Origin of the sequence: Candidatus Nitrosopumilus sp. (assembly GCF_029882185.1) — an archaeon.
Classification (GTDB): Archaea; Thermoproteota; Nitrososphaeria; order Nitrososphaerales; family Nitrosopumilaceae; genus Nitrosopumilus.
The window spans coordinates 1-47,768 of record NZ_JAOULD010000009.1 but is presented as its reverse complement, the minus strand read 5'-3'; the positions used below and the strand labels follow the sequence as shown (position 1 = coordinate 47,768).

Genomic DNA, 47,768 nt, shown 5'->3' with positions numbered 1-47,768 from the left:
AATTGATCTTCATGTTTCAGAAGAAGAATTGGCAAAAAGGAGACTCGAATGGAAAAAACCAAAGCCCAATTACACATCAGGTGCACTTGCAAAATATGCAACACTTGTAGGCTCGGCAGCACATGGGGCAATCACATCTGCAAACCCATAGATGAACAATATATCCACAAGCTTTATAGATCACGATCTACAATATACATCAGAGATAACAGAAAGAAAAAATAACTTTTGTTTATGAAATTACTGTTGTCTACTACAGGTCTTCTCTAACGTTTCTATTGATCATACTTTGATTCCAGTGATCAGTTTTTGAGGATTAATCAGGACAAAAGCATCATCAAAACACTATTGCAAAAATGAAAAAATATTCTAACAAAAATCGCTAATTCTAATTAGATTTATTTTTTTTAAACTCTTGACGTCTTTTCTGTCTATTGCCGCCACCAATGTTATGTCCATGAGGTAATTTCTTAGTCATATCAATTATTTCCCTATCGTTCATGTATACCTTTGTAGTTTTAATTCCAACAGGGTTCAAACATCTAGGATTTGAATCTAAATTATTTCTATTTCTTGTTACATAATCACCCTAGAAAAGAAGGGAAAGGTGATATCTATTTGTCAGATTTTGGAGGAGCTTCTTCTTTTTTTGGCTCTTCTTTTTTCTTGTCGTCAGCGACAACTGTTGTTGGGTTATTTTCTTGATTTGTCATGTCTATATAGATAGACACACGCAATATATACTAATGTAATATCATTATAGAAAAATGAAAAATCTATAGATATTCAGGCATGAAATTTGTCAAATACGTCAGTATATACCATAGAGAATCAAATAACAGCATGTTTAAAAAAATAATTGAAAAAATGAGAGTTGGTTCTTGTAAAACAAATACCACAGACAATGTAAATGCAGTCAAAGAATCTGAAAAGAAACAAGAAGGCAATACAAAGTGAAATACAATTGTGCCAAATGTAGTTTTCAATGGGAAGGAACATCATATACTTTTGATAAGGTTCGAGAACATGAAAAAATTCATCTGCCAAAAAATGAAAACACGTCTAGTCGTTGCAATATATGAGTCTGCAAGAACTAGTATAGTTTCAATAAGAAACAAAATACAAGAATTTAAAATGAAATTGGATTTATTTTATACATTAATTTAATTTGGATGTTAAGAAAAGAGATAAGATGTCTAGAGATAAGGAGTTTAAGATACAACTATCAGTAGAAGATATCAACAAATTAGATGATGTAATTAGAGGAATGAGTGATAGTTCAAAATCTATTGAAAAGTCAAATGAACTAAAAATTAATACCAAAAACAATCAAAGCACAATCAAGGGACTAAGGTTACTTAATGTATGTACAAATTGTAAAAATGAATTTATTCCAAAAAATAGCATGATTAATGAAAAATTATGCAAATCATGCTTAGAAAAATAATCTAATTTTTTATATTTTTTAAAAAACAAAATTTAGTGCGAACAGGTTTACTTTTTTGTATACTTTGGCCTACTACAGGTTAAGTGTATCAAGAATTTACCCAAGGATTATAGTTGAGTTAAAAATCACTGAATAATAATTATGGATATTTACTCAAGCAAATTTGCCATTATTGTAATAATCGCATTGGTCAGCATCCTTGCATTACAGGTTGTGACAAATAGCAACAACGCATCTCAGTTAATTGATTCAGAAACATGTGAGATATACGTGATTGACTCTCATATTAATGCAAAAAAATACCTGAATGAGTTTGATCAAAAATGTCTAGATTTCAAAAATCTAAACCCATAGAAAATTAATTAATGAAAATAGTTTCAATAAAACATGGAAGGCCCATCAGAAATAAATTCTGTTTTTTGGAATGAAGAGAAGAAATCTTGGGACTACAAATTAATCAAAGTAGAAGAGTATTTTGGATTTACAGAATGTCAACAATGCAGAAAACCAATGTCACACAATGTAAAAACAAATGGGGAATTCAAAATGGTATATGTCAGATGTGCTTGTGCAGATAGAAAGTAATTGTTCAAACATTGTCCATTCCTAAAACATCATAGTATGCCTTTGGAATCATTTGTTGTCCTTTAAAAAATACATTGTTTACTGCAGTATCCAAAACATATGTTTTTGCCCAGTCATCTTCACTTCTAATCGAACGACCAAATCCTTGCAATATTTTTGTAAGAGTTTGGGAGGTATACCACAAAGGAAATTTATCCATTTTTGCCCTTGTTCTTTTTTCAGTGTAGTTTGGATATGGAACCTTGGCGATGATCTGGAATCTGGACAAATCATCTTTCAGATCAACTCCTTCCCATAATGAAGAAGAAAGCAAAACGCCTGTAGGATCAGTAGCATGTTCTGAGATTACCTCATCTTGTGTTTTCCCATCTTTGTTTTTACTGTGACAAATTCTGATTCTTTGAGTGTTTTTATGAGACAGATATCTAATAATTTTTTGACAGCGAGGGATAGATGAAGTTAAAATCAATCCTCGTTCATCAGAATGCTCATCCATAATTCGGTCAATCGTTTTAATTACTTCAAGTTCATCCTCTTCAGTAGAACCATAACTTAATCTTCTAATGTTAAGAAGTTCAATGCTTCTATTTTCTATTGGAAATGGAGATTTTTGGGTATCAACAAATGCAACATCATCTTGTCTCAATCCCATGTTTTCACAAAAACTGGATTTGTCTATAGTGGCAGACATGAAAATCTGATATTCCGTTTCAAAAAACGAATTTGCAAACTTTGAAACATCTATAGGTTTTACAGAAATTATTCTGAAATTACCATTCAAATCTTTGACAGGATTATTTACAATAAAATTATCCTTGTCAGACATAATGTCGATTTTTGCTTGGGTAGATCTGTCATGTCTGCGCTCCAATCCTGTAATCAATTCATAATCAGGATTATTTTGAAATGCAGCACTTTCTTTGATATCTTTTATTTTTTTGGCATAAGAAAAAGCCATATCGTCAGTTAGCTGTATCATTGAATCTAAATCAGTGAAATCATATTTTTCTGAATTGAGATTACATTCATCTATTTGACCACTAAAAATATCAAATCCAACAAACTGAATTATTTGGTCTTCAATTTTGTGAGCCTCATCAAATACAGTTATTTTTCTATCAAGGTATTCTTCAAAGAGTTTTTTGTTAAATTTCATGATAGTAAAAAATGCATGATAATTCCAAAGAGAGTGTTTTGAAACTAGGGCATCGTACTTTTGCATATAATAATGACAAGAAGGGGAATCCTGAGTATTTTCTTCAACCTGATTTATGGTAGGCTTGAATTTGCAAACTTCAAAGACTTCTTTTCCATTTTTGTTGACTCTTTCCTGGCATTCACCCTTATCACAAGTTAACCCCCATCTCATCGCTCTTCTTTCATTGTCAACTTTTTCTGAAGCCATTAATTTTAGACAAGGAAAATTTTGTTTTCCTTTTACAGGTTTTAAAAACGGAATGTCTTTGATGTATTGATCTTGAAGGTGTTTTGATGCAGTGACCGTAAAAGAACTATCAAAATAATTAGAAACAGTTGCCCCTACAAGAGATTTGCCAACTCCTGTTGGAGCACACAGAATGATTTTTTTGAATCCAGACTTTAATTTTTCTTCAATTTGTGATAAAATTTCTTTTTGAATATCTCTAGGTGTGAATTGATCTGGAAATTTTTCTAATAAAGACAGGATTACATCTCTTCATGTTCAATATTAAAAGCATGAAGGTTCTCGTGATATCATTGTATTTGTAACCAATTCAATGTCTAGGTTTTCTTTAAAAAAGATCATCGATCAAAAATTCCAAATATAGTTATTATCAATATTAAAAAAATCAACATGGGATTCAAAAAAGGGATTCACAAATGCGTGGAATGTGAAAAGAAAAAGAAAACAAACCCAGAAGATACAGGGATGTGCAGTAAATGCGGGGCAGCAGAAACACGTTTAGAAAAAACAATTTACAAAGAATTACTAGATGATGGTAGTTTTCCATAATTTGACATTATGAATTAAAACATGAAAAAATAAGGACGTTAAATATCTAACAATTTCTGTTCCAATTGATCCATGTTTTCATCTCCACATTGATCCGCATTCTGAGTTGCACAGAATTCTTTTACTTCGACAAATGCATCAAGACATGATTGTAGTTCTTCAGGATCAAGATTATCTTTACTACATGCAATCATCATTGCTTCATAGTTTATTGCAAATTGCTCTAACATCCATTTTTGCGTATCCATACTTTCCAATATGTCAAAATCAGATACACTAGTTCCAAAATAAATTATCCCTGCAAGTAGGGGGAGAATTAGAAGGAATTTTAATTTAGATTTCATAATTGTGGACATTATCTTGAAATTCACTAGACCATATTTATACATCAGAATTTAGAACACACATGATCTTAAATACAAATTTCGTTATACTAGATTAGTGTAAGTGAGAGAAAAGAGCGTCGAGACGTCATTCTCTCCTTTGACACGAATTTTCAAAATTGTTAAGAAATCACATGATAATCACAAATCGGTGCTCAGTGTTTTTAATGCAAAATGTCCACACTTTGGACATCGATGTTTTTTCAATAATTCTGAATGACTTTGCATGGACTTTTTAGAATATGTTATGTGTTCCCTGCAATCTTCACATATTCCAGGTATGCCTCCTTTGGGAATCATGTTTCTCTAAATTCTGAGTTAACTTAAGCTTGTCTATTCCCGTCTCATTGAATTCATTTTTGAACTTGTCATTATATTATCAATATAAGGATTGATGGTACTTGATATCAAAAAGAGAAACTTGTTTAATATCTAGTATCAACAAGATAAGATATGGAATTATTAGATGACAAAATGCGAGTATGGACAGATAGTGCACAATATGTTAAACCAAGTCCAGGAGTATATGTTCTGTATAATAGAAAAAAAGATCCAATATACATTGGATATACAGACAATCTAGAAGAAACATTTGCAAATTATGTGAATACGGAATTTGATGGAAGTGAATGTATGCAAAAAACTTCACTGTACCAGAGAATATTTGATGAAAATCCAAAAGAGGTGCAATTAAGATTGATTGAAGAATTCAAGAAAGAGACTGGAGAGATTCCCAGATGTAACTCAGAGATCAAAATTGAGACACACTAAGAATTACACTGCATTGCAATGTAGTCTTACTTGATTAATATAAAAAATCACCATGGATTTTCATGTCAAACGCAATAATATATGCCGGTATTGCAATCGGAGTAGCTGCATTAGCAGGAATAATGGTTTATGCACACGATAACCAAGAGAATTATCTTCGAGATGATGCAGTACGGGCACCAGCTGCAGAACAAGGGGTCTTTGAATCAGAATTAGGAATGGTCAAATTGAACAAAGAGCAATGGCACGAGGATCCTTTCGGAGATCTTGCAGCAAAAGTTAAAGCAGAAAATGGTAGATAGTCTACTTTAGATTATCAACCATATTATTTTCAAAATTCTTAGATATTAAATTTAGAAGAGTAATCTAGGAATGAGTTTTGAATTCTTCAAGTAAAGCAATTTATCTTAGATATCCGTATTACAGCAATGCATCAATGTTATTACTGTGAACAATTATTTCAATCAAAAGAAGAACTATACGAACATGTCGAAGTGCATTCAGATATCGAACGAAACAAGGAAGTAATGGATAGGAAAAAACAGGCTCAAAAAAAATAAACGTTTTAGAATAGACAAAAAAAATAGAGTAAAGGTAAGACTTTTTCCAATTCTGGAGTGGATATAAGAATTATTTTAGCATGAAGTATGGATTGGGTTGAAAAAATATTACAAAAATCATGCGACAGAACACTTACCAAAGGAGAAGTATTACATAGTCTTTTTCACATGATTGAGGTTAATGAAACTACACTAAACCACATACAAACAAACAATACAGATTTCGGTCCAGAACTTGAAGAATTAAAACAAACAGAAATCAGAGATTTGGAATTTCATTTAAAATATTATAGAAGTTTAGTAAATTACATTAATTCAATTCCTGAAAATAAAATAATTGAAAATAGAACTTAATCATCCCAAGATACAGTATATGACACATTTGAATTGATTTGATTTTCTTTTTTTCATCCCCCATTCATTTGGAGTGTGCCCAGAATTAAGATCAGACAGTTCAGACCACTTGAATTTTGGAATTTTTGCAGTTTCCATAACTAAAATTATAAGGTAAGCATATAAGAAATCAGACGGCAATGCAAATTATTGTCTTAATTGTTTAAACGTCAAATCATACTCAAATTGGCGTTTAGTATCAACACCATAATTTGTTTCCTTGTGATATTGTAAAGATTTTTCATCGTATAATTGTTGTAATTTTTCTACCTCTGCATTAATCATTTTTCCAGAATCTTCTTTTGCAAACTGTCTTCTTTGTTCTTCATTTTTGCCTCTAGTCGGAAAATATTTTCCGTTGAATTGTTCTTGTAATTTGAACATGTTTTCATTTTTAATCAATTCAGCAAGGTCAAAATTTCCTTGTTCGTGATGTAGTAACAAATCAGTGGCTGCAGATAATCTCACCCAAGAGAGCAAGGGATTAAACTCGGCAAAAAGGCGAATATCCTCAATAAGAAAAACGATCTGATCATCAATTTTTTCAGAATTTACAGTCCAAGTAAATCTGTATTTTATGACACTGTGAGAATCCTCAAAAACTGCAGGATTGGATTCGGCTTGAAAGTCAGACCATTTTAAAGCAAAATCAGGAGACCATTGCAATGTGTTATCAGCCATGCCAAAGTCTAGCTCATTGAGAATAAAATTATTCGTGTGTGATTTGAGATTAGTTTGCAGTATTAGGCATACAGATTCAGGCAACCCTGACATTTATAAAATCACAGGTTCGGACATATCAAGAATTGGAAATGGATCATTTTTTCAACCCTTTTTGATAAGAATTCAAGACATGTTTTATTTTAAGAATTTTTGAAGACATCAAGCAGTAAGAATTACGAAAGCAAGGTGTTTGCGGGTTTGGTATCCACACGTAACCCCCAAAGGGTCGATGAAAATGGATAGAAAACTTGCTTGCTTTCTTAATTCCAAACTATTAATTTCGATAAAAATAAAGGATATTGATGATGACAAAATTTTACATATGGATGGGAATTTCAGTAACTGCATTAGTCATAGGATTGGTTTTATTATTCAGTTAAGAAAAGATTTCAAAATTATAGACAATACAATTTAAAATCTGATTAATTTTTTAATCAGAGGATTTTATTGTTCAATATTAATTGCTGATTTTATTCATGAGTAACTTTTATTTTGGATGAGAATTTTTCATATAATCTAATTTTTCTGAATTAGAAAACAAAGAAGGGTTATTTTTTAACAGATTTGAAATGTTTTGAAACGCAGGACATTCACAATCCACTGAAAACAATTCTTCACATTTAGGACATTGAATAACAACATGGTTTCCCCAATCACATTCTATATCGCCAATAATCTCAAAATAGACATTTTCATTACAAGTACAAAGTAATTTATTTTGAAATTTTTCTTGATTATTCACACAAGAGTTAATCTTGAATTAAATATAATTTATTAATAATGTAATTTTCATTAAACTATATCAATTTGACTGAATGTCCCACATGTAAGCTTGCAATGGAATCTCATTCAACAGATGAATTAATGGAATGTTGTATGAAACAAGTAGGAGGAGGATTATCTGAAGAAGAAACAGGTATTTGTCCAAACTGTAAACATGACATAAAAAAACATTCAAGTAAAGAATTAGCAGAATGCACACTTGAATTTCTGAAATCAGGAATAAGTAACTGATCAAGATAAGAATAAACTATAGAGAAGAATAGGAATTTTATTGAATCTGACTACAAGAAATCTAATTGCAGAATTCTCACCAATGTGGACCAATAAGGAAATTTGGGAATTTGAACAAATTAATGAAGAACTTACATTTGATGCAGCATATGCAGAACCAGGAAAATTTGAATCATGGAAATCTAAATTATCATATCAGGATTCAGAAATTCGAGGCATGATCGTTAGAACATTTGAGAATTTTTTAGAGGGAAAAGAGTTATGGATTGCAAATAAAGGCAAGGGAAAATTAGAGAAAAAATTCGTTGCGTATCTTATGTCAGTCATAGTAGATGTAATGATAGAAGAAGAAATTTGCCTTAATTTTAGAATGGAAAATGATTGCTTAGTAACAATAATTGATGAAAAAGCAGATGTGATAGACTGTAAGGAATTTTTTGAAGAATTTTATCATTTGGCAACAGGATTTAATTTCGATATAGACACAGGAATTCCAGAAGATGAAACAGAAGCAGAAATCTATCTCACCAGATTACAAGAAGAGTTTGATGAGGAAATGAAAAACAAGTTAGGAGACAAATATATGCCAGGTAACAATGATCCGGACACACTTAATGCTAAGGAATAAAACAAGAAAATAGGATAATAATGTCAGAAAGAAAACCATACAGAAATTTCAAAAAAAGAGAACCCAGTTTGACTACAGAGCAAAAAGTCGAGCAATTTGTTTTAAGAAATTCTAAAAATGGTTATTTTACAAAAGTTTCAACCATATCATACAAATTTGAAATTTCTGAAGACATGGCATGGGGTATTGTGGGAGAATTACTTTCAAGTGGATTATTTGATTCAATTCATGACGAATATTCTGGAGAAATGAAACTTTGTGAAACTGGAAAGACATATTCAATTTTAGATTTAGAAAGAAAAAGAAAAAGAGTCAAATCAAGAGAAACGAAAAAACATTCTAAAAAAAAGCCAGCACAAAAAGCAAACTCTTAATTTAAATTTAATTTATAATTGAATTATGAATGATGATAATTTACCTGTACAATGTCATCCAATTTTAAAATCAAAAAAGAAAAAACATAAAGAGGTAAAAAATGATTCAGTGTAAATTATGTGGTACTCCTTTAGGAAAAGAACCTACAACTGAAGAATTAGAATCCCATTGGAAAAAACATCATAATTGGCATTGGGAGGCAAATAAAGATAAATCTCCTCAAGACGCACTATTGAAGAAACATTAATCAACGTCTTGGAATAGCAGTCATTTATAGCATGCCGAGACCACTAATCGAAGGCGTCAATAATCATACAGGCTTGAGATATAAAAAAAGAATCAGATATTCTTCAAACATTTGTTTAATTTGAAAGAAAAAAGATAATTAATATTCAGATTTTTCAAAAGGACACTTATCAATGATTTTTACAAATATACAACATGAGAGAAGATTTTGCAGAATACACAAAATGTGACTCGTGTAATCAGGCATTGCTATATTGTGATTGCAATTGTCCATACTGTGGAAAAAGAGATGAGTGTAATTGTGAAAGGATGCCCATTAATGTACCATAGATTATTTTTTAATCACAAAAGAAGTGTCAGAGATTTCTGTTAGAATCATAGTCAATATAGATTTTGATGTTGTGCGAAGATTCTATCATAATATCAGACCAAAATAGGAAATTAATTAGAAAGCATTATTTTGATAATTTTTTGATAAGAAGTATGTCATTAGATATTGATTGGAAAAAAAATTTCTACGGAATATCATGGGCATATGAAAAAGACAGGTTAGTCATATCCACTGTATTTGAGGATAAAAAAGAGGCAATTTCTATTGCTAAAGAAATCGAGGAATGGAGTGATAAATTTACCAGGTTGACAATTATTGAGAAAGAAAATGACGAGTTTGCAATTTGCGTATATCAAGATCCATTAATTTCAAAAAACAATAGCCATTTAGGATTATTTAGAACAGGAATGAGGCAAAGTGGAGGATATGAGCAAGCAAAACCAATGATTGAAGAAAAATCACCACTGTTGCAAATTGCATATGCTGCAGATGTAAGGGATATGAATACATACGAACAAATTTCACGGTTAGTCCCAATTCGAAAATGCAGAATTATTTCTGAGAAAGATTTGAAGAAACAAGAATACTATTACGAAAAAACCGTAAATTCTCAAAATTAAAAAGGTGAGATTCAAAATGAATCTAGGATTTGAATCGTCACCAGGTATGGTCGGGTAACTATCATAATTCAAATTCAATATAAAGAATCACTACTAATTTGTACTAAGAAATCGTACTGATAAATCATTCATTGTTATTAAATAGAAATTTTGCCAAAAGAAAACATGAAGATAATAACAATCAATTAAACTGGTGAGAAGCAATTGGCCTCTCATGGCTTGTTTCAGATGAATAAAATAACTAATTTTAATTCAATTTGCAATCCAAATCATTGGTATAAAATAGAGAAATCTAAAACCATCAGTGACCAGATTTAGGAATTTCCAAAGATTTAATTTTTAATTCACAATATTCATAAAGTAATTTTTTTGTCTTGCTGTATGAAATTAACGTCAAAGATTGTTTTAATCGTTTTAATCGTATCATTATTTGGTAGTGTTTTAGAGATTTGGGGCGGAAGTTGGGACATCACTAGTCATGCGATAGGAGCCCCTGAGTCATTTTTTACGCCTCCACATGGTGTACTGTATTCAGGAGTTGGAATATCATTGATTGCAGCAATCATAGCATTGGGAATTATTGGCAAGGACAAAGAAATTCGCCATAAATCATTTGCGTTGGGTTTAAAATTAATCATCATTGGAAGTATGATCCAAATTGTTGCAGGGCCTTCAGATTATTTATGGCACGAACTATTTGGAACGGATGGATTACTTAGTCCAACACATCTCACACTAATTACAGGTATTTTGATTCAGTCAGTCGGCATAATTGTAGGATTGACAAGGTTGACTCCACACAATTTCAAAGCAGTAAAACCATCATTGACTGTAGGATTTTCGGCATTATGGTTTATTGTGATTGCGTTTGCATTTCAATTTGGTTTACCAATTTCCAATGGAGAAACAATCAATCTAAATCCTGATCCATACGCCGGAGTAATTATTCTGGGTATAACAATACCATTTTTTTGCACTTTGATTTTTTGGGGAGCAGTAAAATCAATGAAAGGGTTTGGGTGGGCAAGTATGGCAGTTGCAGGATTAATCATCATGAACATTACAGCAAATGTGATACCAAATGAAGATCTTTGGGGATTCATATCGTGGTTTGTAGTACCTATGATTACTGCGATTATCGGAGATGCAATAATGAATAATAAAATCAGAATCAACAAATTCAAGGAAGAAATTGCAGGAGGAATAGTAGGAGCAGTATTTATTGTAAACAGTATGCCTCTTGTAGGAATGTCTTTTATTCAATTTTATGTATTCAGCGAAGTCTCAGGATACTCATTGCTTACAGAATTTTCAGAAACTTTGGCAATATGGTTTGCAGTGTTGAGTATACCAAGTGCAATTACAGGCATAATAGCAGTAAAAATTGCAAAAAAGAAGATTTCCATTCCTGCTGAGTCAACAATATAGAATTCAAAGATTAAATTCTATTTTCAAATTAGATAAACATGCACTGCGATGACAAAAGAACTCTGTATGTTCTTAAAGAACAGATAGAAAAATCTTGGAAACTACTTGAAGAATCAGGTTTTACAGATCAGCAGATACTTGAAGATCTCAATACTGCAATCGTAGAATATTTTGAATGTAAATCAGCATCGTAATTACAGGCCTTATGCGACAAAAAATTCATTAATAAATTTTTAAATTCAAAAGAAAATATTGAAGATTACTCAAATTGACAATGTTAGAACATACGAAAGAATGCAAATACAGAATGTATAAGGATATGCCACATGCTAATTGTCATTGTCAATGTCACAAGATAATCATGGTAGAATCTTTAAAAATGGAATCAAGGACTTTTTGATTCAGGTTCAAAGTTATCTAGTATCTCAGATACACTTGCAAGTATTGTTTCTTTGATTTGAGTTTGAGACATTCCAGATTTGTGCATCAGTTTCATTTGATCCATTAAAGAAAAATGAACCCTGCCTTGAAGATAATCAACTAGCCCAAATCCTTTTTTTGGGAATTCAGTTACAAACATATCATGTTCGGATAATTCTTCAGATTTTTCACTCACAATGCAATTTCATAAAAACCAGATATAAAATTTCCATAATTTATTAGTAGATATCAAATTGAAACATCATGACAGAATTTGTCCATAAACCATATGACAGAATATACGTTAGAGACATGATTAAACTTAATCTGGATGATCTAATCGGCATGATGTCATCATTAGAAGCAGCAAATGCCTACTGGGTTGACGGAGTGCTATTTGCCAGTTTTGCCATGACAGAATCAGAAGAGTTGGCTAAAAAAGAGATGCAAAATGAAATGTTCTTGGACAAAATTATTTTTGCAGTTTATGACAATTATACAAAGACCGTAAAATCATCCACCAATCTTGAGATTGGGGTTCTAAATATGCAAAAAAGTAATTTGTATAGAGATTTAATTAAATGGCTAAAAACACAGCCAATTTGGAATGAATAAAAATTAGGATTGATTCCATGAAGGGTAGCCACCTTCCAAGGTAACTGCATTAAATCCTTCTTTTACTAGTTCATCAGCTGCAATGTTTCCCCTATAACCAGTTCCACAATAAGTACAGATTTTCTTGTCCTTTAGATCTTCAATCTGTTTTTTCTTTGCATTTCTAATGCTCAATCCCAAAGGCATGTGGATAGAGTTCTCAATTTTTCCATTTTCAAGTTCATCAGACTCTCGGACATCAATTATTACAAAATCATTTTTTTGTGATTTTAGTACATTTGCAGTAATTTTATTTGCCATACATCATAAACCATAAACTATAATTTATTTCTGTATTTTAATTTGAAAGCAATGAATTGTCCATGTTGATCATCATACATTTGAAGTGAATCTGTTCTTCAGTAAGGTATCCACATTCATGACAAAAAAATTGATTTGCCTCATTACAAATCTTACATTTTGTATTAACTTCTAATTCATGTCCACAGCGTCTGCATGAATCTTGTTTCATGAATTAGTTTGCATAAAATAGGATTTAAACGGTATGAAAATTAGATTATCCTAATTAGCTTGTGCTAATATGCCAAGGAAAGCAAATTTTTTACAATAAACAATTTGATTTTAAAATCATTTATGGCAGTCACATGTACAACTACTTGGAATACATCTATGATTAATGCAATCTTTACAGCCTTTGCTCCTACCGCTTTTTACTCTTAACCATTCTTTATCCATGCTATAGAACCTTTTGATTCTATAAAGACAGTGAACTTAAAGATGTTGTAATTTATCACAGCAAAAGAATCAGAAAAAATCAAAAAGAAATTCAGAGCCAATACGCTTAAGTTAACAATTCTTACAGTATCATTATGCCATTATTTTGCAAACAATGTAACAGTCGACGATTACCAGAACACCATGAAGCAGAAAAACAGACTATGTGGCTATGCAAAAAATGTAAAAATTTTGCAGATATGGATGATGTCATCTTACGTGAACAAACAGATAAAGAAAGAGATGAAGTAAGAAGGAAACAAGAAGAATTTGAAAAAACCACTCCTCTTTCAAATGAAAAAAGAGTAAGAAGAAAAGGCGTTAATTGATAAATATTTTTGAAGAATGCAATTTTATTAATTATTTTGAACTAAATTTTCAAGGGATAATCCATAGTATCCATTATCTGCAGATTTCAATGTATTCATCAATTCCATTTTCAGCAATTGTATTTCTTTTTGAGTTTTCATATTATTGAAATAAGAAACCTAAGAGATAATCATCTCCTTTTAATTTCTACAAAGTAACAGCTCGGGATCAATTCATTTTTTTATAATCTAATAATCAAAATCAAGCAATATGCTTAAGTTTACAGAAAATTCAAAAAAATAATGAGTTTTGATCCAAATTACAAAGCAACGCGGTTGATTTTAAACGATACAGAGTCAAAAGGACTAATTCGATTTAACAAAGAATATCACGATGAAGAATTTTTTAGAAATTTTATGCAAATCAAAAAAGCATTTTCACATTCAATTAGTGAATTAATTTCTAAACTAGATTTATTTCAAACTAAACAAGACGAGATTAATCTTTTTTGACTTTTTCTGAATCATCTTATATCAACTTACATTTAGACGCAATAAAGAAATTTCTGAAAATAATAATAAACCCATTAAAACTTGAAGATGGTTTTAATAAAAACACTACATTAGAACAAATGATAAAAAAATCTGTAAAAAATGAATTATTCTGAAAAAATGGAAAACGCCATACATGGATTATTTTTGTTAAATTTTAGTGATGCAGTCACCCAGCAACAGTATAGAATCTTCAAATCCGGGGAAATGATAATTCATCCAGATAATGCGAAAATGAAAAATATATTGAATATCAAAGATTTGGCAGGCAGATCAAGGCAAGCAACAGAGATTCTCGAGGCCATGCTTGATTGGTCAAACGGAAAAATAAGAACTCTCAATGAAAAACCAGAAAGGATAGATGACATTCAAAGACTTGACAAAGCAGGTACAGGCGTTAGACAAAAAACTCGATAAATTAGCCTAAGTTATTGCAAACTATTCAAATAATATTTCTCTACACGCTCTAGCATTGGTTGAACATAATCATCACACGATTTGATAAATTCTTGTCTAGTATTCTTCTCACTGCTGACTAGAATCACAACTTGGTTGATTTTACGGCCTGTTACTTCCTCAAACATCTGAGCATAACATGTAGTTTGTAAATAATATTCATACATGTATTCATCAACCTGAGGCTTTCTTTTTGTTTTATAATCAATAATTGAAAGTTCTCCATTGTATTCAGCAATTAAATCACTAGTTCCTGCCACCCGTAATTTGTCTGAATACATTCTTTGTTCTATACAGGTTACATCAGAGATGTTCTCCAAAAAAGGTTTGAGATTATCAAAATGAGCAATAGGCAGCAAATCAAATTCTTCTAAAGATAAATTATTGCTCAAATAATCTTCAATAATTTTATGGGATTGTGTGCCAACATCCTGAGCTTGTTTGGTTATGTATTCATGGGCAGGCTCATTTTCTTTCCAAATCGCTAATCCATTTTTTTTATGTTCAGGTGCAGTAGCAGACAAAATCGTACTAATTGAAGGATAAATTTTATCGAATTTTGTTTGATACCAATGTCCATCTTCTCTGTCCAAAAGCACAGGCTCCCTAATCTTTAGCATTTGTGCAAAATTTACCAATAAAAATTTCAGAGATTAGCAGTTATTGAATCATTTGGAAAAATACAGATCATTTCATCATTTGTTTAAATTTTTCAAATTCAGATCTAGTTTTAACAAATTGATCAGTAACTATTCTTCTCAAACTAAAGAGATTTTCCATTTTCTCATTGATAATGAAAATAGATTCATCGAAAATTACACAATCTATGAATTCATCATTTGGATAAACAGTATACTCAAAAAAATCAGTATTAGTTTGTATTTTTAGTTTGAATCCCATTAACAATCCCAAATCATCATGTTTGTTCAAAAAACCCATCAAGCTAGCCTTAAGACTAGGATCGTTTGGAAGAGATGCATATCTTGACTCATTGTCAAGATTTTTATCAATTATGCAAGCAACAGGCTTGCCTTTAGTATGCAAAACAGTAGAATCATGTGTTAATACAAACTCCTCAGGGTTTGTCATTTTATCTAACGGCATAACAAAACTTTGTAGATTTTATTAATAATTTTTAATAAAAATTCAAGATTCTTCTTGGTCATCAGGCTCATTAGCCTTGTCTCTAACCTTTTTCATTACACAAAATTTACTCAGTGTTTTTTTCCATCCCATATGATACATACACAATACAGAGTCTTAAGTATGTTTGAAAAGATCTCATTGGTAATCATAGAATATCATATGTTCATTAATGGTAAATGAGTTAAAGATTTCATTCATGAAATTTTGTCAAAATTGCGATGCCAGATTGGTGCAGAGTTACGAAGATGTTGGAGGTCCATGGGTATGCCCAAAATGCAATCCAGAAAAAATTCAGATCAAAACTCCAACATATGGAGTAAATTACTCTGGCAGAACAAAACAATGCTCCAAAGGATGTGGTGCGGAAATTTATTGGGATGAAGGATTCAAGTCAGACAGCGGAAAGTTCATTCCAATTGATTCAAGAACAGATGAGCCACATAGATGTGAAGGTCCATCAGAATCAGGAGAATATTTTCCAGACGAAATTAAAAAATATGTAAGACCAGAGAAAAAAGAACCAGTCACAAAAATTCCAATACCACAAAGTATTCTTTTTGACATAAATAAGATTCCAAAATCACTAATCGACAATGACTACATCATAAGAGAAATAGTTCAAGGTCACAAAGAAGAGTCTCTTGCGCTTATTCATTACGAAAGATTGATTGCACCAGAAGCAGATAAAATTCCAATTGAGTCCTTAAAGGATATACTATCAGAAAATATCATCAAAGGATTAGAAAAATATGGATTCACAGGACTTTTGCCGTTTCAGGAAGAATCCATCAGGAAAATTCTCAAAGGAAATAATTCAATAATTTCAGCTCCTACAGGATCAGGAAAGACAGAAGCATTTGCCATACCGATTCTTCAAAAAATTTCAGAAGATCCAACACCAGGAGTTTTCACTTTGCTAGTATACCCACTAAATGCACTAATTGATGATCAAGTATCAAAAATATCAAATTTAATTCGAAAATGCAAACTAGACAACAGAGTGGGAATATACTCCATTCATGGAGGTCAGAGTACAGAATACAAAGACAGGATAATCTCAGATGCAAATGAAAAATCATTAATCATTGCAACAAATTTTGATTTTATCAATTATCACCTAATTTTACAAGATAAGAAATGGAATGAATTATTCAAGAATGCAAAAATCATAGTAATGGATGAGGCCCACTCCTATACAAGTTTTCATGGATCAAACGTATATCACGTTCTAAAAAGAATGAAGCGATACATGGGCAAAGTTCAATTCATAGGGTCATCAGCGACATTAGATAATTCAAAAGAATTTTTTTCAAACATGTTTGATTTACCTGAAAGTTCATTTTCATATATCAAAAGTGAATTTAGAAGAAAACAAAATATGCACATGTTTTTCATAATGCCTAGAAAATTCAAACAGAGGACAACAATGGAGATGTTATCATCCATATGTTACAAAAACAAATCAACCCAGTTAGTTTTTAGCAATTCTCATAATGATGCTGAATTTCTTGCATCAAATGTTGAAAATGCAAATGATGGAATAAGAATTCAAATTCACAGAGGAGGGCTAGATCAGAGAGATAGAAAATTATACGAATCTCAAATGAAGGCAGGTGAACTTGATGTTCTTTCATGTACACCAACATTAGAATTGGGAATTGACATAGGACATGTAGATGTGGTAATATCTGCATTCAAAAATGAATTTGATTCATTTATTCAAAGAATTGGAAGAGCAGGACGTATGGGTCAGAAATCATATGCCATATGTGTATTTGATCCTGATGATGCAGCATGTCATTATTTTGCACGCCATATTGATGAATATCTAAAACAAGATCATATCATACCAATCAACAAGAAAAACCCCATCATCTCTGAGAAGCATATAGAGTCAGCAGAGATAGAAGAAATATCTGCCACAGAATCAGATAAATCCCAATTTTTTGATTTTGCAAATAGCATTAACTTACGTGGGACATCAGGAGAAATTAGCATTTATTATAATTCTAGAAAAATAGGCACCAGAGGAGTTCCTGTAGGATATTATCAACTACACCAAAAGGCAATTTATCACTTTAACAAGCAAAATTATGAAGTAAATTCTCTAATTAAATCTCAAAACGGGGCAAGAGCATACCTTGTAAGAACAAACGAAAAAGGCAAGAGGACAATGCCCATTGTCAAAACAAACATCATTCAGACCTCCGAAGGCAAGGCAAAGCATAGAGATATCACAGTAAAGAATAAAAAAATATCTTTAAGATATGGAATAATTTCTCTAGACAGAACAATTACGGGATATATGAAAGGAAACTATAATGAATCAGCAGACAAATTCACAATGCATAATGGAAGTAGCATATCGGGCTGGAGAAATTTCCACTGGAAATCAAAACACTCAGCAGTAAGCATAACCATACCTTCAGAATTCCTATCAAAATCAATCCCAAATTCCAAGAGTCCAATTGCCAATGATTCCAGAGTACATACGATTGCTCACGTACTAGTAAACGCAAGCAAAATCCTAACAAAATCAGAATCTAGCGACATTGATTCATACTATGACAAAGGGATAATCTACTTGTACGACAATTCGTCAGATGGATTTAATGGATGCAGTAAAATTGTTTTTGACGAATTTGAAAAAGTTCTCAATACATCTTTCTCTTTGATAAATGATTGTGATTGTTCAACAGAAAAAAATCAGGATGATGATTGGGGAGGATGTCCCAAATGTACATTTACTACAGGTTATTGTCAAACCAAAAATAAGGAACTATCAAAGAAAGGAGCAAAAGAATTTCTTATGTCTTTTCAAAAAGTTTAAAGGTTTTGTAACAAAGAATTTCTTACAAGTTCGTTTAGTGTGTTAATCTGTGTGTTAATGATATGATCTAGTGCCTTAACATAATCTATTCTTACAAACTTTGTAGGTTTATCAAAGATCATATTCACCATGCCTTTTTGTTGTAATGAATTCAATAGACGATAAGTTTCTGTTCTGTAAATTTTTAATTTTTTTCCGATTTCATTTGCATGTTGAGGGCCATTTCTTATCAGATGACGATATACCTTAAGTTCATTTTCAGTCAATCCAAATTTTTTTAGAACTGATTTTATTGAATCTGAAATTTCATTGATTTCACCATTAATAGTTTCTGAACCAACTAACACCATGTATCATATTAACGAAATTTCATAATTGAACATTTGTCTCATTTAGATATGACACATTCACTGTAATGAATAATGTAGATCACAGAATAAAACAATACCATTAGGCAATGTTTTTGCAATTATAGAATGCCCATCCTGTAAACCCTTTCCACAAACATAGCACTCAACTTTACTGACTGAAGTGGATATTTTTCGAGTTTTGAGAATCTGCATGTTATGCATGATTATTATACGATCAGCTAGACTATAAAGGTACCGTACTATACCGTAACATGCGGAAGCCTGAGAAATCAATAATTTCACACAAAAACAAACAGATCAGAATCACCTCATCACTTTAAATAATAAACCACCAGAATTTTGTTTATGGGTGGACACCTTTGGAAAGACTCAAGCAAAAGTAATACCTCTAGATTTATCTGGAAATCAATTTCAAATTTATAATAAAATTTCAAGAAACTATTCACACTCATTTCTCTTTGAATCTCTTACAGGTCCCGAAGTTCTAGCTGAAACTTCAGTGATGGGTTTTGATCCTAAAATAATTCTCAAAGGATATTCAGATAAAGTAGAAATTATTGAAAATAATGAAACTAAAACCATTCAAACGACAGAGCCATTTATAGAATTAAAAAAATTATTAGGAAAATCAAATGATCAAAGTTATAGATATCTAGGAGGTGCAGTAGGAGTAGTAAACTATGATGCAATAAGACTAGTTGAAAATATTTCAGATACTCACAATTCTCCTCAACCATTAATGGAATTTGGAATTTATGATGATGGAATAATGTATGATAAAATACATGAAAAATTATTCTACTTTTATCATGACGAAAACAGATTTGATAAATTAGTGATAGGTGAAGGTTCTTTTGGAGAATTTCATTCAAGTGAAGTAACACCGAACATGGGTGAAAAAAAATATTCTGAAATAGTAAACAAGGCAAAAAAATACATTCATGACGGAGATATTTTCCAAGTTGTGTTATCTAGAAAATTTGCATTTGACATGGATGGGGATGATTTAACATTATACAAGACATTAAGAAAATTAAATCCATCCCCATACATGTATCATCTAAAACAAGGAACAAAAACAATCATAGGAGCATCACCAGAAATGCTAGTAAGAATTACAGATGACAAAGTAGAAACATTTCCAATTGCAGGAACCAGAAAAATTACAGATGATGAAGAAAAAAACAAGACATTAGCAGAAGAACTAATCAATGATGAAAAGGAATTAGCGGAGCACACAATGCTAGTAGATTTAGGAAGAAATGATATAGGCCGAGTATGCAAATATGGAACCGTTCATCCAGAATCACTAATGGAGATTAAAAGATTCAGTCATGTACAACATATTGTTAGTCATGTTGTAGGTAATTTAGCACCTGAAAACGATATGTTTGATGCGTTTCAAGCAGTATTTCCAGCAGGAACCGTATCAGGTGCGCCAAAGGTTAGAGCCATGGAAATCATTGAAGAATTAGAAACAGAAGCCAGAGGACCATATGCAGGTGCAGTGGGTTATTTTTCTTACAACGGATGCTGTGATTTTGCAATTGCAATCAGAAGTATATTCATTGAGAACAACAAGGGATTTATTCAATCAGGGGCAGGCATAGTTTCAGATTCAGTTGCAGAAAATGAATTCAAAGAAACAGAGCACAAGGCAGGAGCTATGCTTCAGGCATTAAAGGAGGCATCTAGTTGAAATTTTTGATTATAGATAACTATGATTCATTTGTTTACAACATTGCTCAATATTTAGGAGAACTGGGAGTAGAATGTGATGTAATACGTAATGACAAAATTACATTATCAGAGATTAAAGAAAGAAAGTATGATGCAATAATTATATCTCCAGGTCCAGGCACTCCTGAAGATAAAAAATACTTTGGAGTATGTTCAGATGTAATCAAAAACATGGGAGAAAAAACTCCAATTTTAGGAGTTTGTCTTGGACATCAAGGAATCATAGATGCATTTGGAGGCAAAGTAACTAACGCAGGATGTGTAAGACACGGAAAGACCAGTCCTGTAGATCATACAAATTCAAAATTATTTACAGGTGTAAAAAATCCATTTAGAGCAACCAGATACCATAGTTTAGTTGGAGACAAAACCGTAATTCCAGACAGTTTAGAAATAACAGCAACTGCTTCAGATGATGGAGAAGTCATGGCGGTTCAACATAAAGAGTTCTTGATTCAAGGAGTGCAATTTCATCCAGAGTCGATAATGACAGAAGATGGTAAAAAAATTCTAAATAATTTTATCAAACAAGTAAAGGAGAGAAAAAATTGATTTCAGATCTTATTACAAAATTACAAGAAAAAACAGATCTAACATATGATGAAATGAATCAAGTGATGATAGAGGTTCTGTCAGGAAAAACAAACGATATTCAAAATGCAGATTTTCTATCCAGTCTCTCAGAAAAAGGAGAAACAGATGATGAGCTATTAGGAATGCTTGATAAAATGCAAGAATTTTCACTCAAAATTGAGCCTAAAAATCAAGGGACAGTCATAGATATGTGCGGAACTGGAGGAGACAAACTCCAAACATTCAACATCTCAACTACAGCATCATTTGTAGTAGCAGCAGTGGGAGGAATTGTTGCCAAACACGGTAACCGTTCAAGTTCAGGAGTTTCTGGAAGTGCAGATATTTTTGAATATTTTGGCTATGATTTGAATTTAGAACCTCCAAAAATTGCAGATATTTTAGAAAAACACAACATTTGTTTTATGTTTGCTCAAAAATTTCATCCTGCAATGAGACATGTATCTGTAGCCAGAAAACAACTAGGTAAGAGAACTGCATTTAATTTGCTAGGACCGTTATCAAACCCCGCAGGGGTAAAGAATCAGCTAGTCGGAGTATTCTCTATAGAATATTTGGACAGACTGCCATTGATTCTAAAAAGAAAAGGCGCAGAAAATATCATGACAGTAAGATCAGATGATGGAATGGATGAATTTTCTACCAGTGCAACAAATCGTGTATGCATATTAAAAAATGACAAAGTGTTAATGAATGCAATAGATCCAGAAGTGTTAGGATTACACAAATCGTCACTTCAAGACATACAAATTAAAACAAAAGAAGAAGCTGTGAAATCATTTGTAGGAGTGTTAAACAATACTGCAAATCAATCCATGATTGAAACCACCGCATTAAATGCAGCCGGAGGATTAATTGTTGCAAACATTGCCAAAAATTTTGAAGAAGGTGTAGAATTAGCACTAAACACAATAAAAAATGGAAAAGCATTTTCATTATTGGAAAAATTTGTTCAAGATACAGGAGACATTGCAAAACTAAAGGAGATAACCAATGGCTGAAAATATTCTACGAAAACTTGTAAACAATTCTCAAATGGCAATTGATGATGGAGTATATGATATTAATGCAAATTTAGAAAAATCAGATCAAGATTTTATTCAGATTATTAAGACAAATACTCATGCAACATTACTAACAGAAGTGAAATTTGCATCTCCATCTTTAGGAAAAATCAGAACATTAACTGATCCTGTCAGCATAGCAAATCAAATGATTGCAGGAGGCTCAAAGGCCTTGTCAGTTTTGACTCAGCCACATCTTTTTCATGGCTCACCAGAATATTTCATGAAAGTAAGGGAAACAGTAAAAGTTCCAATGCTCATGAAGGACATTATGATTGACAAAATCCAAATCGATGCAGCAAAGAAAATAGGAGCAGATTTCATGCTAGTCATTCAATCACTATATGATCAAAAATTTCTCTCAGAAATTGATGAGTTTATAGACTATGGACATAAACAAGGATTGAAAATTTTGTTAGAAGTACATACAAAACAAGAACTCAAGAATGCATTAAACACGAAAGCAGATTTAATCGGAATTAACAACAGAAATCTAGACACATTAGAGATTGATCTGAAAACTACAGAAAACATTCTTTCAGGAGAAGAGAAAACAAGGCCAATATTATCAGAAAGCGGAATTAATACACCTGAAGACATACAATATCTAAAAAAGTGCGGAGCAGATGCATTTCTAATAGGCTCAAGCATTATGAAAAGTGACAACATTGAAGAACAAGTAAGAAAATTGGTGAATGCATATTGAAATATCCTAAAAACGGCAGATTTGGAGAATTTGGTGGAAAATACATTCCAGAAACACTAGTACCTGCAATAGAAGAGTTGGAAGAAAATTATCTTAAATTCAAAAATGATAAAAAATTCAAAAAAGAATTAGATTATTATCTCAAAGTCTATGCAGGAAGACCCACACCGTTATACTATGCAAAGAACCTATCTGAAAAAATAGGAGGTGCTAAAATCTATCTCAAACGAGAAGACTTGCTTCATGGGGGAGCTCATAAAATCAACAATACATTGGGACAAGCACTTTTAGCAAAAAAAATGAATAAAAAAAGAATCATTGCAGAAACAGGAGCAGGTCAACACGGAGTAGCGACAGCAATGGCATGTGCAGCATTAGGAATGAAGGCAGAAGTATACATGGGATATAGAGACACGATTAGACAAAAACAAAACGTATTTCGAATGAATATGCTAGGTTGTGAAGTACATCCTGTAAAAGCAGGCTCTAAAACTCTCAAAGATGCAATCAATGAAGCAATTCGAGATTGGATTACAAACGTGGAAAATACATACTATCTGCTAGGATCTGCAGTGGGACCACATCCATATCCTGTAATGGTCAGAGACTTTCAAAGTGTTATTGGAAAAGAAATAAAATCACAGATGAAAAAAATTAACAATAAAACACCAGATACTGTAATTGCATGTGTTGGGGGAGGCTCTAATGCAATCGGTACCTTTTATCCATTAGTTGATACAAATTCAGAGATTATCGGAGTAGAAGCTGCAGGTCACGGATTAAAATCAAAAATGCATTCAGCAACATTGTCAGCAGGAAGCAAAGGAGTGCTACATGGAATGATGACATATTTGTTGCAAGACAAAGAAGGTCAAGTTACAGAAACACACAGTATTTCAGCAGGGTTAGACTACCCAGGAGTTGGCCCAGAGCACTCATACTATAAAGACAATAAACGAGTAAAATACCATTCAGCTACAGATTCAGAAGTCATTGAAGCATTTCTTACATTGACTAGAACCGAAGGAATTATTCCGGCTTTGGAATCATCGCATGCAATTGCAGAAGCTATGAAAGTTGCAAAAAAAAGTAAAAAATCAGAGTCAATAGTAGTTACTCTTTCAGGGAGAGGAGACAAAGACATTGAAGAAGTACAAAATTATTTGAGTAAACATGTCAAGAATTAAAGAAAAATTTGCAGAACTGGAGGCAAAGAACCAAAAGGCCCTAATTTCATATATCATGGCAGGATTTCCAAATGAAAAATCAACCATGTCTACGGTTAAAGGATTAATCAAAGGAGGTATAGACATTATAGAATTAGGATTTCCATTTTCAGATCCACTAGCTGATGGTCCTGTAATTCAAAATGCAAGCACAGTATCACTAGAAAAAGGAACAAAGATTGCAAATTTTTTCACCCTTGTAAAAAAAATAAGAAAAGAAACAGACACTCCACTTGTTCTAATGACATATACCAATATTCTATATCATAGAGGATATTCAGAATTTATTGCAGAAGCAAAAAAAGCAGGCATTGATGGATTTATACTTCCAGACATGTCTGTAGAAGAATCAAAAGAATACTTGCAGGCAGCAAAGAACAATGCAGATACAATATTTCTAATATCACCAAATACCAGCAATACCAGAATTCAGAAAATATCAAAGGCATCGACAGGATTTTTGTATCTTGTTGCAGTATTTGGTACTACAGGAGTAAAAACAGGAATTAAAAAATACACAATAGATGCAATCAAACAAGTTAAAAAACAGACCAAAGGTAAAATTCCAATAGGCGTAGGATTTGGAATTTCAACTCCAGACGATGTAAAAAAATACATCAGAGCAGGAGCTGACGCAGTAATAGTTGGAAGTGCATATTTGAAACTAATAGAGAAAACACCTCAAAATCAACTTGAATCTAAAGTTGCAACATTTACAAAAAGTCTCAAAAAACAAACTATTCTTTAATGGAAATATCCGTTAAAGTTGGCGGTCAAGTATACTAACTTTCATGGAGGGGAACTTGATTTCAGTTATGACCGCCTAACTAGAAGTTCTCATGAAACACTACACGTAGAAAAATAAAAGAGCAATGTCAGAGATCTCTAAAAATCATTTAGAAACTGAGAAATAAATTTACAAGTGTAAAGATCGACAAAACATACAAAAACCAGATACTCGTTTCATTAATGTGCAGACGAAGTTTATTTTTGTCACAGGTGGTGTGATGTCTGGCCTTGGTAAAGGCGTAACAACTTCTTCAATTGCAAAATTATTACAATTAGCGGATCAAAAAGTATCCTGTATCAAAATAGATCCATATCTGAATTACGATGCAGGAACAATGAATCCTGTTGCCCATGGAGAAGTCTTCGTCACAGACGACGGAGGAGAATGTGATATGGATATTGGAAACTATGAAAGATTCCTAAACCAAAACATTCCTAAAAGCCACAATATTACGACAGCCCAAGTTTATTCATCAGTCATAGAAGCAGAACGAAAAGGAGAATATCTAGGAGCATGTGTCCAAATCATCCCCCATATTACAGATGAAATTAAAAATAGAATTACAAAAATTGCAGAATATGAAAAACTAGACTTTTTGATAGTAGAATGTGGTGGAACTGTAGGTGATATTGAATCACTGCCATTTTTAGAAGCATTAAGACAAATGAGAGTTGAAAAGGGATCAGAAAATGTGATTTTTGTACATGTGACATTAGCACCATCTTTAGATGTAGTAGGAGAACAAAAAACAAAACCAACTCAACACAGCGTTCAAGAACTTAGAAGAATAGGTATTCAGCCCGATTTTTTGGCAGTCAGATGTACATTGCCATTAGAAGAGAAGACAAAGAAAAAGATTGCAATGTTTACAAATGTCACAACAAGAGATGTTCTATCATGTCATGATGCAAAATCAATTTTTGAAGTTCCGCAGATGTTGTACGACCAAGGGATAATGGATTCAATATTTACAAAATTTGGAAAGGTTGGAATGGTTAATGCATCATCCAATTGGGACAGATGGAATAAAATTGCCCAAACCATGGTAAATCATGAAAGCGATAAAGTCAAAATAGCAATGATAGGCAAATATGTTACATTAACAGATAGTTACGTAAGTGTAAATCATGCACTGAAACATGCAGGGGCAGCAATTGGCAAATCAATAGATATTGATTGGATAGACTCTGAGTCAATAACAGATTATAGCATATTATCAAACTATGATGGGATTTTAGTTCCAGGAGGATTCGGCACCAGAGGATCTGAAGGGATTATTCAAACTGCAAATTATGCACGAGAGAAGAACATACCATATCTAGGAATTTGTTTTGGATTTCAATTAGCAGCAATAGCATTTGGAAGAAATGTAATGAAATTAGAGGATGCAAACTCGACAGAAATCAAAGCAGATACAAAAAACCCAATTGTTGATTTACTACCAGAACAAAAAGATGTTTCAGATATGGGAGGATCATTGAGATTAGGAGCAAATGATGTAATGATTAAGGAAAATACAAACGCTAAGAAAATATACAATGCCTCAATTATCAGTAAGCGTCACAGACACAGATATGAGATAAATCAAGACTATATTCCAGAATTTGAGAAAAACGGATTAATATTTTCGGCAGATAGTGATGGAGGAAAAAGAATGGAAATACTTGAGATTCCAAGGCATAAATTCTACTTAGGAGTTCAATTCCATCCAGAGTTTAACAGTAGACCGGGATTTCCTGAAGAATCATTTGCAGCGTTTATCAAATCTGCATCTGAGAAGTGATCTAAAGTCAACCTGAAACTATTCTATTTTAGATATCTCATAAATTTTCTGTCTTGCATCTCGAATCGAGATTTTCTTTTTGACATACCCTTTTTTGAGTAAGTGACTCAATGCCAATCGTACAGTTCTATCAGGTAGCAATGTCTTGTTTGCCAAGTCCTTTTGAGTTAGTGCACCTTCGTATTCTAGAGTTTTAAGTAAAAGTTTAGAGCTTGGTGGCATGCTAAGTAACTCCTCAGCCAAGTGAACCTTTTTTGCAAGTGCAGAAATTGCAGTAGAATGTTTTTTGAGACGGATTATTTTTGCAGGAGGGAAAAACTGAGAACACTCTACCGTCTTGTTAACCTTGTATCTGTCCAATCCATCTAAAACTACCTCACAATGCAATCTTGCTGAAATATCATCAATCTCAATTGAGCTGTCATTTGATACAATGATTGGTCTTCTTGTCACATCTAGAGAATTGACAGAAATTATTTCAAAGACAGCAGAATCTTGAAACAATACTGGGCCACCAGCAGACATGGAATAAGCAGAAGAGCCAATTGGAGTAGATACAATAATTCCATCACTGTTATCGTGCCATACTTCTTCACCATTGACACGTAAAGTGTGCTCCATGAGCATTGCACTTTTAGATGAAAACACAGCGACATCGTTTAGTACGGGATAAACATTTTTTCCATCAATTTTTACTCCTAGTCTTGGAACTTCTTCAACAGTGTACTTTTGTTTTTTTAACACATTGACATAAGATGAAAATTCTTTAAGATCAATTTGTGCCAAAAATCCACTTGATTCGCCTTCACTAATACCAAGAATAGGCAAAGTAGAATCAAAGGTCCTGTGAAAATAGTTACGAACCCCCTTATCACCACCAAGAACAATAATACAATTAGTTTGCTTGTTTTTTGATTTTGATATTGGAAAAGAGTCAATATCTGAATCATCTAGAATTTTTTTTACAATTTTTGCAGCATTTATAGTACTTCCAGTTCCATAGATACCTATTTGCATAGAAGAAACAGTCAATTTGCTTCAATAAAAGAATAATGCATCACAAATCTCGAAATTTTACTAGATTGTAAAAATATGAGGCATTATTTTCAATAGCACCTTTTTTGGGGATTTTTTGTAAGCCAATATTTTTAGATTCCAATGCAGCTTGAGCAGCCCCACCAGCAAAACATAGAGCCCACAAAAAGTCTTTCTCCTTTATCATGGCACAAGTAAAAGAAGCGCAGAAAATATCTCCAATTCCAGTAGTGTCATTAATTTGCCTATTTGGCAACGTAATAGAGTAAATTTTATCTTTAACTAACATTGACACATCTGTTTTGTTTGTCAAAATAACATATTGAATTCCTTTTTTTTGCAAAGCCAACATCATTTCATCAGAAGTTCCATTGACAAGTTGTGCAGATTCTTCCGGATTAACTTTGATTGCATTAACATCAGATAAATCAAGATTAGTTTTTTCTAAAAAAATATTATTTGAAGAGTCCTTTCTTCTCAGAAATCCTTGAGGATCAACAAAAAGAAAATTTGAATCATGTTTTATTTTTTTTAATGTTTCATCAGAGATCTCATGATATATTGGACTGGCAATATGACCGTCTGCATTAGAAGAAGAATAGTCTATTTGTTCACATTCATTTTCTAGTCTGAGTGTTCTATCAGAGCCATTAATAGAAATAGCAAATTTTGTAGTATTTTTTACAGATTCAGAATTTGGGAAATTGATGTCATGTTCAGATAGATATTGTTTAGGAAAATCAGGACCGAATTTTGTAAATAAATCGACATCAAATTTGAATTGTCTTGCAGTTATTCCACAATAACAAGATGCACCACCAATTTGTTCAAAATTATTCCCATTGAGAGTAATAGTGTCAATTGCACAGTGAGATATAACGGCTAATTTCATTTCTCTTGATTTTACTAGTGAGGATTTAGTTTTTTGTATTGATTTTGGATTTGCATTCTCGACAAAGAATCTGACCTTTGAGGATCTCCAATTCAACTCCAGATCTAAAGCAAACATGACACAGCCCACGCATAAGATACCAACGGAAATAATTCGATCTAAGATTAAAACGTGTAGGATTTTTTCCAAAAATACAGGCACAAAACAAGGAAAATTGATCAAATTATACAAGAATACAGCTTAAGAAAATCCTAGGTAATTAATTATCAGGGGTTAACGAGTTTATCGACTGTCAGTAAAAATAGAAATCCCCCCATTTGTGAGTAGAAATCCAATGTTTCTTGTAAAGTATTTGATCTAAAAATAATTTAGTTTAAGGATTACTCAAATATTCAATAGTTGCTTGCTGTCTATGTGCAAAGATTTTTTTGAGTTTATCCAGAGCATACCATTCAAACATTTTTCCAATAAGCCCATACTGCAGTTCAAATTCAACCTCATCTGTTACCTTGGTCTGATTTTCATTTATTTTATGAAAGACATGTGTATGCCTCCAGCGTTTGAATAATGCATTGTTCATTTCATCGACATACGTGTATGGCTTGCAGGCTGTAATCTTGGTTTTCCAGGTCATTCTGGTCAGTATCTTGCTTGAAAAATAAGCAGTTTGCCCTAGTGTTATCTTATTACTGCTTGATTCAATTATCTTAAAATCCAATCTTTTAGGAGTAATTATTTCTAAATGATGTAAATCTGTATAGAAATCCCATACCTTGTCAATAGGTACATCTACAACAAAAGAATGGTGAAATATTTTCAACAGTAATGAAACATCATGTTTGTAATATATCTCCAAAAGATAGTATCTAAAATAAGATTTAGTTTTCTTTTGCGAGATTTTGCACTAAATTGGTAATATCAATTAAAAATAATAATATCCAACACAACACAAATTCGTGGCAATTTATTCAGTCAAAGCTAGGTGCATTGAAGGAAAAATGAAAGAATTTTATCAAAAACTGACTGATGAAACAATTCAGAACCAAAAGCCAGATGGACAAGAAATAATTAATTCAATGAAACGTGCCAAGATAACCAAATCAAATGTAATTCAATGGTCAGAGATGTGTTTTTGTTCACCTCCTTTAAAGCATGAACGTGAAACTGTATACAATCAGTTTTTTACAGATATCAAAACTAAAGTCATAGATGAGTATGTAGAGTATGAAGGAGAATTGTTTATGGATTTTTTAGCAAAAAAGAACAAAGAATAATTTCATTTTGTCATTAAATGATAAAAAATATTTTTTATTTAATATGATACATTTTTTTATTTAATTAAATTATTATTCATTTGATAAAATTTGGTTATTGTGTCATTCAGTTTACTTTTAAAAAATCGAGGTTTTTCAATAGCAATCTGAGTTTCTCCATCTTCACATGCAACAATTGTTACAATTTGTTCTATGGATTGCGATGTGTGCTCCTCCCACATAATTGCGTAAGCAGTCTCTTGCAAAAAATGGTTTTCAAGTATCTCTTGAGATTTTTCCTTATTAGCACTCTTAAAATCTATCACAGATAATTGATTATCAAATTCTGCTATACAGTCTACTCTACCAGCTAATTTCAGGTCATGACTAAACAAAGTTTTTTCTAAAATTCGAATATTGTCAATTCTATCTATTTCATTTTTCACTAATGAAAATAAGCCGAAAGGAAGAACTTTTTTTCTATGTTTTGAAATATTTCTGTTAAAAAGATAATCTTCGCAAATTTTATGAAAATGGGTTCCTCTGTTTGCTGCTCTTCTAGCCTCAAAATTGGCCACCTCGTATCCCACAGAATTTCTCCAAGCCATGATTCCGTCTCTGCTTAAAATAGACAAAACAGATGTAACTGAAGGGTAGAAGGATCCATTTATAGAATAATAACGCCTGCCATCCATGGTTTTAGTTTTTAAATTTAGTGGCGGAAGGGGAGGTTCTAGATGAGTGAACAAATCAATTTCCCCGTATTGTTTTCTTTTTTCTCTTTGATTTTTCAGAATTAATTAAATCAATTATTTGAATCTTGTATTTTTCACGTCCTGGAAGTATGTTTTTTTCACCCATTTTATTGAGACGTTTTTTTTCATTTTCAAAAAGTCCCAATTTTATCAAATCTGTTTTTTTCCTTTTTAACGCTCTGTAATATGAAAACGGAACAGAGTCAAGAATTTCATGCTTCTTGAAAATTTGAAGAATCGATGAATGAATTGAAAGAATCAATTCCTTTGGTTGTAAAAGATCTTGAAACATACCAATCATCTTTATCAAAATAATATTTCACAGAGTATTTTTTTCTAAATAGTTTAGTGATAACGGCATAGACTCATTCACCGTTCCATCATCCATATTCTTAATCCTTCCCAACCATAACCTCTTCCTATCTGCATTCAAATTAAACTCTCTTGTCTCTGGTTTGATTTTGAGATCTATGCGCATCCTACTAATACGATGAATGTGCTATTATGTTTATGAAAATTCTCATAGACAACGGCAATCCGATCAGAGTGTATCATCACCCAAGGGAAGTCATCGTGCATCCAAAAACAAACATAGTTGAAATATTTAACGCCGACGGCTCTTTGTTAGAGTCATACGAATTGGTCAAAAAAGATGTCAGATGGACGGATGATGAGGCCCTTGACAGTTCTGAAATCATTGTCACCCTGAACGTCAAATGATTTTGCCAAAACGGGAAAGCCCCATAGCCCCCTTCTACCTTGTTTGGGTACATCTTGTGCAATCTCTTTGAATTAATGTTAAATTCATTCATCAAATAGAATAATTCTACAAGAGCAAGAATTACAGGAATGTAGTTTGGAGAGGCGTTTTTGTCTTTTAGGTGAATTAGATAATCCTCTAGATTTCTTTGTATGACTTTCTCGTCAGCCTTTAACAAATTATCATAGTTACCAGATTTGATTTTATTCCATTTTAAAAAGCGATCAAGATGGTACTTGTAGGCCTTTTTTGTAACTTCTGATCCTATTGCGTTTAGGAATAGTTTCAAGATCTCTACTGGGTCTGCTTTGCCATAGGAGAAATAAGATCCCTGACCGATATAAGTAGGGTTCACTTATGTTATACAAGAATATAAGTAGGCAAATTTGCTCATGTTCATGCCACTTAAACGTGCAAGCAGAGGTCGTACAAAAGGAGGAAAAGGTTCCTCAGGAGTCGTACAATGTACAAACTGCGGACAAACGGTTCCAAAAGACAAAGCAAAAAAAGTCACATCTAGATTAAATCTGGTTGAGCATACATTAGCAAAAGAGCTACGTGCACAGGGGGCATACATTGCATCACCAACAGTTCTGAAACACTACTGTATATCATGTGCAATTCATTTTAAGATTCTTAAAATCAGATCAGCAGACAGTAGAAGAAAACGTGGTAAACTACGTTAGTATTATTTTTAAAAATAAACCTTTGAAATCATAATTACTAAACCAAGTTTTGTTGCACAAATTTAGATAGAATGAATCAACCGGAATAGCCAATAGTTCTCATACCAATACATGGCTTGTTTCCTTTACTCCAACATTTACAAGAACAAGAAACGGCTTTACCACTTTCCAAATTTTTAATAACTTTATGGAAAACACCTTCTCTGATTTTTGATTCAATCATTATCGTTTCATATCTATCAGATTTAGCTTCCGAGTTAGCCAATATTATTTGATTATTAATCTAGTAAATTAGCATTGTTGTTTATTCCAAAAAATATGATGAATTCGGAGAGTGTAAAATAAGAATTATTCTTTGATATTTTTTGCAGTGAAGATCATTCTTTGAATCAATGTCATTCCAGCAATAATTACCACGATAATAACTGCGTAATCCATAAAACCTATAATTCCAATTATCGCAATCACCAAAAGTCTTTCAGCCCTTTCACCAATTCCAATACCTTGAAGTTTGATATTGATAATGTCTGATTTTGCTCTTGCATAGCTAACTAGCAAAGATAATGTAATTGCAAGTAAAACAAGGTATGGCTCGGCATATCCACCAATTAAAATGCCTAAAAATATTGCAACTTCAGCGATTTTATCAAACATTGAATCAAGATATTCACCTTTTTTCGATGTTTTTCCTGTTACACGTGCTACTTGACCATCAACCATATCAAAAAATCCTGAAACAAGTAGCAATATGCCACCAATAATCAATCCAGATTCAATTCCCATTCCATAAACAACTGCAGAAACAAGTGCAAATCCAAGACCAACAAAAGTCCAAAAATTTGCAGACAGTCCCGTTGCCGCAAATCCTTTGCCTATTTTTTCAAGGGTCGGTTTAAGAGCACCACGAAGATTGTTTAACACGAAATACACCCAAAATACCATCTAATAAAGTGAACAGAAAGAAGTAAGGTAAAAAAGAGTAAAAATTAGTCAGAGGAACAAAGACATGCAATTATTTACAGATTTAAAAATTTTATATTATTTTTGAGATAAATTAATGGCAATCAGAGTAGAGATGATTTTTGCTGCAAGGGATGCAGTTGATCCATTATCATGGTATGGATTTAGTTCCACAATGTCAACCCCGGTTACTTTGGTGTCTTTAAAAACATGAATCATATCAAAAAGTTCTCTCGACGTAACACCAACAGCTTCTGGATTTCCAACACCAGGAGCATACGCAGGATCTAAAACATCAAGATCAAAACTAGAGTAAATAGAATCAAATGTCGAAACATAATCTTTTAGCAGGACAGGTCCTTTTCCAGCCCTTATTTCTTTATCAGAAATAGTTTTGATTTTGTTTTCAATAAGAAATTCCAATTCTTCTTTCACAAAAGCACGTGCGCCAACATGTAGAATATTTTCAGAGCCCCTCTCTTCCACGATTCTTCTCAAATATGATGCATGACTTAGTTTAATGTCAGCAAATTCATCTCTTAAATCATAATGTGCGTCAAAAACAACATATCCAGTTTCCTTTGGAAAACTTGTGTATGTTCCATATGTGATGGAATGTTCTCCACCTAAAATAAACAATTGTCTTTGTTTTGAAACAAGTTCAGTAGTGATTTTTTTTACCATATCAATCATTTCTGATGCGACAACAGTATGGCGAGTATTTCCCAAATCTTCAATATTTACAGTTTCTAAATCAATTCCTAGTTCAGGATGAAATATCTCAATATTGTTAAACGAATCACGAATAGAGTCAGGGCCAAATCTGCATCCAGGTTTGTAAGAGTGTGTTGCATCAAATGGAATTCCAAAGATTGTAGCTACAGGCTCAGAATCATTATCCGATGCAGTAATTAGAGGATTTTTGTTCATGTATAAGTCAAGAAAGCTCATTTTTTACACCATCAAATTTGGTCTCTTTGAGAGATATTTTGGCAAATTCAAACCAGTGAAAGGTTTTCCTCTAGTTTGCTCATTTATTTCTGTAATAAAATCATCAAAAGATATTTCTCGAACATCGCCAGTTTGCCTGTCACGAATGTTAAGATTCTGTGAATTTGCTTCTTTTTCACCAATTACCAGAATGTACCTAATCCATTCTTTTTCAGCTTCACGAATTCTTTTCCCTATACTTTCATTTCGATCATCAATGTCAACACGTACATTGTTTATAGAAATTCTTTCGGCAAGAATTTCAACAAATTCATCAAATTCTTCTTTAATGGGGATAATTCTGACCTGGGTAGGAGATAACCAAAGAGGGAATTGTGGTTTGCGTCCTTCACGGGAATCTTTAGCTGCTTTTTCTAATAATGCATATATGATTCGCTCAATTGCACCGCTAGGGGAGTTGTGCAGTATGATCGGATTTTGTTTCACGTTGTTTTCATCAACAAAGTCAATGCCATATCTTTTTCCATTTTCTACATCAATTTGATCTGTTGATAAAGCAGATGCTTTTCCAAGACCGTCAATAAAATTAAACTCCCATTTCAATACAAAGTAAAAGAACTTCTCTTTCCACATTTCAACTAGAACAGGTCGTCCATGTTTTTTGACCAATTCTTCAATGGATGATTTGTTTTCATTGTAAAAGTCCTCAGTAAATCTAATTGCCATATCATAATCAGTTTCATCTATTCCAAGTTCTTTAAGAACACTTTGAGAAAGGTCAAATCGAGTCTTAATTTCATCTATGGCCTGAGGCATATCTTTGCAAAATGCATGACAGTCAGGCATAGTAAATGCCCTTAAACGTCTTAATCCAACTAGTTCACCAGATTGTTCTCTTCTGAAACTATATCGTGTAAGTTCGTAGAGCTTGTATGGTAATGTTTTGTAGGATAATTGATATTCATTTGCCATAAGAAATTGGCCGAAACATGCAGCAAATCTCAAAAAGAGTTTTTTTCCTTCTGAATCTATATTGTATTGTCTGGCCGGAAATCGATTAAAGTAACTCACCATGCTTGGATGTTCAGAATCATACATGATAGGAGTTTCAACTTCATATCCCCCATATTCTTTGACTCTGTCAGTAACATATCTCTCTATCAAAGATTTGATTAGACGTCCATTTGGATAAAATCTCATGTTGCCAGAATCAGATGCTGGTTCATAATCAGCGATACCCATTTTCTTCATCAATGCAACATGTGGGGGAGGTTGATCCACTTTACGAATCTTTGCAGATTCATATTTTGCTAAAACTTCTAATTTTTTATGTTTTGAAAAATCAAAATCACCAATGTTTGTCATTGTGCCATCAGTGGAAAGTATTTTCCAATAGGAACGAATTTTGGATTCACCTTTGAGAGCATCTGAGGTAATTTCATTATCATCCTTTAAACCAGATGAATCTTTAGTTACAACTTTAGAGCTTTCTGCAAGAGGGTGTCCCTTTACCTGAATTTTATATGACTTTGTCCAACCAAATGGGGAATGAGATACTTCAAGTTCTGATGCGCCATCCTCCATCTCTTTAAGTAAATTCATAGCAGTAGAAGGTTTTGCAAGATTGGAACTCAGATGAGCATAAGGATATAACAATAATTTTTTACATCCAATTTTTTCCATAGATGCTTTAATCTGAGATATGGCATTTTGAGCCACTGAAGAGTCATCGCCGTTTTCGATTGCAACAAAAACTACTACAAGTTCCTCCAATCTTTGTGTTTGAAGATCAACTATATCCTCAGCAGATTTTATCTCCTTTTTTGTTGGAGTATACTCGATATTGTCACAATGAAGTTGCAATATACGCATGTTAAGACATGTTAAAACGGGCATAAATATACGATTCTCAAAAGTACCAATCATCTACAAATCAGATATTTTTGTGAATGAATAAAGACAGATTATAGCAATATTGAAATTTATTTGTGAATTATAGTCCCATATGCGCATCAAAAAAAGTGAAAAGAGACATCAAGAATTACTAAAAGAAAAAAAAGAGTTAGAAAAAAACAGACCTCATGAAATCGACGAAATGCGAAGGTGGAAGCACACGATGGGTAAGATTTTACAAGAATTGGAATTATACAATTAAGAATTAATTTAGAAACAAATTAGATCTAAATTCAAATGTGTTAGATGTGAATTGATCACAGGATGAATCCATCAGATGTGTTTAGAAAGAGAAATCTTACAAAAGTCAATTTTGATTATGAAGATTTGGTTGGAAGAGATTTTTCAGATTCCAACATGCACGGAGTTAATCTTAAGAATCGAGATATCCATAATGCAGATTTGAGTTGTTCAGATCTCAGCGAATCAGATTTAAGTGAAACCATTCTTTTTCATGTCAAATTTAGAGGGGCAGACATGCGAGGAGTAAATCTCTCAAATGCAAAACTGTGGGATGCAGAATTGTATGGGGTAGATTTAAGAAACGCAAATATTAGCGGAGCTGATTTGTTTTATACAGATTTAAGAAATTCAGATTTGGAAAAAGCCAACATGAGAGGAGTAAATCTAAGACATGCAAATTTTACTGGAGCAATTTTAACATCGGCAGACTTTGCAGGTGCAAATTATGATCAAGATACTTTGCAGACAATCTCAAAAGACATGAGAAAAATTTTAGAGAGTCAAGGGAGCCGATGGTGAAACAAATTATTTTAATTTTTCTTCAAGTGCAATAACTGAACGTAAAATCAAACCAGATAGCCCCAAGTTCGATGTAAGAAATTGTGTTGCCCTCAACAAAGAATCTTCTCCTCTAAAACCTTCATCATAAATCATTTCAATTGAACCTTTGTCAGTCTCTACAAAAGATGTGATCAATGAAAACACACCTAATTTATCATCAATTCGTTCATTGTAGAGCCTCAATTCAACTCGGGAGATTTTAAAATCATCTTGTATAAAATTCCCAGAAGAAAACAATACTTCAATAGAATCAGGAAATCGGTTTACTCTCCGAGGATCATGTAAGTCAATAATTTTCATGTTGTATTATTTCATACTGTTCCTAAATAAGTAATGATTACTAGCAGACAATTAAAGGAATTTCAAAAAGACTCTTGCGATAGTATTATTTACTGAAAAATTGTTTTTTCAGACATGGATCCTCATAAATTTCATGGCAAAGATATTCCACACATCAAACTAGATCCAAAAATGACCATAGAAGATTTGGTAAATGTTTTTGCAAGTTCAGGATATAACGGAAGACAGCTTGGGGAAGCAGCGAAACTTTATGCAGAAATGATCAAAGAAGATGCAACAATTTGTCTTACAGTTTCAGGAGCAATGACACCTGTAGGATTTGGAGGGATAATTAAAACACTCATTGAAAGAGGATTTGTGGATTGGATAGTTACAACTGGAGCCAATGTCTATCATGAAGATCATTTTGCATGGGGATTGCCAATAAAACAAGGTAGTTTTGATGTCGACGATATGAAACTCTTTGAGAATGAAATCGTTAGAATTAGAGATGTGTATATTAAATTCCATGAAACATTAGAGGCACAAGATGAATTAGTTCAAAAAATGTTCGGAGAAGATTTTCCAGACAAACCATTTACAACTGCAGAGTTTTGTAATTTAATGGGAAAAATCAGTAAAGAAAAATCCAAATATCCAGAAAAAAGTTTCATTACTTCTGCATACGATTATGATGTCCCAGTATACATTTCAACTATGAAGGATTCGTCATTAGCATTAAATTTAGCAGTGCATCGGTTACGCGGTAAAATATACAACATAGATTTTGTACGAGAAATCATAGAACAAGCTGCAATTCTGTATGATTCAAAAAAATCAGGAATTTTGGAATTGGGTGGAGGAGTGCCAAAGAATACAGCTCAGCAGACAGGACCACTATTAGATCAAATTCTGAAGAGAGACGACGGAGGACAAGATTATATCATTCAGATTACAGATGCACGTCCAGACACAGGAGGATTGTCAGGGGCCACGTTACAAGAAGGTAAAAGTTGGGGAAAAGTTCAAGATGCTCATGAGGGAATAATAACAGTTTATGCCGATGCCACCATAGCTTTTCCAATTCTTGCATTATATGTTCTTAGCAATCAAAAAACAAGAAAGCCAAAAAGACTCTACAAAAAATTAAACAAATTATATGATAAATTAAGCGAAGACTATTTCAAAAATCCAGATAATAAAATAGGTAAATCAAAAAAGAAGGACTAGAATTTATCAAACCTAGCGCGTTCAAGATCACGATCGTCTTTAGATTCCTTCTTGTATTCTTTATAATGCTCTTTACAAAGAACTGTTTTTTTTCCAGTTGAATTTACACGCAATCCAGCGTTTTCAACTTTGCTTGTATTAAGAGAACGTGCACCATCTTGATCACAACCTTCAAAATTGCATTTTGCACCTTTAGATACTATTCCCATACAGATTATGTGATAAAGATGTTATTTATACTTGAAAATAATTTTCAGATTCTTTAGCGAATTATTAATGAAAAGTCAAATAATGGTTCATCGTTTATAAGAGGAATATTTTTTTCTTAATTCATGGGTGGAGCTAAAAAACCAACTGCTGCAAACAAAGACAAGTCTGCAGGGTCTAAAGAAACAAAGAAAAAGAAAGACAAGGGAGAAGGAGGACCAAAGAAGGCAGAGATTACAGTCAAAGTAAACGAACAGCAAGCATTGAAAATTATTCAAAATTCCAAAGTTGTCACAGTGCAAGATCTTGCAAGACAAACAGGCGTTAAAATTTCTGCAGCAAATGCATTTCTAAAAGAGTCTACAAACAAAGGAATTGTTAAAAGAGTTGGAGGATATTCAGGTCACCATTTGTATCAAGCAATTTCTTCATAGATACATAATACATCACCAGACTTTGCATCCTTTAGTGATTCAACATTTCCACTTAGTTTACCAATAGGAGTCATAGTTTTAGCAAACACAGCATCATTTAGAAAAAAACAAACACTTCCAGTAGATGGTAAAAATGCCACATCGCCTTTTTTGAATTCAGTTCTTGATCTTTCAATTCCAGAATCAACATTTGTTTCAAAATACAAGATACTTTTTCCTAAAACGTGAGCATGTCCTTCCAAAGGCAAGGATCTCATAATAGTTCCAACAGTCCTTGGAGAAAGGTGGCGTTTTAGATCACATGTAATTTTTGCCTTTCCACGAATTTCTAAAATTAGTTGTTTTCTAGAGACTGACGATGTACTCAATTCGTACATTAAAATGATTAGATTATATAACGTTTTAAGAAAAATTTGTTACTTGCCTGATGTCAAAGAACCTGAATTAATTGAAGCTTCACAACCGGGGGAGGATATGGATTCAGAGATTGAAGAAAACACAGGATTAAACAAAGCATTAGATACTTATCGAAAATTAATAGATAGAAAAGATCTATCTGAGCCATTAACTGAAAAAGAACAAGAGGTTCTAGAAAAAAGAATTAAAGAAATTGAAGAAAGAGAAATTGTTGAAAAAATAGAAGAACATGAACCAGTTGAAATTCCTTGTGAAAAAAACAAGATCACAATTGGACCACCAACACTAACAAGATTTGAAAAGGCAAGAATTATGGGAGCAAGAGCTTTACAATTATCTTTAGGAGCACCACCATTCATCCCAATTCCAAAAACGGCACGAATATCATTAGATATTTCAATGGAAGAATTAGAACAAAGAGTAATTCCAATTACAATCAGAAGAGTATTACCAAATGGAGATTATCAAAACATCCCAATCGATTACTTTGAAAAATGAATTAATGGTCGATAAAACTTAAAAGAACATAAAATTTCTAAATATTGAATAATGCTCATGGAAGAGACAACTGAACTGCGTGGTCAAGAGCAGACCGAAAAGTCTGAGACCACAATACAAATTGGAAATTATCCTGTGATGGAGGCAGCTCTTGATGTCTTGACAATTTTGGGCAAAAAAACAAGAGTGGTTCTTAAATCAAAAGGAAACAATATACCAAATGCAGTAGCAGTTGCAAACATAATTACAGAAAAAATGCTCAAAGGGAATTCCAAAGTAGAGAAAATCAAATTAGATACCACCGAAACTGCAGGGATTGGAAATATGACCTCAACTATAGAAATTATTTTGATTAAAAATTAATAAACACTGCCAGGACCTTTAAGAAGCATGTTTTCACATTCTTTACAAACTTGTTCATCTATATTAGATTCCAAATTGTGATGTATCTCACAAATTAATAAACTCGATTTGATATAATTGCAAAGCCCAATAAATTTAGACAGACTAGATGGAGTGTAGGCCATGTCAGAAGAAAGACTGTCACTTAACTCATCAATCATTGTTGCAACTTGTTTTTCTGCTAAGAGTTTTGCAATTAGTGAAGGATCACCTCGTGTTCCACGAATATAATTACTGATTGCAGCTTGTGTAACTCCAAGCATTTTAGAAATTACATCTTCTCGAATGTTATGATCTTCTGCAAGCTTTTTAGCAAGAATTGCTCGTAATGCAGGAATCAAAGTTTTAGATTCAATTTCAGCAGGAAGTAGCATTAATCCTCAACAATCGGATAAAGAATTTAAAGTTTGCAATAAGATATTTTGCATTTATGCCCCATTCTATCAGGCATATCTATTTTAATTTCAAAAATATCAGGAAGATGTTGGAAAAAATTTCTGATAAAATTTACAAAGTTATGGAAAAAGCATGTAACGAAACCAAATCAGATTTGATTTCACTGTCAGGGGGGTTAGACAGTTCAATCATAGCATATTTTCTAAGACAAAGAAAACCAAAAACGGTCACAGTGATTGCAGAAGATTTTGTTTCAACAGATTTGACATATTGTCAAATGATTTCAAAACAAATGGGATTGCCACTAACAATCTACAGTGTAAAAACGTCTGAAATATTAGAAGCAGTAGAAGAAACCATCAAAATTCTAAAAAACTTTAACGATATTGAAATTCGTAATAATGTGGTCATGTATTTAGCAATAAAATGGGCAAAAGAAAAAGGAGAGAAATCAATCATCACAGGGGATGGGGCTGATGAATTATTTGCAGGATACAATTTTCTAAAAAATAAATCAGAAGAAGAACTAACAGGAGAAATTAAAAGAATTTGCTCTATTATGCATTTTCCTACACAAAAAATAGGTAAGGCATTAGGAGTTTCTATAGAATCACCCTTTCTAGATAAACAAATGATAGAGTTAGCTGAAGAAATCCCAGCAAATCTCAAAGTCAAAAACGAAAATGAAAAGAGATATGGAAAATGGATTCTGCGTAAAACTTTTGAAAAATATATTCCACAAAAAATTGCATGGAGAGAGAAAGCTCCAATGCAAGAAGGATCAGGGACTGCAGGATTGACAGATTTATTTGATTCAATAGTCGGCGAAGAAAAATTTGTTGAAAAGAAATTAACAGTTGAGAAAACAGACAATGTCGTTATTAGAAGCAGAGAATCAATGCATTATTATGAAATTTTTAAAAAACTATTTGGGAGTCCAGTAGATCATGAATCAGAAGAAGTTTGTCCATATTGTAAACATAATGTAGGAAAATCAAAATTTTGCAGGATGTGTGGAGCCTTCCCCATCTAATTGTTTTTATATTTACGTGGTTTTTTGATGAAAATTTTTCTGCATCCGTTACAGCAAAAATAGAATTTTTTTCCACCATGATCATGAATTAATGCTAGTTCCTCATCAAGTTCAATTCCACATACAGGATCTATTGGCACAAGATTTCCACTTTCAAATTCTATTTATAGATTCATCTAAGAGAAGGGAACCTATAGACGCTTGTAAATGATGTATTGGATCATAAAATATCGAGACGGATAGTATCACACTGTCAATTCGGGAAGAGAAGATTTTATTTTATGTATAACACCAGAGAGAATTTTTAAAATATGTTCAACGCCAGAAGGGATTAAAGCATCCATTTCTTGATTAAAGAAATTCTCAACGATGGAGTAAATCTCTTCAATTCAAACATTGCTAAACAATCATAACTCAAGTTTCTTGTCAAATTGCATCTAGTCAACTTGTAACATTATTAATTAAGAAGATCAGAATGTTCCAAAACTGGAAATGAAATCTGTTTATGATTGAACTATTTTTAGAATTTTTTTGGGTAATGCACCATAATCAGTGTCAGGTTCTGATACGACATATAAAATATCATCATTAATTATCACACTTATTGCAAGTGCACGTTCACGGGAAGCCATTGCAAAATTTACAGGTCCAAGTTGTTTATCAAATTCCTTTCTCATTTTGACACGTAATGCAAGTTCCATGAAAATCATTTCATCATCTTTTTCACTTTCCAAGGGTTCGACATTTTCTTTCATTCCACCTGCAACTAAACGGCCCCGTTCATTGATAACACCAGCAAATCGAATTTTAGGATCTATTGTCAACACAGAATTACAAATTTTGGCATAATCATAAATTTTTGAAGACAAATTTAACTCTGTTTGAATCTAAATATCACTTATTTATTATCTTTATACAATTTTTTATGGCTAGTAATTATGTAGTTAATTGTTTTACTAATGCAAGAAAATCAACTTCAGACATAGGAGCAATTTTTAGAATTTCCAGATTTTCAGATACATGTTCAGAAGATTTCTGACCTACAAGAGGGGCTAAAACTCCAGGAGTTGAGCGAATAAACTGTAATGCACGTAATGAGGGTTTCAAATCATTGAATTCAGGCATCACACCAGGTTGCAGTAATCGACCTTGCATGAAAGGTACACTAGTAAAAACACCAATTCCCAATATCACTGCAGACTCTAAAATTGAAACTTGCTTATCATCAAGGGTTTGATTTTTTGAAAGTAGTGCTTGATCAAAATTCATGTTGTAAGGCAATTGAATAAATCTAAAACCATGATTCTCCCCACCAACTTTTTTTGCCAAACTGACAGTTTCCTCTAGTGAAAGATATTGAGGGTTCTCTTTTGTAACTCGAAAACATTCCCAAGTTGCCATTCCATAAAATTTAATTTTTCCTTCTTTTCTTTTTTGTTCATACATTTCAAAGACAGACTCGAGATTTTTCATGAATTGTTCTTTTGATACATCTTTTATTTGTCCTTCAACTGCATTGTGCAAATACATTAAATCAATTGTTTCCATTCCAAGATTATCTAGACTTCTATCAATCTGATCTGAAAGATATGGGACAGTCATACAATGATAACCAGAGGTCACATCACCTTCCTTGAGAATTCCCTTGTCAGCATATTCCTGTTTAACATACTCCCAAAAACCTAATTCGACATCAGCATCATTAGTAAGATAGCCGTTTTTTGAACTCAGGAAAATTTGATCACGTGTAATTTTACCATCTTTAATTAACTCGTTAATTGCCTTTCCAACAGAACGCTCTGCTTTTTGAGAACGATAATTTATTGCAGTATCAATTACGTTGACTCCAGATAAAACAGATTGCTTTACTGCAGATGTAACTAATTCATCAGTTTTAGAATCTGGATCACCAAGATATGTACCAACACCAATATTGGAGAGATGTAGATTTTGAAAAGTTCTAAAATTAACAGGATTTACGCCTAAATTTTCAAGAAATTTTTGTGTGCCTTTAGAGCTGACACAACCTGAAATCATAATTTTTGTAATCAGTTACTAAATTTATGTCTAAAGTATCAAATAGGAATTAAAAATCCAAGAATAAACAAAAGACCAGTAATTCTTCCAAACAATAATGTCGTAGACATATGAGGGATCAGATTGTCAATAGAATCATAATTTTTCTGTAGACCAAAACCAGACTTTATCATTAATGGAATAGCAAAAAAACTCATCAAAGATAAAATTGGAAACATGTGGGCAACAACTCCAAAAATAATTGCCAAGTAAGAGATTGTCGGAAAAATCCAAAATAATTTTACTCCTTTTTGTTTGCCAACTATGATTACCAAAGTTTTCCTACCTTTTAATTTATCAGCATCATGATCAGGAAAAGACGCGATAAAAAGCACTAAAGAAGACAAAGAACCCACAACAATCCCTGCCAAAACAGATTCAGAAGATATTTGTCCTGACTGAATGAAAAAAGTTCCAACAACAATCAGTGCACCTTTTACAGCAACAAAAAATTCACCCAATCCAGAGTCGACAATTTTTGTAGAATAGAAATAGATAGACAGTATTGCAAATCCCAGAATGATTGCTATAGTAATTCCATCAGTGATTACAAAATATCCTCCAATAACACTACCCAGAATTAAAAATGCAACTCCTGCACGATAAACAGAAGATGGTTTGAGTAATCCTTCAGGAAGTACGCCAGTGCCACCACTCATTTTTGTTCTTGTTGTTTTAGTGTCAATACCTCGTTTGAAATCCCAAAAATCATTTAGCAAATCAACACTTGCATGTAGTGCTATTACACCAACAAAAGTCAAGATCAAATCAAATACATCCAATGATGAGGTATGCCACCAATTTAATGACAGTCCAACTGAAACGGCAATCACAGATGCCAATAGAAATCTTACACGTATAACACGAAACCAAACAGATAGCATATCAATACTAGCAATTTTTAGTATAATATTCATGAGTTTAGGAATAGACCTGTTTATATGAAAATAAGATGTAAAATGAGTGTGATTATAGGGAAAATTTCAGATAAAGACAAAAAAATAGAATTAGGGATAGAAATTTACTGTACAAATTGCGGTAAAAAGGTTCCAAGTGGACTAAAAACAGGAGAAGTATTCTCAAAAACGGATCAATTCAAAATAGAGTTAGAAGAATTTATGAGAAATTATCTTTGTGGAATTTGCAGAGATAAAAAAAGAGTAACAAAACTAAAGAGTTAGAATTTCCCTTTCCATTCTACTAAATTATTTTAGATTTTTTCAAGAACATAAAGACCACAACACCGACTAGTAAAATACCTCCAATTACAATATAGACAATCCATTCAGACAATCCTAATCAATAAAGTCAAATACTTTATCAGGAGCATCGACGTTTATTATAAAAGAATCCTTACCTTCAATACATACTTCAGCAGTTGGAATAATTTCAAACAAGACATCAGATCCAGAATTAGAAGGAATGTGGGAAAAAAATTCCAAGAGTCACATCAGATGAGGATGAAGAGAATGAAGATACATTCAAAGTTTTACAAAGAGGTAATCATGTCAACAGTAAAATATTTGACATGATTCTTAATTCTAAAAAAGAATGCTGGATCTTAGGTTCTGAAAAAGAGTTCATCGAGTTTTATCACGCAAATTTTCTAGATGCAATAGAAGAACAAAAAATAGATTACAAATTACTAACATCGATTATAAAAAAATCAAAAGGAATTTTTGACGACATAGATAAAATAAAAATTAAAAAATTCTACTCACCAGTAAAAGAAGACTTGTGTTTTTAATCAAAGACGATGATGAAGTGTTATTCTTTATTAAAAATGAAGAAAACAATAAAGAGATGCGAGCAATATGGACAAATTCTGAAACGATAATCTATTCTAAAGCATTGTTGTTTAACAACATTTGGTCAAAGACAGAATTAGACGTAGAGATTTTCAGTGAGTGAGTGTAGTTGCAGACACGATACAACATGTAATGATATTTTTGCCACAACATATCTGAATCTTGGAATGAACTTAGAGTTATCATGAAATTAAATTATTAAACCAATGAATCATCGCTAACTTCTATTGGTTTTCTTCCCATAAAACCAGAATCTTTCTCATGCCAGAATTTGATTTCAGTTTCGCCATATTTCCAGCATAACCAAACTTCGTCTTCAAATCGTTTCGAGGGGAAATCCAGCAATCCCTGTTCTATACTTTTGACCACCACACCTGTGTTTTCCAATATTTCAACAGACTCATAGAATTTTGTAATTGCAGTGTTTAGACGTTGTTTGATGTCGACATAAGATTCTAATGAATTTGTAGTAGATATGCTAATTTGCAATTCTTGCTCTATTTTCTTAACTTCATTATTTTTTGCTAAAGCATATTCAAATTTTTTTATTACATCAGGTAATGCATCATTTGCCTCATTTGGGGTAAAAAAAGCGAACATAGGTATTCTTCAAAAAGAGAGATTAAAAATCTTAGGTGCAGATTTATTAAGAAATATTTCATTAGAAATAATATGAGTGAAGAACAGTTAGAAGAAATAATTATACAGACAATTAACGGGGCTGTTGCAACAATTCCTGCATATATGGAAGAAATTAATCAAAATAAAGAAACGCTCAAGGTAGAAGATCCCAAAGAATTCGTTTACGGAATTGTTATGGGAATGGCATTAGGGATGAGTGGAGCTATACTCAGTGCACAAAAAGAGATGCCAACTGCAGAAGATCAAATTAAAGTCAGAGATATAGTATACAAACACATTCCAGAAATTAGAGAACGAATTTTCAATTGATCGAATTTAACCAAAACGAAATAAATTTTCTAGATTCATTAGAAGAAGCAAGAATAGCAACATCGCATAGAGACATTCCACATGTCAAGCCAGTTTCATTTGTAAGAGTAGAGAACGAGATAATCGTTGCAACAGATTACTACACAAGGACATATGCCAATATCAAATTTAATCAGAATGTAGGAATTGTGATTGACATTTACAAATCAGGAGGACATAAGGCAATATGCATTCAAGGTAAAGCAAAAGTCATCGAAGATGGAGAAGAATTTAAAAAAAATTACAATATTTTTTACAAAAAATTTCAATGGGTAAGAAAAGACCCTTGGAAAGAAAATGAAGCTCCTTTTTTAAAAATTATACCTAGAACGAAAATTAGTTGGGGTTTAGATTAGAGGATAGTTTTCTGTTTTATTTGTGAAAAAAGCCATGCAAGGTTTTTGATAGCATGGAAAGATATATCACAATAATTGATCCGTGAAAAACCATGAACAAAATAAAGTGCTCGCACATACTGGTTGAGAAACAAAGTGAATCATTGGCAATTTTAGAGAAAATCAAAAATGGTGAAAAATTTGGAAAATTAGCTAAAGAGTTTTCAACAGATAAAGGAAGTGGTAAAAAAGAAGGGAATTTAGGATATTTTACCAAAGGAATGATGGTCAAACCATTTGAAGATGCAGCGTTCAAACTTCAAGTTGGAGAAATTTCAGATCCAGTAAAAACAGAATTTGGATATCATATCATCAAAAGACTAGGATAATTTAGATGATTTTAATTGTTTTATCTTCTCAAAATCATCATTGATTTTCTGTCTTTAGTGATTTCTTTATGAAGTTTTTTCTCTTTTTGGATAAGATCTTTCATTTCTTTAGATTTGTCAATATTTATCAATGAATTATCATGTAAAGGAAAAGACTTTCAACAGTATTGTCAATTTCAATGCCTAAAAACCAAAATAAAATACACAACATTTTTTGCAGTAACTAAATCAAAATTAACATGGTTTTAACAGTCAAAATGTTAGATGAAATTTTGGATAATCTTGATACACATATAGAAAAATTGGCAAGAGAATTGTTTGAGAATTTGGAGGGGCCGGGAGGATTTGAGGAG

General features: G+C 32.4%; 73 protein-coding genes. 42 read left to right on the top strand and 31 right to left on the bottom strand.

The features are described from left to right. The 3 genes from OEW78_RS04390 to OEW78_RS04380 form a co-directional block, all read left to right on the top strand. On the top strand, positions 1-151 hold a 151-nt coding region (locus OEW78_RS04390; RefSeq protein WP_366523032.1), incomplete at its 5' end, for a dihydroxy-acid dehydratase. A gap of 1,041 nt (positions 152-1,192) precedes the next feature. Then, positions 1,193-1,447, top strand: a complete 255-nt coding sequence (locus OEW78_RS04385; RefSeq protein ID WP_300324631.1) for a hypothetical protein — start codon at positions 1,193-1,195, stop codon at positions 1,445-1,447. 387 nt (positions 1,448-1,834) lie between these two features. Continuing rightward, on the top strand, positions 1,835-2,032 hold the full coding sequence (locus tag OEW78_RS04380) for a hypothetical protein (protein ID WP_300324628.1): 198 nt from the start codon (positions 1,835-1,837) through the stop codon (positions 2,030-2,032). Between the two features lie 4 nt (positions 2,033-2,036). On the opposite strand, the gene OEW78_RS04375 is transcribed toward OEW78_RS04380, so the two are convergent. Further along, positions 2,037-3,719, bottom strand: coding sequence for a helicase C-terminal domain-containing protein (locus tag OEW78_RS04375; protein ID WP_300324637.1), 1,683 nt, complete (start codon positions 3,717-3,719; stop codon positions 2,037-2,039). Positions 3,720-3,866: 147 nt separating this feature from the next. Between OEW78_RS04375 and OEW78_RS04370 the strand changes: the two genes are divergently transcribed. Further along, the gene (locus tag OEW78_RS04370) at positions 3,867-4,025 is read left to right on the top strand and encodes a hypothetical protein (RefSeq protein WP_300324625.1); all 159 of its coding nucleotides are present in this window, start codon (positions 3,867-3,869) and stop codon (positions 4,023-4,025) included. Between the two features lie 38 nt (positions 4,026-4,063). Here the strand turns inward: OEW78_RS04370 and OEW78_RS04365 are convergent, their stop codons facing one another. Then, the gene (locus OEW78_RS04365; protein ID WP_300324622.1) at positions 4,064-4,414 is read right to left on the bottom strand and encodes a hypothetical protein; all 351 of its coding nucleotides are present in this window, start codon (positions 4,412-4,414) and stop codon (positions 4,064-4,066) included. A gap of 447 nt (positions 4,415-4,861) precedes the next feature. Here OEW78_RS04365 and OEW78_RS04360 point away from each other — a divergent pair, with 447 nt between their 5' ends. The 4 genes from OEW78_RS04360 (at position 4,862) to OEW78_RS04345 (ending at position 6,093) form a co-directional block, all read left to right on the top strand. Next, a complete protein-coding gene (locus OEW78_RS04360; RefSeq protein WP_300324619.1) occupies positions 4,862-5,179 on the top strand; it encodes a hypothetical protein in 318 nt (105 codons plus the stop codon). Between the two features lie 62 nt (positions 5,180-5,241). Continuing rightward, on the top strand, positions 5,242-5,481 hold the full coding sequence (locus OEW78_RS04355) for a hypothetical protein (protein WP_300324617.1): 240 nt from the start codon (positions 5,242-5,244) through the stop codon (positions 5,479-5,481). 126 nt (positions 5,482-5,607) lie between these two features. Then, entirely contained in the window at positions 5,608-5,739 is a 132-nt protein-coding gene (locus OEW78_RS04350) for a hypothetical protein (RefSeq protein WP_300324614.1), read from the top strand. 87 nt (positions 5,740-5,826) lie between these two features. Beyond that, positions 5,827-6,093 (top strand): hypothetical protein, encoded by a 267-nt coding sequence (locus OEW78_RS04345; protein ID WP_014965176.1) that lies wholly within the window; start codon positions 5,827-5,829, stop codon positions 6,091-6,093. Positions 6,094-6,279: 186 nt separating this feature from the next. On the opposite strand, the gene OEW78_RS04340 is transcribed toward OEW78_RS04345, so the two are convergent. Together OEW78_RS04340 and OEW78_RS04335 are read right to left on the bottom strand one after the other, a co-directional pair. Next, positions 6,280-6,813: a hypothetical protein gene (locus OEW78_RS04340; protein ID WP_300324610.1), complete on the bottom strand. Its 534-nt coding sequence runs from the start codon at positions 6,811-6,813 to the stop codon at positions 6,280-6,282. 529 nt (positions 6,814-7,342) lie between these two features. Beyond that, on the bottom strand, positions 7,343-7,597 hold the full coding sequence (locus OEW78_RS04335) for a hypothetical protein (protein WP_300324608.1): 255 nt from the start codon (positions 7,595-7,597) through the stop codon (positions 7,343-7,345). 65 nt (positions 7,598-7,662) lie between these two features. On the opposite strand from OEW78_RS04335, the gene OEW78_RS04330 reads away from it, so the two are divergent. The 7 genes from OEW78_RS04330 to OEW78_RS04300 all read left to right on the top strand — a co-directional run bounded on the left by OEW78_RS04330 (position 7,663) and on the right by OEW78_RS04300 (position 11,691). Continuing rightward, positions 7,663-7,869: a hypothetical protein gene (locus tag OEW78_RS04330; RefSeq protein ID WP_300324606.1), complete on the top strand. Its 207-nt coding sequence runs from the start codon at positions 7,663-7,665 to the stop codon at positions 7,867-7,869. Positions 7,870-7,909: 40 nt separating this feature from the next. After that, positions 7,910-8,497, top strand: a complete 588-nt coding sequence (locus OEW78_RS04325; protein WP_300324603.1) for a hypothetical protein — start codon at positions 7,910-7,912, stop codon at positions 8,495-8,497. A 20-nt stretch (positions 8,498-8,517) separates the two neighbouring features. Next, the gene (locus tag OEW78_RS04320) at positions 8,518-8,871 is read left to right on the top strand and encodes a hypothetical protein (protein ID WP_300324600.1); all 354 of its coding nucleotides are present in this window, start codon (positions 8,518-8,520) and stop codon (positions 8,869-8,871) included. Positions 8,872-8,972: 101 nt separating this feature from the next. After that, the gene (locus OEW78_RS04315; protein WP_300324597.1) at positions 8,973-9,119 is read left to right on the top strand and encodes a hypothetical protein; all 147 of its coding nucleotides are present in this window, start codon (positions 8,973-8,975) and stop codon (positions 9,117-9,119) included. A gap of 482 nt (positions 9,120-9,601) precedes the next feature. Next, positions 9,602-10,069, top strand: coding sequence for a hypothetical protein (locus OEW78_RS04310; RefSeq protein ID WP_300324594.1), 468 nt, complete (start codon positions 9,602-9,604; stop codon positions 10,067-10,069). A gap of 381 nt (positions 10,070-10,450) precedes the next feature. After that, positions 10,451-11,497: a hypothetical protein gene (locus OEW78_RS04305; protein WP_300324591.1), complete on the top strand. Its 1,047-nt coding sequence runs from the start codon at positions 10,451-10,453 to the stop codon at positions 11,495-11,497. 38 nt (positions 11,498-11,535) lie between these two features. Further along, positions 11,536-11,691, top strand: coding sequence for a hypothetical protein (locus OEW78_RS04300; protein WP_300324588.1), 156 nt, complete (start codon positions 11,536-11,538; stop codon positions 11,689-11,691). A gap of 191 nt (positions 11,692-11,882) precedes the next feature. Here the strand turns inward: OEW78_RS04300 and OEW78_RS04295 are convergent, their stop codons facing one another. Beyond that, entirely contained in the window at positions 11,883-12,113 is a 231-nt protein-coding gene (locus OEW78_RS04295; RefSeq protein ID WP_300324586.1) for a hypothetical protein, read from the bottom strand. Between the two features lie 68 nt (positions 12,114-12,181). Between OEW78_RS04295 and OEW78_RS04290 the strand changes: the two genes are divergently transcribed. After that, positions 12,182-12,532, top strand: coding sequence for a hypothetical protein (locus tag OEW78_RS04290; protein WP_300324583.1), 351 nt, complete (start codon positions 12,182-12,184; stop codon positions 12,530-12,532). Between the two features lie 3 nt (positions 12,533-12,535). Here the strand turns inward: OEW78_RS04290 and OEW78_RS04285 are convergent, their stop codons facing one another. Both OEW78_RS04285 and OEW78_RS04280 read right to left on the bottom strand, forming a co-directional pair. Further along, a complete protein-coding gene (locus tag OEW78_RS04285; protein WP_300324580.1) occupies positions 12,536-12,832 on the bottom strand; it encodes a rhodanese-like domain-containing protein in 297 nt (98 codons plus the stop codon). A gap of 37 nt (positions 12,833-12,869) precedes the next feature. Next, positions 12,870-13,043 carry a hypothetical protein gene (locus OEW78_RS04280; RefSeq protein ID WP_300324576.1) on the bottom strand — a complete coding sequence of 58 codons (174 nt, stop codon included), beginning with the start codon at positions 13,041-13,043 and terminating at the stop codon, positions 12,870-12,872. Between the two features lie 358 nt (positions 13,044-13,401). Here OEW78_RS04280 and OEW78_RS04275 point away from each other — a divergent pair, with 358 nt between their 5' ends. From OEW78_RS04275 to OEW78_RS04265, 3 genes are all read left to right on the top strand, one after another. Then, entirely contained in the window at positions 13,402-13,635 is a 234-nt protein-coding gene (locus tag OEW78_RS04275) for a hypothetical protein (protein ID WP_300324573.1), read from the top strand. Positions 13,636-13,917: 282 nt separating this feature from the next. Beyond that, positions 13,918-14,127, top strand: coding sequence for a hypothetical protein (locus OEW78_RS04270; RefSeq protein ID WP_300324570.1), 210 nt, complete (start codon positions 13,918-13,920; stop codon positions 14,125-14,127). Positions 14,128-14,286: 159 nt separating this feature from the next. Further along, the gene (locus OEW78_RS04265; protein ID WP_300324567.1) at positions 14,287-14,583 is read left to right on the top strand and encodes a hypothetical protein; all 297 of its coding nucleotides are present in this window, start codon (positions 14,287-14,289) and stop codon (positions 14,581-14,583) included. An 11-nt stretch (positions 14,584-14,594) separates the two neighbouring features. Here OEW78_RS04265 and OEW78_RS04260 read toward each other — a convergent pair whose 3' ends face one another. Both OEW78_RS04260 and OEW78_RS04255 read right to left on the bottom strand, forming a co-directional pair. Further along, positions 14,595-15,242 (bottom strand): PD-(D/E)XK nuclease family protein, encoded by a 648-nt coding sequence (locus OEW78_RS04260; protein ID WP_300324564.1) that lies wholly within the window; start codon positions 15,240-15,242, stop codon positions 14,595-14,597. A gap of 67 nt (positions 15,243-15,309) precedes the next feature. Then, positions 15,310-15,726, bottom strand: coding sequence for a hypothetical protein (locus OEW78_RS04255; RefSeq protein ID WP_300324561.1), 417 nt, complete (start codon positions 15,724-15,726; stop codon positions 15,310-15,312). A gap of 271 nt (positions 15,727-15,997) precedes the next feature. Here OEW78_RS04255 and OEW78_RS04250 point away from each other — a divergent pair, with 271 nt between their 5' ends. Beyond that, positions 15,998-18,598, top strand: a complete 2,601-nt coding sequence (locus tag OEW78_RS04250) for a DEAD/DEAH box helicase (RefSeq protein WP_300324635.1) — start codon at positions 15,998-16,000, stop codon at positions 18,596-18,598. Here OEW78_RS04250 and OEW78_RS04245 read toward each other — a convergent pair. Continuing rightward, the gene (locus tag OEW78_RS04245; protein WP_300324558.1) at positions 18,595-18,948 is read right to left on the bottom strand and encodes a helix-turn-helix domain-containing protein; all 354 of its coding nucleotides are present in this window, start codon (positions 18,946-18,948) and stop codon (positions 18,595-18,597) included. The two genes, OEW78_RS04250 and OEW78_RS04245, sit on opposite strands and share 4 nt — an antisense overlap. A 57-nt stretch (positions 18,949-19,005) precedes the next feature. Further along, positions 19,006-19,170: a hypothetical protein gene (locus OEW78_RS04240; protein WP_300324555.1), complete on the bottom strand. Its 165-nt coding sequence runs from the start codon at positions 19,168-19,170 to the stop codon at positions 19,006-19,008. A gap of 148 nt (positions 19,171-19,318) precedes the next feature. Between OEW78_RS04240 and OEW78_RS04235 the strand changes: the two genes are divergently transcribed. The 7 genes from OEW78_RS04235 to pyrG all read left to right on the top strand — a co-directional run bounded on the left by OEW78_RS04235 (position 19,319) and on the right by pyrG (position 26,872). Further along, complete coding sequence (locus OEW78_RS04235) at positions 19,319-20,668, top strand: chorismate-binding protein (RefSeq protein WP_300324552.1); 1,350 nt, start codon at positions 19,319-19,321, stop codon at positions 20,666-20,668. Next, positions 20,665-21,261, top strand: coding sequence for an aminodeoxychorismate/anthranilate synthase component II (locus tag OEW78_RS04230; protein WP_300324549.1), 597 nt, complete (start codon positions 20,665-20,667; stop codon positions 21,259-21,261). The genes OEW78_RS04235 and OEW78_RS04230 overlap by 4 nt, the downstream gene beginning before the upstream one ends. After that, positions 21,258-22,304, top strand: a complete 1,047-nt coding sequence (gene trpD / locus OEW78_RS04225; protein ID WP_300324546.1) for an anthranilate phosphoribosyltransferase — start codon at positions 21,258-21,260, stop codon at positions 22,302-22,304. Before OEW78_RS04230 ends, trpD begins: the two co-directional genes overlap by 4 nt. Beyond that, entirely contained in the window at positions 22,297-23,073 is a 777-nt protein-coding gene (locus OEW78_RS04220; RefSeq protein ID WP_300324543.1) for an indole-3-glycerol-phosphate synthase, read from the top strand. Before trpD ends, OEW78_RS04220 begins: the two co-directional genes overlap by 8 nt. Next, positions 23,070-24,260, top strand: a complete 1,191-nt coding sequence (trpB, locus tag OEW78_RS04215; protein WP_300324540.1) for a tryptophan synthase subunit beta — start codon at positions 23,070-23,072, stop codon at positions 24,258-24,260. The genes OEW78_RS04220 and trpB overlap by 4 nt, the downstream gene beginning before the upstream one ends. Then, positions 24,247-25,047, top strand: coding sequence for a tryptophan synthase subunit alpha (trpA, locus tag OEW78_RS04210; protein WP_300324537.1), 801 nt, complete (start codon positions 24,247-24,249; stop codon positions 25,045-25,047). The genes trpB and trpA overlap by 14 nt, the downstream gene beginning before the upstream one ends. Positions 25,048-25,270: 223 nt before the next feature. Continuing rightward, positions 25,271-26,872, top strand: coding sequence for a glutamine hydrolyzing CTP synthase (pyrG, locus tag OEW78_RS04205; RefSeq protein ID WP_300324534.1), 1,602 nt, complete (start codon positions 25,271-25,273; stop codon positions 26,870-26,872). 18 nt (positions 26,873-26,890) lie between these two features. Here pyrG and OEW78_RS04200 read toward each other — a convergent pair whose 3' ends face one another. The 3 genes from OEW78_RS04200 to OEW78_RS04190 all read right to left on the bottom strand — a co-directional run bounded on the left by OEW78_RS04200 (position 26,891) and on the right by OEW78_RS04190 (position 29,619). Further along, positions 26,891-27,889 carry an NAD(+)/NADH kinase gene (locus tag OEW78_RS04200; protein WP_300324531.1) on the bottom strand — a complete coding sequence of 333 codons (999 nt, stop codon included), beginning with the start codon at positions 27,887-27,889 and terminating at the stop codon, positions 26,891-26,893. A gap of 40 nt (positions 27,890-27,929) precedes the next feature. Next, positions 27,930-28,799 carry a PfkB family carbohydrate kinase gene (locus tag OEW78_RS04195; protein ID WP_300324528.1) on the bottom strand — a complete coding sequence of 290 codons (870 nt, stop codon included), beginning with the start codon at positions 28,797-28,799 and terminating at the stop codon, positions 27,930-27,932. Positions 28,800-29,172: 373 nt separating this feature from the next. Further along, positions 29,173-29,619 (bottom strand): SRPBCC family protein, encoded by a 447-nt coding sequence (locus OEW78_RS04190; protein ID WP_300324525.1) that lies wholly within the window; start codon positions 29,617-29,619, stop codon positions 29,173-29,175. A gap of 136 nt (positions 29,620-29,755) precedes the next feature. Here OEW78_RS04190 and OEW78_RS04185 point away from each other — a divergent pair, with 136 nt between their 5' ends. Further along, positions 29,756-30,073, top strand: a complete 318-nt coding sequence (locus OEW78_RS04185; RefSeq protein ID WP_300324522.1) for a hypothetical protein — start codon at positions 29,756-29,758, stop codon at positions 30,071-30,073. 56 nt (positions 30,074-30,129) lie between these two features. Here the strand turns inward: OEW78_RS04185 and OEW78_RS04180 are convergent, their stop codons facing one another. The 3 genes from OEW78_RS04180 to OEW78_RS04170 form a co-directional block, all read right to left on the bottom strand. After that, positions 30,130-30,660, bottom strand: coding sequence for a PD-(D/E)XK nuclease family protein (locus tag OEW78_RS04180; protein ID WP_300324519.1), 531 nt, complete (start codon positions 30,658-30,660; stop codon positions 30,130-30,132). A 142-nt stretch (positions 30,661-30,802) separates the two neighbouring features. Further along, complete coding sequence (locus OEW78_RS04175) at positions 30,803-31,099, bottom strand: hypothetical protein (RefSeq protein WP_300324517.1); 297 nt, start codon at positions 31,097-31,099, stop codon at positions 30,803-30,805. 262 nt (positions 31,100-31,361) lie between these two features. Further along, positions 31,362-31,856: a hypothetical protein gene (locus OEW78_RS04170; protein WP_300324514.1), complete on the bottom strand. Its 495-nt coding sequence runs from the start codon at positions 31,854-31,856 to the stop codon at positions 31,362-31,364. Between the two features lie 109 nt (positions 31,857-31,965). On the opposite strand from OEW78_RS04170, the gene OEW78_RS04165 reads away from it, so the two are divergent. Beyond that, positions 31,966-32,253, top strand: coding sequence for a 30S ribosomal protein S26e (locus tag OEW78_RS04165; protein ID WP_014965206.1), 288 nt, complete (start codon positions 31,966-31,968; stop codon positions 32,251-32,253). Between the two features lie 76 nt (positions 32,254-32,329). On the opposite strand, the gene OEW78_RS04160 is transcribed toward OEW78_RS04165, so the two are convergent. The 4 genes from OEW78_RS04160 to OEW78_RS04145 form a co-directional block, all read right to left on the bottom strand. Beyond that, positions 32,330-32,518, bottom strand: coding sequence for a hypothetical protein (locus tag OEW78_RS04160; RefSeq protein WP_300324510.1), 189 nt, complete (start codon positions 32,516-32,518; stop codon positions 32,330-32,332). A gap of 83 nt (positions 32,519-32,601) precedes the next feature. Further along, positions 32,602-33,174 (bottom strand): CDP-alcohol phosphatidyltransferase family protein, encoded by a 573-nt coding sequence (locus OEW78_RS04155; RefSeq protein ID WP_300324507.1) that lies wholly within the window; start codon positions 33,172-33,174, stop codon positions 32,602-32,604. Positions 33,175-33,291: 117 nt separating this feature from the next. Further along, the gene (gene speB, locus OEW78_RS04150; RefSeq protein ID WP_300324504.1) at positions 33,292-34,164 is read right to left on the bottom strand and encodes an agmatinase; all 873 of its coding nucleotides are present in this window, start codon (positions 34,162-34,164) and stop codon (positions 33,292-33,294) included. A 3-nt stretch (positions 34,165-34,167) separates the two neighbouring features. Continuing rightward, the gene (locus tag OEW78_RS04145) at positions 34,168-36,036 is read right to left on the bottom strand and encodes a threonine--tRNA ligase (protein ID WP_300324501.1); all 1,869 of its coding nucleotides are present in this window, start codon (positions 36,034-36,036) and stop codon (positions 34,168-34,170) included. 133 nt (positions 36,037-36,169) lie between these two features. Here OEW78_RS04145 and OEW78_RS04140 point away from each other — a divergent pair, with 133 nt between their 5' ends. Together OEW78_RS04140 and OEW78_RS04135 are read left to right on the top strand one after the other, a co-directional pair. Further along, entirely contained in the window at positions 36,170-36,319 is a 150-nt protein-coding gene (locus tag OEW78_RS04140; RefSeq protein ID WP_300324498.1) for a hypothetical protein, read from the top strand. A gap of 62 nt (positions 36,320-36,381) precedes the next feature. Then, complete coding sequence (locus OEW78_RS04135; RefSeq protein WP_300324495.1) at positions 36,382-36,879, top strand: pentapeptide repeat-containing protein; 498 nt, start codon at positions 36,382-36,384, stop codon at positions 36,877-36,879. A gap of 6 nt (positions 36,880-36,885) precedes the next feature. On the opposite strand, the gene OEW78_RS04130 is transcribed toward OEW78_RS04135, so the two are convergent. Beyond that, positions 36,886-37,221 carry a hypothetical protein gene (locus tag OEW78_RS04130; protein WP_300324492.1) on the bottom strand — a complete coding sequence of 112 codons (336 nt, stop codon included), beginning with the start codon at positions 37,219-37,221 and terminating at the stop codon, positions 36,886-36,888. Positions 37,222-37,335: 114 nt separating this feature from the next. Here OEW78_RS04130 and speY point away from each other — a divergent pair, with 114 nt between their 5' ends. Then, complete coding sequence (gene speY, locus OEW78_RS04125) at positions 37,336-38,430, top strand: deoxyhypusine synthase (RefSeq protein ID WP_300324489.1); 1,095 nt, start codon at positions 37,336-37,338, stop codon at positions 38,428-38,430. Here speY and OEW78_RS04120 read toward each other — a convergent pair. Then, positions 38,427-38,639, bottom strand: coding sequence for a hypothetical protein (locus tag OEW78_RS04120; protein ID WP_179361621.1), 213 nt, complete (start codon positions 38,637-38,639; stop codon positions 38,427-38,429). The two genes, speY and OEW78_RS04120, sit on opposite strands and share 4 nt — an antisense overlap. 123 nt (positions 38,640-38,762) lie before the next feature. Here OEW78_RS04120 and OEW78_RS04115 point away from each other — a divergent pair, with 123 nt between their 5' ends. Then, positions 38,763-39,071, top strand: a complete 309-nt coding sequence (locus OEW78_RS04115) for a MarR family transcriptional regulator (RefSeq protein ID WP_300324482.1) — start codon at positions 38,763-38,765, stop codon at positions 39,069-39,071. On the opposite strand, the gene OEW78_RS04110 is transcribed toward OEW78_RS04115, so the two are convergent. Then, positions 39,053-39,448, bottom strand: a complete 396-nt coding sequence (locus tag OEW78_RS04110) for a cyclophilin-like fold protein (protein WP_300324479.1) — start codon at positions 39,446-39,448, stop codon at positions 39,053-39,055. The genes OEW78_RS04115 and OEW78_RS04110 overlap by 19 nt on opposite strands. Before the next feature lie 43 nt (positions 39,449-39,491). Here OEW78_RS04110 and OEW78_RS04105 point away from each other — a divergent pair, with 43 nt between their 5' ends. Together OEW78_RS04105 and OEW78_RS04100 are read left to right on the top strand one after the other, a co-directional pair. After that, on the top strand, positions 39,492-39,986 hold the full coding sequence (locus OEW78_RS04105) for a DNA-directed RNA polymerase subunit K (protein ID WP_300324476.1): 495 nt from the start codon (positions 39,492-39,494) through the stop codon (positions 39,984-39,986). 51 nt (positions 39,987-40,037) lie between these two features. Then, a complete protein-coding gene (locus tag OEW78_RS04100; RefSeq protein WP_300324474.1) occupies positions 40,038-40,349 on the top strand; it encodes a DNA-binding protein in 312 nt (103 codons plus the stop codon). Here the strand turns inward: OEW78_RS04100 and OEW78_RS04095 are convergent. Further along, positions 40,346-40,762, bottom strand: a complete 417-nt coding sequence (locus tag OEW78_RS04095) for a transcriptional regulator (protein WP_300324471.1) — start codon at positions 40,760-40,762, stop codon at positions 40,346-40,348. The two genes, OEW78_RS04100 and OEW78_RS04095, sit on opposite strands and share 4 nt — an antisense overlap. Positions 40,763-40,872: 110 nt before the next feature. Here OEW78_RS04095 and OEW78_RS04090 point away from each other — a divergent pair, with 110 nt between their 5' ends. Beyond that, the gene (locus OEW78_RS04090; RefSeq protein WP_366523031.1) at positions 40,873-41,817 is read left to right on the top strand and encodes an asparagine synthase-related protein; all 945 of its coding nucleotides are present in this window, start codon (positions 40,873-40,875) and stop codon (positions 41,815-41,817) included. On the opposite strand, the gene OEW78_RS04085 is transcribed toward OEW78_RS04090, so the two are convergent. The 4 genes from OEW78_RS04085 to OEW78_RS04070 form a co-directional block, all read right to left on the bottom strand. Then, positions 41,814-41,957 carry a YHS domain-containing protein gene (locus tag OEW78_RS04085; protein WP_300324465.1) on the bottom strand — a complete coding sequence of 48 codons (144 nt, stop codon included), beginning with the start codon at positions 41,955-41,957 and terminating at the stop codon, positions 41,814-41,816. The two genes, OEW78_RS04090 and OEW78_RS04085, sit on opposite strands and share 4 nt — an antisense overlap. Positions 41,958-42,320: 363 nt before the next feature. Then, positions 42,321-42,686 carry a DUF6659 family protein gene (locus tag OEW78_RS04080; RefSeq protein ID WP_300324462.1) on the bottom strand — a complete coding sequence of 122 codons (366 nt, stop codon included), beginning with the start codon at positions 42,684-42,686 and terminating at the stop codon, positions 42,321-42,323. Positions 42,687-42,753: 67 nt separating this feature from the next. Next, positions 42,754-43,854: an aldo/keto reductase gene (locus OEW78_RS04075; protein ID WP_300324459.1), complete on the bottom strand. Its 1,101-nt coding sequence runs from the start codon at positions 43,852-43,854 to the stop codon at positions 42,754-42,756. 38 nt (positions 43,855-43,892) lie between these two features. Next, a complete protein-coding gene (locus tag OEW78_RS04070) occupies positions 43,893-44,777 on the bottom strand; it encodes a prenyltransferase (protein ID WP_300324633.1) in 885 nt (294 codons plus the stop codon). Between the two features lie 81 nt (positions 44,778-44,858). Between OEW78_RS04070 and OEW78_RS04065 the strand changes: the two genes are divergently transcribed. Next, positions 44,859-45,074 carry a hypothetical protein gene (locus OEW78_RS04065; RefSeq protein ID WP_300324456.1) on the top strand — a complete coding sequence of 72 codons (216 nt, stop codon included), beginning with the start codon at positions 44,859-44,861 and terminating at the stop codon, positions 45,072-45,074. Positions 45,075-45,188: 114 nt separating this feature from the next. Here OEW78_RS04065 and OEW78_RS04060 read toward each other — a convergent pair whose 3' ends face one another. Then, positions 45,189-45,335, bottom strand: a complete 147-nt coding sequence (locus OEW78_RS04060; RefSeq protein WP_300324453.1) for a hypothetical protein — start codon at positions 45,333-45,335, stop codon at positions 45,189-45,191. An 86-nt stretch (positions 45,336-45,421) separates the two neighbouring features. Here OEW78_RS04060 and OEW78_RS04055 point away from each other — a divergent pair, with 86 nt between their 5' ends. Further along, the gene (locus tag OEW78_RS04055; protein ID WP_300324450.1) at positions 45,422-45,640 is read left to right on the top strand and encodes a hypothetical protein; all 219 of its coding nucleotides are present in this window, start codon (positions 45,422-45,424) and stop codon (positions 45,638-45,640) included. After that, on the top strand, positions 45,631-45,804 hold the full coding sequence (locus OEW78_RS04050; protein ID WP_300324447.1) for a hypothetical protein: 174 nt from the start codon (positions 45,631-45,633) through the stop codon (positions 45,802-45,804). Before OEW78_RS04055 ends, OEW78_RS04050 begins: the two co-directional genes overlap by 10 nt. Positions 45,805-45,899: 95 nt before the next feature. Here OEW78_RS04050 and OEW78_RS04045 read toward each other — a convergent pair whose 3' ends face one another. Continuing rightward, positions 45,900-46,301 carry a DUF2203 domain-containing protein gene (locus tag OEW78_RS04045; RefSeq protein ID WP_300324444.1) on the bottom strand — a complete coding sequence of 134 codons (402 nt, stop codon included), beginning with the start codon at positions 46,299-46,301 and terminating at the stop codon, positions 45,900-45,902. Between the two features lie 72 nt (positions 46,302-46,373). On the opposite strand from OEW78_RS04045, the gene OEW78_RS04040 reads away from it, so the two are divergent. The 3 genes from OEW78_RS04040 (at position 46,374) to OEW78_RS04030 (ending at position 47,415) form a co-directional block, all read left to right on the top strand. Beyond that, on the top strand, positions 46,374-46,652 hold the full coding sequence (locus OEW78_RS04040) for a hypothetical protein (protein ID WP_300324441.1): 279 nt from the start codon (positions 46,374-46,376) through the stop codon (positions 46,650-46,652). Beyond that, positions 46,649-47,047 carry a pyridoxamine 5'-phosphate oxidase family protein gene (locus OEW78_RS04035; RefSeq protein ID WP_300324439.1) on the top strand — a complete coding sequence of 133 codons (399 nt, stop codon included), beginning with the start codon at positions 46,649-46,651 and terminating at the stop codon, positions 47,045-47,047. Before OEW78_RS04040 ends, OEW78_RS04035 begins: the two co-directional genes overlap by 4 nt. Positions 47,048-47,139: 92 nt before the next feature. Further along, on the top strand, positions 47,140-47,415 hold the full coding sequence (locus tag OEW78_RS04030) for a peptidylprolyl isomerase (protein WP_300324436.1): 276 nt from the start codon (positions 47,140-47,142) through the stop codon (positions 47,413-47,415). Positions 47,416-47,768: the final 353 nt, after the last annotated feature.

Bases quoted from the DNA above. Each gene is read 5' to 3' on its own strand.
- OEW78_RS04385 (WP_300324631.1), top strand. From the start codon at position 1,193: ATGTCTAGAGATAAGGAGTTTAAGATACAACTATCAGTAGAAGATATC.
- OEW78_RS04380 (WP_300324628.1), top strand. From the start codon at position 1,835: ATGGAAGGCCCATCAGAAATAAATTCTGTTTTTTGGAATGAAGAGAAG.
- OEW78_RS04370 (WP_300324625.1), top strand. From the start codon at position 3,867: ATGGGATTCAAAAAAGGGATTCACAAATGCGTGGAATGTGAAAAGAAA.
- OEW78_RS04365 (WP_300324622.1), bottom strand. From the start codon at position 4,414: ATGTATAAATATGGTCTAGTGAATTTCAAGATAATGTCCACAATTATG.
- OEW78_RS04360 (WP_300324619.1), top strand. From the start codon at position 4,862: ATGGAATTATTAGATGACAAAATGCGAGTATGGACAGATAGTGCACAA.
- OEW78_RS04355 (WP_300324617.1), top strand. From the start codon at position 5,242: ATGTCAAACGCAATAATATATGCCGGTATTGCAATCGGAGTAGCTGCA.
- OEW78_RS04350 (WP_300324614.1), top strand. From the start codon at position 5,608: ATGCATCAATGTTATTACTGTGAACAATTATTTCAATCAAAAGAAGAA.
- OEW78_RS04345 (WP_014965176.1), top strand. From the start codon at position 5,827: ATGGATTGGGTTGAAAAAATATTACAAAAATCATGCGACAGAACACTT.
- OEW78_RS04340 (WP_300324610.1), bottom strand. From the start codon at position 6,813: ATGGCTGATAACACATTGCAATGGTCTCCTGATTTTGCTTTAAAATGG.
- OEW78_RS04320 (WP_300324600.1), top strand. From the start codon at position 8,518: ATGTCAGAAAGAAAACCATACAGAAATTTCAAAAAAAGAGAACCCAGT.
- OEW78_RS04315 (WP_300324597.1), top strand. From the start codon at position 8,973: ATGATTCAGTGTAAATTATGTGGTACTCCTTTAGGAAAAGAACCTACA.
- OEW78_RS04310 (WP_300324594.1), top strand. From the start codon at position 9,602: ATGTCATTAGATATTGATTGGAAAAAAAATTTCTACGGAATATCATGG.
- OEW78_RS04305 (WP_300324591.1), top strand. From the start codon at position 10,451: ATGAAATTAACGTCAAAGATTGTTTTAATCGTTTTAATCGTATCATTA.
- OEW78_RS04300 (WP_300324588.1), top strand. From the start codon at position 11,536: ATGCACTGCGATGACAAAAGAACTCTGTATGTTCTTAAAGAACAGATA.
- OEW78_RS04290 (WP_300324583.1), top strand. From the start codon at position 12,182: ATGACAGAATTTGTCCATAAACCATATGACAGAATATACGTTAGAGAC.
- OEW78_RS04285 (WP_300324580.1), bottom strand. From the start codon at position 12,832: ATGGCAAATAAAATTACTGCAAATGTACTAAAATCACAAAAAAATGAT.
- OEW78_RS04280 (WP_300324576.1), bottom strand. From the start codon at position 13,043: ATGAAACAAGATTCATGCAGACGCTGTGGACATGAATTAGAAGTTAAT.
- OEW78_RS04275 (WP_300324573.1), top strand. From the start codon at position 13,402: ATGCCATTATTTTGCAAACAATGTAACAGTCGACGATTACCAGAACAC.
- OEW78_RS04270 (WP_300324570.1), top strand. From the start codon at position 13,918: ATGAGTTTTGATCCAAATTACAAAGCAACGCGGTTGATTTTAAACGAT.
- OEW78_RS04265 (WP_300324567.1), top strand. From the start codon at position 14,287: ATGGAAAACGCCATACATGGATTATTTTTGTTAAATTTTAGTGATGCA.
- OEW78_RS04260 (WP_300324564.1), bottom strand. From the start codon at position 15,242: ATGCTAAAGATTAGGGAGCCTGTGCTTTTGGACAGAGAAGATGGACAT.
- OEW78_RS04255 (WP_300324561.1), bottom strand. From the start codon at position 15,726: ATGCCGTTAGATAAAATGACAAACCCTGAGGAGTTTGTATTAACACAT.
- OEW78_RS04245 (WP_300324558.1), bottom strand. From the start codon at position 18,948: ATGGTGTTAGTTGGTTCAGAAACTATTAATGGTGAAATCAATGAAATT.
- OEW78_RS04240 (WP_300324555.1), bottom strand. From the start codon at position 19,170: ATGCATAACATGCAGATTCTCAAAACTCGAAAAATATCCACTTCAGTC.
- OEW78_RS04220 (WP_300324543.1), top strand. From the start codon at position 22,297: ATGGCTGAAAATATTCTACGAAAACTTGTAAACAATTCTCAAATGGCA.
- trpA (WP_300324537.1), top strand. From the start codon at position 24,247: ATGTCAAGAATTAAAGAAAAATTTGCAGAACTGGAGGCAAAGAACCAA.
- OEW78_RS04200 (WP_300324531.1), bottom strand. From the start codon at position 27,889: ATGCAAATAGGTATCTATGGAACTGGAAGTACTATAAATGCTGCAAAA.
- OEW78_RS04195 (WP_300324528.1), bottom strand. From the start codon at position 28,799: ATGAAATTAGCCGTTATATCTCACTGTGCAATTGACACTATTACTCTC.
- OEW78_RS04180 (WP_300324519.1), bottom strand. From the start codon at position 30,660: ATGGCTTGGAGAAATTCTGTGGGATACGAGGTGGCCAATTTTGAGGCT.
- OEW78_RS04175 (WP_300324517.1), bottom strand. From the start codon at position 31,099: ATGTTTCAAGATCTTTTACAACCAAAGGAATTGATTCTTTCAATTCAT.
- OEW78_RS04165 (WP_014965206.1), top strand. From the start codon at position 31,966: ATGCCACTTAAACGTGCAAGCAGAGGTCGTACAAAAGGAGGAAAAGGT.
- speB (WP_300324504.1), bottom strand. From the start codon at position 34,164: ATGAGCTTTCTTGACTTATACATGAACAAAAATCCTCTAATTACTGCA.
- OEW78_RS04145 (WP_300324501.1), bottom strand. From the start codon at position 36,036: ATGCGTATATTGCAACTTCATTGTGACAATATCGAGTATACTCCAACA.
- OEW78_RS04140 (WP_300324498.1), top strand. From the start codon at position 36,170: ATGCGCATCAAAAAAAGTGAAAAGAGACATCAAGAATTACTAAAAGAA.
- OEW78_RS04135 (WP_300324495.1), top strand. From the start codon at position 36,382: ATGAATCCATCAGATGTGTTTAGAAAGAGAAATCTTACAAAAGTCAAT.
- OEW78_RS04130 (WP_300324492.1), bottom strand. From the start codon at position 37,221: ATGAAAATTATTGACTTACATGATCCTCGGAGAGTAAACCGATTTCCT.
- speY (WP_300324489.1), top strand. From the start codon at position 37,336: ATGGATCCTCATAAATTTCATGGCAAAGATATTCCACACATCAAACTA.
- OEW78_RS04120 (WP_179361621.1), bottom strand. From the start codon at position 38,639: ATGGGAATAGTATCTAAAGGTGCAAAATGCAATTTTGAAGGTTGTGAT.
- OEW78_RS04115 (WP_300324482.1), top strand. From the start codon at position 38,763: ATGGGTGGAGCTAAAAAACCAACTGCTGCAAACAAAGACAAGTCTGCA.
- OEW78_RS04110 (WP_300324479.1), bottom strand. From the start codon at position 39,448: ATGTACGAATTGAGTACATCGTCAGTCTCTAGAAAACAACTAATTTTA.
- OEW78_RS04100 (WP_300324474.1), top strand. From the start codon at position 40,038: ATGCTCATGGAAGAGACAACTGAACTGCGTGGTCAAGAGCAGACCGAA.
- OEW78_RS04095 (WP_300324471.1), bottom strand. From the start codon at position 40,762: ATGCTACTTCCTGCTGAAATTGAATCTAAAACTTTGATTCCTGCATTA.
- OEW78_RS04075 (WP_300324459.1), bottom strand. From the start codon at position 43,854: ATGATTTCAGGTTGTGTCAGCTCTAAAGGCACACAAAAATTTCTTGAA.
- OEW78_RS04070 (WP_300324633.1), bottom strand. From the start codon at position 44,777: ATGCTATCTGTTTGGTTTCGTGTTATACGTGTAAGATTTCTATTGGCA.
- OEW78_RS04055 (WP_300324450.1), top strand. From the start codon at position 45,422: ATGATTCTTAATTCTAAAAAAGAATGCTGGATCTTAGGTTCTGAAAAA.
- OEW78_RS04045 (WP_300324444.1), bottom strand. From the start codon at position 46,301: ATGTTCGCTTTTTTTACCCCAAATGAGGCAAATGATGCATTACCTGAT.
- OEW78_RS04040 (WP_300324441.1), top strand. From the start codon at position 46,374: ATGAGTGAAGAACAGTTAGAAGAAATAATTATACAGACAATTAACGGG.
- OEW78_RS04030 (WP_300324436.1), top strand. From the start codon at position 47,140: ATGAACAAAATAAAGTGCTCGCACATACTGGTTGAGAAACAAAGTGAA.